This window comes from Shewanella sp. 8A (assembly GCF_023475945.1).
Taxonomy (GTDB): domain Bacteria; phylum Pseudomonadota; class Gammaproteobacteria; order Enterobacterales; family Shewanellaceae; genus Shewanella; species Shewanella xiamenensis.
This window is the reverse complement of sequence record NZ_JAMDJP010000002.1, coordinates 1-57671: the sequence shown is the minus strand read 5'-3', so window position 1 is coordinate 57671 and position 57671 is coordinate 1. Positions and strand designations below refer to the sequence as shown.

The window sequence follows — 57671 nt, the reverse complement described above, 5'->3', positions numbered from 1 at the left end:
TCCAAAAAGAACAACAATCGCCCCTCTCGAGGCAAATAAGATTGCAACGCTTTCAGTTCGCTACAATTGATTTGTGCGATAAATTGCATCGGCACACGGAAGGCCTGCGCCGCCTCGTCCCAGTCCCAATCTTGCGACCACCCATAATGCTCCTCGATATACTCGCGAGTATGGTCGAATTCCTCAGCGTAAGCATCCAGCATCTCCTCCCTTCCGACCAAAGTCACCGGATAATCCATGCCTACAGGTAAATCCGGCAATCCACCCAATCGGCTGTTACCCAACTGGTTATAGTCTTCGCTTGCACTGGGATAGAGATCGACACTACTGCGAATAAACGCCGAGAGCACGTTGGCAAGGTTGGGGTCTTTAAACTGTGCCAGCTTTTGCTTGAGCAACTGCCGACGAATGGGGGAATTTTCTGCTAATAACATATCCATATTGACCTCACGACTCCAATATTGGCTTTTTATCATTTCTATCAACTATTTGCTATCGTCCAATATGGCAAATTGCCAAAGCTATTACAGGAACCGCAAACTCAGAGCAAAGGACTTACTCATGAGACAAGCAACAACCTAGGCGATAGAAAACTCCTTGCGTTAATTACTGCTACACTCAAACTCTGCTCAAAAGATCAACAAAAGGATTTGTTTATGGCGATAGCCTGCGTACATACCCGAGCCAGTTGTGGGGTTGAAGCACCCGAAGTCACGGTTGAAGTGCATCTCAGTAATGGCCTACCGGCTTTTAATCTGGTGGGTTTGCCAGAAGCCTCTGTCAAAGAAGCCCGCGAGCGGGTACGCAGCGCCTTGATCAATGCGGGGTTCGAGTTTCCGATGCGGCGGATAACCGTCAACCTCGCCCCTGCAGATTTACCCAAGCAAGGTGGCCGTTACGATTTACCTATCGCCATCGGCATTCTAGCGGCTTCAGAGCAAATCCCCCACTCTAGCCTTAAGGATACCGAATTTGTTGGCGAACTTGCCCTCTCAGGGCAAATCCGCTACTGCCAAGGATTGCTACCAGCAATCATTGCGGCTAAACACCATAATAATCAGTTAATTCTGCCACTCGATAATCGCCACGATGCCGAATTAGTTGGCTATCCTAAGGTCTACTTTGGCTCCCATTTGCAAAGTTTAGCCGCGTTTCTCCATGGACAAGCGCCACTTCCCATGCTGGAGCAGCAGCTCGAATGGATCTCGGATGAGCCGGCGCAGTCCACGCCTTGCCTTAGCGAGGTGATAGGTCAATACCAAGCTAAACAAGCGCTTGAGATCGCCGCAGCAGGCAACCATAACCTATTAATGCTAGGCCCACCGGGTACTGGCAAAACCATGTTAGCCAGCCGCATGATGGCGCTATTACCTGCTCTCAATTATGAAGAAGCCTTAGAAGTGGCTGCAATTCATTCCGTCGCGGGCATCAATATCAAACCTGAGGACTTTCTTAAGCGACCATTTCGCGCGCCGCACCATACTTGCTCCTCAATTTCCTTAGTCGGTGGTGGCAGCATTCCTAAGCCTGGCGAAATTTCATTGGCCCATCGCGGAGTATTATTTCTGGATGAAGTCGCTGAATTTCCAAGAAAAGTGCTCGACTGTTTGCGTGAACCTATGGAAACAGGTGAAGTGGTGATCTCCCGCGCGGCGGCAAAACTGACCTTTTTAAGCCGCTTTCAATTGATCGCCGCCATGAACCCCAGCCCGAGCGGCGATATCGACGGCCCCAATCGAGCTACACCCGATCAAATCCAGCGCTATCTCGCCAGGCTCTCTGGCCCGTTTATAGATAGATTTGATCTCACCATCGAAGTCCCCAAACTCCCAGCAGGCACCCTAACGCAACAGTCGACGCAAGGCGAAACCAGCCATCAAATCGCCAAACGAGTAAAATGCGCCCGCGATATTCAACTCGCCAGAGCGGGCGTGCTTAACAGCGAACTATCAGGTAAACAACTTAAGCAATTTAGTGGTATCAATGAGGCTGACCTAGTTTTTTTAGAACAGAGTGTCGTCAAGTTAGGATTATCCGTGCGCAGCTTTCATCGCATTCAACGGGTTGCCCGCACCATTGCCGACCTTGAGCAGGCCCCCAATACCGAAAGGCGCCACCTCGCCCAAGCCTTAGGTTATCGGGCTATGGATAAATTATTGGCCCGTTTATCCCAACAGTATTGAGACTCGAAATGTTAACAAATGCCCCGACCAGCCGCCCTAAGATTGAGCCAAACGCCGACACCGAGTAACATAGGCCTCCAATTTTTATCAGGGGGCGCCAATGGGGACGTTGTTTTCACAATTAAAAGGCTGCATAGCTTTCTTAGGCTATGTCGTGAATACGCTGTTTTGGGTTGTACCCATTGTTCTGGGCAGCTTCATTAAACTTATTCCTTTGCCTGTGTTGAGAACGGCGACGAGCTATTTTCTCGACTTTTGCGCCAGCGCTTGGATAAGCGTCAATGGGGTGATTGAACGTGTGCTGCACCCAGTGCAAATTGAGCTCTCGGGCGATAGCCAATTTTCTACCAAAGAATGGTATATGGTGATCGCTAATCATCAGTCTTGGGTCGATATTTTGATCCTGCAGCGCGTATTTAATCGCCGAATCCCGTTTTTGAAATTCTTCCTGAAACAAGAACTGATTTATGTGCCCGTGTTAGGGCTAGCATGGTGGGCATTAGATTTTCCTTTTATGCGCCGCTATAGCACAGCACAACTTAAAAAGAACCCAAAACTCAAGGGCAAAGATATCGAGATCACCCGTAAAGCCTGCGCAAAGTTTAAGACTAAGCCTGTGAGTGTGATGAACTTTGTCGAAGGAACACGCTTTACCAAGGCCAAACATAAAAAACAAAACTCACCGTTCCAACATCTGTTAAAACCTAAAGCGGGCGGCATGGCCTTTGCGCTATCCGCCATGGGAGAACAGATCCACAAGCTAGTCGATGTCACGATTTACTATCCAGATAGCGTTCCAAGCTATTGGGACTACCTGACAGGCAAGCTGCCAAAGGTTAAAGTACACATAACAGTGAAGGATATTTCGCCGGATATGCGTGGCGATTATATGAATGATCGCGAGTTTAAAATTAGCTTCCAAGAACAATTGAATGAGCTTTGGCTCGCTAAAGATCAAGTGATCAGCCAATTGGCTGGGCAAGCGGACCAAGAAGTAAGGTAAAACCTCTATGTTGAATTTTCTCCCCGGCCCAGTGCTGTTTATTCTCAGTCTGAGCCTGCTGATCATTAACACCGCCCTTTGGGGAACCTTGGTTTGCCTTGGTGGTTTAGTGAAAATGTTGATGCCAGCTCAAGGCGCACGCAATGCAGTGACCGGACTGATGAATCGTTTTATGTGGGCATGGGCAACCTGCAATGGTGGCATTTTGTATTTGATTGCCAAAATCGAGTGGGATGTTGAAGGACTTGAAGGGCTCAATAAAAACAGCTGGTACTTGCTAATCAGTAACCACCTCAGTGGCTTTGATATTGCCGCGCAAACTTACCTGCTGCGTAACCATATCCCCATGTTGAAATTCTTCCTCAAAAAAGAGCTGATCTATGTCCCTATTATGGGCCTAGGTTGCTGGGCGCTCGATATGCCTTTTATGGACAGAACCAGCCCGGCAAAACTCAAAAAAAATCCGAAACTTAAAGGTAAAGATTTAGCCACCACTCGCCGAGCCTGTGAAAAGTTTAAAAATATGCCCACATCAATTATCAACTACGTTGAGGGCAGCCGCTTTACCGAAGATAAACGCCAGCGCCAAGATTCACCTTACCGTCATTTACTCCGGCCTAAAGCAGGTGGTATTGCCTTTACACTTTCCGCTATGGGTGAGCAATTTACTAACCTACTGGATGTGACGGTAGTGTATCCGGATGCGCCAGACGATGTGTTATTTGGCGTAATGAACGGCAAAGTACGCAAGATTATTGTACGGGTGCGAGCCTTGCCAGTACCGCAGGTCGACGCTACTCGCTACTTTTCAGAATCGGAATATCGGGTCGAGTTTCAGCGTTGGTTAAACCAAGTTTGGGCGGAAAAAGATGATCAAATTGCTGCACTCTTGCAGCAACATCAGCAGCTAACGGATAGTGCCACCAGCACCCACACACAGCTTCACTAATACAGATTAACGAATACAGATTCACTAACGTAAGTGAGTCGATAGCGGGTTAGGCTTACCTAGCCCACTTATTCGACCTCAAGTTGTGCCAGCCTCATTGCCGCTTCTGCTAATTCCGTTTCATTAAACACACTCATACCTGCCGCTAGCAGAAGTTCGGCCGTCATTCCCCGCCCTGCAATTAAATGCTTACTGAAACTGCCATCATAAATGTGCTGATTGCCACAGGAAGGACTACGCGCCTTTAAAATCGCTATCTTAATGCCTTGCTCCTGAGCCAAAGCAAGCGCTTTTTGTGCTCCCAACCTAAAAGCCGCTGTTACATCTTCACCCTGCGCTGTTAGCACTAGATCGCCAACACGCTCGGCCGCAGGCCTTGGTGTGGGTAATCCGCCCGCGCATTCAGGACAAAACGCCACTATCCGCCCTTCTCGTTGCCATCGCTGCATCCACTCGTCTTGCAGCAGATTATGACCGCCGTCATAACGTACCGCCTGCCCAAGCAAACAACTGCTAATGAGGATTTTCTCCATCTTGTCCCTCTATACCTTCACCCTGTAGGTGCCAACCAATACCTTCTCAGCATTGTACTCAATAAGTCGCAATGGGGTAAAAGCTGTGCTTGATCGCACCATCTGACATCACTCGATACCAAAATTGTCGACAATTACCAATTAAAAAATAGAGAAGATAAAATTATCAAAATCAAATTAAATACAAAATAACCAACAAATACAGTAGCTAAAAATCAAAACGACAGAAGTATAGACTTACGTCTAAGTAAACATATTGTTGACAATGGCATTTAACGGGACTATTTTTTACTCATTGTCGACAATCCAGCAATCAACGAGTGATGCGCAGTATGTTGAAGCAAGAGACCATATTCCCAACAGATGACACCCCAAGCTCAGTGGCTCATGCCGCAACCAGCTCAACAACGAAGGTGAAATCCCTAGCCAGCGAAAAATCGTCGACCACCTTAGCCGATCAAATTTTGGTGCAAATACAAACCAGCATCATCAAAGGCGAACTGCCTGCGGGCAGTAAGATCAACGAGCAAGCCCTCGCCGAAAAATACGGCATCAGCCGCGGCCCGACCCGTGAGGCGCTGCAAACCTTAGAAAGACAACGTCTCGTAGTCCGTGCGCCCCATGTGGGTGCCCGTGTTGCTCAACTCACAGTGAGCGAGTTAAACGATTTATATCAATTGCGTAGCGTGCTCGAAGGCATGGCCTGCGAACTTGCGGCCAGCCGTATTACCCCAGAACAATTAGCCAAGTTAGAAGACTTACTCGCGGTGCAAGAAACCGCGCTGGCCAATGGCGATACCTATTTCCAAGAGGAAGGTGATGTCGACTTCCATTATCAAATCATCCAAGCCAGCGGCAATAAACATCTGCAAGAAACCTTAATTGGCGGGCTTTATCATCTGCTGCGGATGTATCGCTATCAGTGCACCAATAAGAACCGCCCAGTAAAAGCCATTGCCGAACACAGACGCATAGTCGAAGCCATTGCCCAGCGTGATGGTGAACTCGCTAGCCTGTTGATGCGTCGCCATATTGAGCAAGGCCGTAAAAATACCGAATTACGCTTGATTGAATTACAAGCTAACGCCGCCGCGAAAGAAACTTTAGCCAATATCAGCTAAGTCGCAGCCCATAAGCATCGAATACTGATCATTCAGTACTTTTTAATTGGATAAGGACAAGACCATGACCCAAAGCGCAGGATTACGTTTTCGCCAAGCTCTTGCTAACTCAAAACCCTTACAAATCGTTGGCACCACCAATGCGTATTTCGCCTTGATGGCGGAGCAAACTGGTTTCCAAGCCCTGTATCTGTCGGGCGCAGGCGTCGCAAACGCCTCCTACGGTCTACCGGATTTAGGCATGACCTCGATGAATGATGTGCTAATCGATGCGGGTCGTATCACCTCGGCAACTCAACTGCCACTGCTGGTCGATATCGACACCGGTTGGGGCGGCGCCTTCAACATTGCCCGCACCATTAAAGAGTTTGAGAAAATCGGTGTAGCTGCCGTGCACATGGAAGACCAAGTGTCGCAAAAGCGTTGTGGCCACAGACCCAACAAAGCGGTCGTCAGTACCGAGGAAATGGTTGACCGTATCAAGGCCGCCGTCGATGCCCGCACCGATCCTAACTTTGTGATCATGGCGCGCACCGATGCGGTTGCCGTTGAAGGTTTAGAAGCGGGTATCGAACGTGCAAAAGCCTATATCGCCGCGGGTGCCGATATGATTTTCGCCGAAGCCTTAACTGAGCTGGACCAATACCGTCACTTCAAAGCCCAAGTTAACGCACCAATTCTGGCGAACATGACCGAATTTGGCCAAACCCAATTGTTCAACAAAGAAGAACTCGCCGAAGCGGGCGCCGACATGGTGCTTTACCCACTCGGCACTTTCCGCGCCGCTAACCAAGCCGCACTGAAAGTGATGCAAGCGCTGATGAATGATGGTCATCAACGCAATGTCTTAGACACTATGCAGACCCGTACGGATTTGTATAAGTACTTGGGCTACCACGCCTTTGAAGACAAGTTAGATCAATTATTTAGCCAAGATAAGTAAAAGATAAGTACAGACCATGGACGTCAGTAGAAGCTTAGGCTTCGCGTTGTTACTGATACCCAGATGCGAGAGCCGTGACCTCAAATAACGGCTCCTGCATCACCGATATGCTGCAACCCTACATAAGGCTAAAACTCTGTATTTAGTCAACATTTATGCAGCTTTAACCAAAAAGGTAGACGGCTAATATTGAGCCTGTCTGCAATAACCATAGCGTTAACGGAAGGGAAGAATTATGTCAGACGCAAAAAAATTAAGTGGTGCTGGATTACGTGGCCAGAGCGCGGGTGAGACTGCACTAAGTACTGTAGGTGTATCGGGTAGCGGCCTGACCTACCGCGGTTACGATGTAAAAGATCTGGCCGAAAACGCCACCTTCGAAGAAGTCGCCTACCTGATCCTTTACGGTGAGCTGCCCACCACAGCACAACTCGAGGCCTATAAGACCAAACTTAAGGGCATGCGCGGCCTGCCACAGGCATTAAAAGAAGTATTAGAGCGCATTCCTGCCGACGCTCATCCAATGGATGTCATGCGTACCGGTTGCTCTATGCTGGGTAACCTCGAAGCCGAGCACAACTTTAGCGAGCAAAGCCAAATTGCTGATCGTTTACTGGCGGCCTTCCCATCGATCATTTGCTACTGGTATCGCTTTAGCCACGATGGCGTACGCATCGACACCGAAACCACCGATGAGCAAATCGGTGCTCACTTCCTGCACCTGCTGCACGGCAAAGCTCCATCGGCGCTGCACGCTAAGGTAATGGACGTTTCGTTAATTCTGTATGCAGAGCATGAGTTTAACGCTTCAACCTTTACCGCCCGTGTGTGTGCATCGACCCTGTCTGACATGCATTCCTGCGTGACTGGCGCTATTGGTTCACTACGCGGCCCGCTGCATGGCGGCGCCAACGAAGCGGCGATGGAACTCATTCAAGACATGAAAGACGAAGCCGATGCCCGCGATGTGCTGATGGGTAAACTCGAGCGCAAAGAAAAGATTATGGGCTTTGGTCACGCCATCTACCGTGATTCAGATCCTCGTAACGCCATCATCAAAGAATGGTCTGAAAAACTGGCCGCAGATTATGGCGATGATCGCCTCTACCGCGTATCGGTCGCCTGTGAAGCCCTAATGTGGGAACAGAAAAAACTCTTCTGCAATGCCGACTTCTTCCACGCCAGTGCTTACCACTTCATGGGCATTCCAACCAAGTTGTTTACCCCAATCTTCGTTTGTTCACGGGTAACAGGTTGGACGGCGCACGTGATGGAGCAGCGTTCAAACAACCGCATCATTCGTCCAAGTGCCGATTATGTGGGTGTATCACCACGCAAAGTGGTACCCATTGCCAACCGTTAAGCAAAACTGACCACACTTAGCGCGAGACTTCACTCAATGCGGGTCTCGCGCCGACTTCATTTTCCGAAATGGATGATGTTATGAGCACTGTTATGAACACCCAATATCGCAAGCCTTTACCCGGCACAGCACTCGACTATTTCGATACCCGCGAAGCCATTGAAGCCATTGCCCCCGGCGCCTATGCGAAATTGCCTTACACCTCACGCGTGTTAGCGGAAAACTTAGTGCGTCGCTGCGAGCCAGAAGCACTCACAGACTCGCTAAAACAAATTATTGAATCAAAACAGGAACTGGATTTCCCATGGTTCCCGGCCCGCGTGGTGTGCCACGATATTTTAGGGCAAACCGCGCTGGTAGACTTAGCGGGTCTGCGTGATGCGATTGCTGCTAAGGGGGGCGATCCAGCGCAGGTTAACCCCGTTGTGCCGACTCAGCTGATTGTTGACCACTCACTGGCAGTGGAATTCGGAGGTTTTGATAAAGATGCCTTCGCCAAAAACCGCGCCATCGAAGACAGACGCAACGAAGACAGATTTCACTTTATCAACTGGACGCAAAAAGCCTTTAAAAACATCGATGTGATCCCGCAAGGTAACGGCATCATGCACCAGATAAATCTGGAGCGTATGTCACCCGTGGTCCATGCCCGCGATGGCGTGGCCTTCCCAGATACCTTAGTGGGCACCGACAGCCATACACCACACGTGGATGCACTGGGTGTTATCGCCATCGGCGTGGGCGGTCTTGAGGCCGAAAGCGTGATGTTAGGCCGCGCCTCTTATATGCGTCTGCCCGACATTATCGGCGTAGAGCTCACAGGCAAGCCTCAACCGGGCATTACCGCCACCGATATCGTATTAGCCTTGACCGAATTCCTGCGTAAGGAAAAAGTGGTTTCCTCTTACCTTGAGTTCTTCGGCGAAGGTGCAGAGGCTTTAACCCTTGGGGATCGCGCAACCATCTCGAACATGACGCCAGAATTTGGTGCCACGGCCGCCATGTTCTATATCGACCAACAAACGCTAGACTACCTAACCCTCACGGGTCGTAGCGATGAGCAAGTTAAGCTGGTTGAGACCTATGCCAAGACCGCAGGTTTATGGAGCGATGATCTCAAGCAGGCCGAGTACCCACGTACCCTGCATTTTGATCTATCATCGGTAGTGCGTACCATTGCTGGCCCATCGAATCCCCATGCTCGCGTTCCGACTTCAGAGTTGGCCGCGCGCGGCATCAGCGGCGTGGTTGAAAACGAGCCAGGCTTAATGCCAGATGGTGCCGTGATTATTGCGGCTATTACCAGTTGCACCAACACCAGTAACCCACGTAACGTAATTGCGGCGGGCCTGCTGGCACGTAACGCCAATGCCAAAGGCTTAAGTCGCAAACCTTGGGTGAAAACCTCACTCGCCCCTGGCTCTAAGGCGGTACAACTGTATTTAGAAGAAGCCAATTTACTGCCAGAGCTGGAGTCATTAGGCTTCGGTATTGTCGGTTTCGCCTGCACCACCTGTAACGGCATGAGCGGCGCCCTCGACCCGGTTATCCAGCAAGAAGTGATTGACCGCGATCTGTACGCCACCGCCGTATTATCCGGTAACCGTAACTTCGACGGCCGTATCCATCCTTACGCTAAGCAAGCCTTCCTCGCATCGCCACCGTTAGTGGTGGCGTATGCAATCGCAGGCACCATTCGTTTCGATATCGAGAAGGATGTGTTAGGCCTCGATAAAGACGGCAAGCCAGTGCGCTTAATCGATATTTGGCCGTCGGATGCTGAAATCGATGCTGTGATTGCGAAAAGCGTTAAGCCTCAGCAGTTCCGCAAGGTCTACGAGCCGATGTTCGACCTGAGCGTCGACTACGGCGATAAGGTCAGCCCACTGTACGACTGGCGTCCACAATCAACCTATATCCGCCGCCCACCTTATTGGGAAGGTGCATTAGCGGGCGAGCGCACCCTCAAGGGCATGCGTCCACTCGCGGTATTAGGCGACAACATCACCACTGACCATTTATCGCCATCAAACGCGATTATGATGGACAGCGCGGCGGGCGAATACCTGCACAAGATGGGCCTGCCAGAGGAAGACTTTAACTCCTACGCGACCCACAGGGGCGACCACTTAACCGCCCAGCGAGCGACCTTCGCCAACCCTAAACTCAAAAACGAGATGGCAATTGTCGATGGCAAGGTGAAGCAAGGCTCACTGGCGCGTATCGAGCCAGAAGGCCAAGTGACCCGCATGTGGGAAGCCATTGAAACCTATATGGATCGCAAACAACCGCTGATTATTATCGCTGGCGCTGACTATGGTCAGGGATCATCCCGTGACTGGGCGGCAAAAGGTGTGCGTTTAGCGGGTGTTGAGGCGATTGTCGCCGAAGGTTTCGAGCGTATTCACCGCACAAACTTAGTCGGTATGGGCGTGTTGCCGCTGGAGTTCAAAGCGGGCGAGAATCGCGCGACCTATGGCATCGATGGCACCGAGGTGTTTGATGTTGTTGGCAATATCGCGCCACGTGCAGACTTGACCGTTATCATCACCCGTAAAAACGGTGAGCGTGTCGAAGTGCCTGTGACCTGTCGTTTAGATACCGCTGAAGAAGTGTCTATCTACTCTGCTGGCGGCGTACTGCAACGGTTTGCGCAGGATTTTTTAGAGTCAAATCTGAAGTAAGATTCGCGCTAAAAGGCGGCAATGCCGACAAGCTTGCCGCCTATATCGACACGAACCTTTTCGCTATTCCCCTTGGAGTTAATAGCATGAGTAATAAACTTTTCCCACCCCAGATTAAAGTGGCTGCAACCTATATGCGCGGCGGCACTAGCAAAGGGGTATTTTTCCGTCTGCAAGATTTACCCGAAGCAGCCCAAGTGCCAGGCCCTGACCGTGATGCACTACTGCTGCGCGTCATTGGCAGTCCCGACCCCTATGGTAAACAGATTGATGGTATGGGCGGCGCAACTTCCAGCACCAGCAAGACGGTTATTCTGTCTAAAAGCAGCCAAGCCGACCACGATGTTGACTATTTGTTTGGCCAAGTGTCTATCGACAAACCCTTTGTGGATTGGAGCGGTAATTGCGGCAACTTGACCGCCGCCGTCGGCGCATTTGCTATTAGCAATGGGCTGATTGATGCTGATCGCATTCCACAAAACGGTGTCTGCACCGTGCGTATTTGGCAGGCCAATATTGCAAAAACCATTATTGCCCATGTGCCGATTACCGATGGCATGGTGCAAGAGACAGGCGATTTTGAGCTCGATGGCGTGACCTTCCCCGCCGCCGAAGTGCAGATCGAATTTATGAACCCCGCCGCTGACGAAGACGGCGATGGTGGCAGCATGTTCCCAACGGGTAATTTAGTGGATGTACTCGAAGTACCTGGCATTGGCAGCTTTAATGCCACCATGATTAACGCGGGTATTCCAACCATCTTTATCAATGCTGAGGATCTGGGTTACACGGGCACTGAACTGCAAGACGATATCAACAGCGATAATGCCGCTCTTGCCAAGTTTGAGACCATCCGTGCTTATGGCGCCGTACGTATGGGACTTATCACACATATTGATGAGGCCGCATCACGCCAACACACGCCAAAGGTAGCGTTTGTGGCTAAGCCCAAAAACTATGTGTCATCCAGCGGCAAAGCAGTTGCAGCGGAGGAGATCGATCTTCTGGTACGCGCCCTCTCCATGGGCAAACTACACCATGCCATGATGGGCACGGCCGCCGTAGCGATTGGTACCGCGGCGGCGATTCCCGGCACTTTAGTCAATCTCGCGGCAGGCGGTGGTGAGAAGGAAGCGGTACGTTTTGGCCATCCTTCTGGCACCCTTCGCGTCGGCGCACAGGCCATGCAACAAAACGGCGAATGGACAGTGACTAAAGCCATTATGAGCCGCAGCGCCCGAGTGCTGATGGAGGGTTTTGTACGCGTGCCCACCGTATAAAACCAGACAACTGATTCGCACCTTCAAGTTGATTGATATCACCCTATCAATAGAGTTCAACCAAAGGCCTTGCTTCTCCCCCTTCCGGCAAGGTCTTTTTTTATTTATCTTCCCTGCGAGCCGCAATATGTTGGCATTCGGTAAAAAATGCTAAACTTGCGTTGGTCACAGCAGATATTGATAAAAACACCTTACGCTATATAAATCTGTGAATAAATTAACCATTATTTTAATTTTAAAACTGAGATCGCGTCAGTCTCATTCTTAACGCGACATTCCTAAAGTAACGTGAATAATACCTCCCAAAATTGGGGAAAAAGTAGGGAATGATAGGGGTAGCTTTGAGTCAACCAATCCTTAGACTAATCGTTAGCGTGCTCTGCATTCTCAGTTTTGTTGCGGTGCTTCCCGCAGGCTTGGCATTACCGCTTAATGCGGCAAATACACTGCTTAAATTTGAGCATATCCGCAGCGAAGAAGGGTTAAACCAAAACACAATCACCAGCCTATTTATGGACAGTGCTGGCATGCTGTGGATTGGCACTCAAGATGGGCTCCATAGCTATAACGGTTACAACTTCAATCTTTTTATCCACTCCCCTAATGATCCTCAAAGTATTTCAGAAAGTTATATCTCGGATATTATCCAAGATGCCCAAGGTTATCTTTGGATAGGTACTTTTAGCCAAGGTATAAATCGGCTCAATTTAAAAACAGGCACCTTTGAACGCATTGGCATAGAACAGGGTCTCACCGATCCCAGGGTCACTAAACTCAATATTGTCGGCAATACGCTGTGGATTGGCACTCAAAGTGGCTTGTTTTCTTTTTCCACAAGAACAAAACGCTTAAGCCAAGTTTCACTAGGAACCAGCATTGAACCCTATATCACCAGTCTTGCCAATGTTGATAACACCTATTTACTCGCAGGAACCAGGGATAATGGTACCTTTGCAGTAAGTGCAAATACGATTACGCGGCTGAATGTGCCGCAGGACGTGATTGCTTATCAGATTAAAGCCAATTCAAGTCGAGCAATTAGCTTAGCGCTTGGTAATCAGCTCTGGCACTATGATCTGACCACTCAACAAGGGACTATCATCTGGCAAGCAGAACATAATGTTCCCTATATCAAAGATTTTGTTCAAACATCCCAAGGACAATTCTGGGTCGTCGGACCTGAAGCTGGTTTAATACAATTAGAAAGAGAGGCGGATCAATTCGTTGCCACTTATCATAAATTTGATCCCAAACGTACAAACAGTATCAGTGAAAACAATATCTTATCCCTGCTAGAAGATCCTTTTGGCAATCTATGGCTCGGCGCGAGTTATTCTGGATTGAATAAGATCAACACTCGCCGTCAATATTTTCAGCATCTGTTTGAATATACGACCGAATTACCTCAGCAGAGCAATAATGTCCGCAGCCTTTACCGCAGCCAAGATCAGGCACTGTGGATAGGAACAGAAGGCGCTGGCCTTAAGCGGTTAGCACGAAATAGTAAAACATATGAAAACTACAGCACTTTTTTTGCCAAGGCATTAGGGTTAGAGACTCAATACTTAAACCTCACTCTGCGCTCGATTATTCAAGATAAGCAAGGCGTCCTCTGGTTTGCCAGTAATTATGGACTAGGGCGTCTAGCTCCAAACGGTGAATTTAGCCTACTTAATGTTGCAGATAGCAAAGACACTTCAGCAGAAGCAAACTATGTCCGCAGTCTAGAGTTAGATGATCAAAATAGGCTCTGGGTAGCGACATCCCATGCGCTATATCGGAAATCCACTGTAAATGATGAATTTACGCCTGTTTCGCTAACAGGCATTGAAAATTTTCATCCTACACAAAACCTGTTACTCACCCTTAGGGCTAATAATAATATTCTGTGGATTGGTTCGCTCAATGGACTAGTAAAATTAGATATGCAAACAGGGCATGGCGACGTTTTTTACCATGACCCCCATGACAAAAACAGCATTATCAATAACCGCATTAGGGATATCTTAGTCGCAAGTAATGGTGATGTTTGGTTTGCGACCCACGGTGGCATTAGTCGGCTATCGTATCAAACCTTATTGCCCATTTTTAGTGATTATACCCGTGAACAAGGCCTACCCAGCGATACGATTTACGCTCTGCTGGAGGACGATGAGCATCATATTTGGTTCAGTAGCAATGCCGGCATTGGAAAATTAAACCCTACCAATAACAAAATTATCAATTTCAACGAACAGGAAGGCTTACAGGCACTGGAATTTAACGGTGGTGTAAAACTTAAAGACAGTGATGGCGATCTCTGGTTTGGCGGAATTAATGGCATCAATCGCTTTAACCCTAAAACCCTACCTGACAAAAGGGGTGAAGCGAAGGTAGCACTCACAGCATATAAAATTGCCGGCCAAAAACAGACGATTTTAGATCTGAGTCATCCGCCGAAAATCGTAATGAACTACGCCGATCAATTAGTGAGCTTTGAAATCACCTCACTGGATTTTAGCTATACAGGAAAAAATCGCTTTAGTTATTTCCTCGAAGGATTTGATAACCAATGGCACGATTTACCGACAGGCAATGAAATCACCTTCACTAATATCGATCCAGGCAACTACGTGCTCCATGTGCGTCACTCACTTGAATACAACCGTCAAGGTGACTATACGCTATTGGTCGATTTAACCGTCAATGCACCTTTTTATCGCACCGAATTGGCCTATGCGCTTTATATTCTACTGACACTGGCTCTACTGATATGGATAGTTAAATGGCGCAAACAAAAACGTCGCCAACAACAAGAGTTTGAAACTAGCATTCGTGCATCTGAAGAACGGCTTAAACTGGCGCTTTGGGCTTCGGGCGACGGGATGTGGGACTGGAATATCCAAGAACAACAGGTTTACCGGACGCATACAGATATACCTGTCCCTCAATGGAACCGCCACCATCTACTGCACGACCATGCTCATCCTGAAGATAGGGAAAGATTTAGGCACGAGTTAGCCGAACACCTACAAGGACGCACTCCCTTCTTTGAAGTGGAATACCGCATTGAGCATTCACCCAACAAATGGGTTTGGATCCTTGAGCGGGGTAAAGTTGTTGAAGCTAATGGGCAGGGCCATCCCATTCGTATGACGGGCACAACTCGGGATATTACCTCGCGCAAGCTGATCGAAAACGAACTGGTACTCTCCTCACAAGTGCTTAATAGTATGAATGAAGCCGTCGTGGTGGCAGGATTAGACTATCGAATCCGTTCGGTAAACCCCGCTTTTAGCAATATCACTGGTTATTCAGAGCGGCAGATTAGTGATAAATACTTAATTCACTTAGCCTACAGTAGAAAACAACGGGATCTGTTTAATAGCATTGAACAGCAACTACTACGCCATAAACATTGGGCGGGAGAAATTTGGATCCGCAATAAGGCCCGTAGAGCAATTTTGGTGTGGCTCGAGATAAATCAAGTAATTGACGTAAAAGGTGAAACTAGCCACTTTGTGGCGGTATTTACTGATATTACAGAGCGTAAAAAGGCCGAGGAGGATTTACGTTTCCTCGCTAGCTTTGACACGCTCACAGGGCTGCCTAATCGAACCTTATTCCAAGACCGGCTTAATCACGCGATATCTCAAGCACATAGATCGAATAATATTGTCGCCCTACTGTTTTTAGACCTCGATCGTTTTAAGCACATTAACGACTCTATGGGGCACCACATTGGCGATTTGCTGCTTAAAGCCGTAGCCCACCGACTACAAAACGCCGTCCGTGAAGGGGATACCGTAGCCCGCTTGGGTGGTGATGAATTTACTATTATTCTAGAAGGTGTGGCGAAAACTAAAGCGGCGACGTTAATTTCGGAAAAAGTGCTCAAAGCCTTTCAAGCGCCCTTCTTATTAGAGGACAAATCCCTCACTATCTCCACTTCGATAGGTATCAGTCTCTATCCTAATGATGCTGTAGATGTGGATTCGTTAATTAAATTTGCCGATACCGCCATGTACCATGCTAAGGCTCTCGGGCGAAATAACTTTCAGTTTTACACCAATAAACTCAATGAGATGGCGACTCGCCATATGCTGCTCGAAACGGGGTTAAAACAGGCCATCTCACGCAATGAGTTAAGCTTGGTGTATCAACCTAAGTTTTGCCTACGCAATGGATCTCTGACAGGGCTTGAAGCACTACTGCGCTGGCAGCATTCAGAATTAGGCCCCATTTCTCCCGCCGAGTTTATTCCCCTCGCGGAAGAAACAGGCATGATCAATCAAATAGGCCATTGGGTGATTAACCACGCTTGCCAACAACTGGCCGAATGGAATGAGTTAGGTTTTAGCGATATCACCATGGCCGTTAACTTGTCTGCTAGACAGTTAAAGGCCGATATTATCTCAACCATTGAAGTAGCCCTTGCGGTATCAGGACTTCCCGCCCAGGCTCTTGAGTTGGAGCTAACTGAATCGATGATCATGGGCAACCCACAGGAGTCAGTTAATATCCTCTCAAAACTCAAAGCATTAGGCTTAACCATTGCTGTAGACGATTTCGGTACTGGCTATTCAAGCTTGAGTTACCTCAAACGTTTCCCTATTGATACCTTAAAAATTGACCGCGAGTTTGTGCGCGACATAACCAACGACCCCGATGATGCGGCCATTACCAGCGCGATTATTGCTCTCGCCCACAGCCTAGAGTTGAATGTGGTGGCAGAAGGGGTTGAAACTCAAGAACAACTTAACTTCTTGGCGCTGCAAGGCTGTGATCAAGTCCAAGGCTTTCTGCTGAGTAAACCGCTGAGCGCCAAAGATTGCCAAACACTTTTAATACAACAGATACAAAAGCGGCAAGACGCAAAAGAATAAGGCTCCATAACGGAGCCTTATCGTATTGATTTAGAAACTATTAAGGTGCAATACGCTCAACGCGTTTCACCCAGCCATCAGGGCCTTGAATATGGCCTTTCTGGATATCGGTATACAGCTTGTAGATGCGTTGAATATGCTCACCTACTTCACCGTTGCCCACAGTCACCACTCGGCCATCTTCAAAAATATAGGAACCGACAGCAGACACTACGGCAGCCGTCCCAAAACCACCCGCTTCGATAATCTCACCGGATTCGATATCGGCGATAAACTTATCCAGCATGACCGTCTCTTGGCGCACTTCGCAGCCGAGCAATTCACCCAGCTCCATAATAGATTGCGAGGTAATCGATTTTAAAATGGTATCGGTGAAGGTTGGGATGATCACTGTGCCATCTTTCAGAATGTGGAAGTGGTTCATCGCGCCCGCTTCTTCAATCTGTTGGTTGTTCGCATCTAAATACAGTACCTGCGAAGCACCAAACTGTGCGGCTGCTTTACCCGCACGCAATGAGGCAGCATAGTTACCCGCTGCTTTAGAGGCGCCAGTACCACCCGATACGGCGCGATGGTAAGTCTTGCTGATCAGTAGACGAATGCCTTTATTCACACCCGCCGCGTAGTAAGCACCACTTGGGCTTAACACCACGCAGAATGTGTAGCGCGAACTTGGGCTTACAGACAGACGGTCTTCGGTCGCAAAAATAAAGGGGCGAATGTATAAACAGGCACCTTCTTGCATCGGGAACCAAAGACGGTCTACGTCGATCAAGGCGTTGATCGCATCGATTTGCATCTGCTCATCAATATTAGGAATACAGACAATATCCGCAGAGCGATTCATACGCTCGGCGTTTTTGTTGATGCGGAACGTGTAAATTTCGCCATCTTGATGCATAAAGGCCTTGGCGCCTTCGAAGATTGACTGACCATAATGCAGGGCCATCGCACCCGGCGCCATTTCAAACGGGCCATAGGGCACAATACGAGGATCGCGCCACTCACCATCGCGATAATCCATTAAAAACATATGATCGGTTCTGAGGCTACCGAAGCCCACATTTCCTTCGGGCTTGAATTGCTCAGTACGGCGTTCGGACGCAGGTTTTAAATCGTATTTTATTTCCATCGCATACCACCTTGATTACTGAACAAGCAGACTAGGTAGCGACAGGAATAAAGTCAATAGGTGAGATTCATCTAAAAGTCTTAGCCGATAAAATAACCCAGCAAAAATGTCTTATTAGCTTGCCGTAATCTTGAATAGGTTGATTCTACTTCCCTTATTGACTTTGGATTTCCCCCTGCTTCGCCTCAAGCCAACCACCGACGGCTTGTATGGGCTCTTCATTTAGCGTTAACCACACCACCCAAGCTAAATGAGGTGCCTTCTTCGCCGTAGCCGGAATGCTATTGAGATATTGCTCAAAATACAGTGCTGAATCTGATGCAACAAACTCCGTCGCACGGACACTCACAGGGATTGATTGCATGCTAAATACAACAAAGTCATGGGTTAACTGCTTATGGCGATTCTCACCGCGTTTAATTTCACTAGTTAACCCTGAGCCGACGAGTGCTAACTGTAAACGTGCTTGACTCAAATCTTTATGCTGCCCCCAAGGTTGCTGTGGCACAAAACTCGCCTCAAGCTGCTGGTTGGCGATACGCACTTTAAGCACACCCACCTCAGGTTGAGGCTCGGCAAAAATCTCGGTTAATTCACCCGAAAACCAGCCACGCCACTCCTTAGCATTAATCACAAACTGTGGCGTATACACTTGCCGTGTATGCTTTTGGTTTAAATGTTGATATTGGCGCTCACTAAATGCTTTTTGACCAAAAATATCCCGCCAACCAAGGTAATCCCAATAGGTCACATGAAAGGCTAGCGGAAAATATTTCTGCCATAAATCGGTCTGGTTAAACTGCTCAGATAACCAAGCTTCGGCGGGCGGACAACTACTGCATCCCTGTGAGGTGTAAAGTTCGATAATATAAGGACGGGTCACGGCACTCTGCGCTTGAAATGGGGCCAATGTCTGAGCAAATACAGGTTGCCACCACTGCAACCACAAAAGACCAACGAGTAAGATGCATTTCATATTCAATCCTCCTATCACTGAGTGATGAGACCTTGAATTGCACCTAAATCATTCAACTGAGAAGAAAGATGATGTCTGACTATAAAATGATCCCCTGTGCCCATTATGACTACCTTGAGCTGGCTTGCCTTCGGAGCTATTGGCTCAAGATTGAGTTACAGGACGGCAGCCAGTGCCAAGCACGGGCAATTACGACTCAGACCCATGCAGATAAGACTGAATGGCTGGTCGTTGAACATCAAGCGGGCCAGCAAACACTGCGGCTAGATAGCATTATCGCCATCACGCCGACGGATCCCGCTGCTAGTTTTGGCCGTGTTATGATTGCGAGCCAATAACAAAGGAGCAAAAATAAATGGCAAGGATGATTCTGCTGTTGGAATTAGGCGATTGGACTGGAGGTCACCACGGCCAATCTCCCTACTTGGTGGAGTTTGATAGCAAGCGACTCGATTCTCCCTTTAATGTTAGCGAAGGTTGGGGACATGGATTAGGCGGCAGCCGTTATTCGTTGGCACGGTTTGTTGAAACTGAACATTATACTCAACTCAAGCTCCACGCATCTTGGGCTGCGGCCATCATAGCGCAAGCTTTACCAACACTGGATATTGAAGCCATCTCCCAAGGCTTGCAGGCACATTATGCCTCGCACAGCCCCGCAATTCCGTCGAACTTAGCCCGCTATTTCTAACTGAAAATCTTGTTTTAGTTAATGATCGCGTTCTAATTGAAGATCGCGTGACGTAGCCTTGTCACGGTAGATGTGCCGCAGCATTTAAGGCAGCAATGGTTGAGGGCGGGTAAAGCCAAGTTCGACTTAGCTTTACTGCTTACTTAGATTAGAAGCGAGTTACGCCTTGGCTACAGCTGCAATCACAGAGACTTCAACCAAATATTCGGGCTCGGCAATCGCCGCCTGTACACAGGCACGGGCAGGCGCATGACCTTGTGGTACCCAAGCGTCCCAAACGGCATTCATGGCATCGTAGTCATTCATATCCTTTAGATAGATAGTGGCTGACAACAAGTGCTCACGGGAACTGCCCGCCTGCGCTAACAGGGTATCAACTTCCTCTAGCATAGTCGTCGTTTGTTCGGTGATGTTTTGATACTTATCCTTCGCCACTTGGCCACATAAGTACACTGTGCCTTGGTGGATCACTATGCTGCTCATACGTGTACCAACATCTAAACGGGTAATGCTCATAGGGATAATCTCTTAAATCAGATAGTTAATTCTGTGACCATTTTACCCCGAAAAGGCTCAGTTTGTCTGCGAACGAGCGCCCAGCCAGGGTGGATAAAAGCGCGTCATTAGCATGAGCAAACCTAGCGCCGTAAATATCACGCCACACCATACAAACACTGTTGCCACAGATAAATTGACTAACTGAAATCCCACTAATGCCGCAACAGCAGCAATTAATGCGAAGGGCAGTTGAGTCACCACATGGTCATGGGGTAAACAGCCTGAGCTCGTCGCGCTCAGCACGCTGGTATCGGAAATTGGCGAGCAGTGATCGCCAAACACCGAGCCTGCCATCACCGCACTTAATACAGGTAACAGCAAGCTGGCATCCATGTTATGGGCGATTTCTCCGCCGATGGGGATCATAATCGCAAAGGTTCCCCAGCTTGAGCCAGTGGCAAAGGCCATGATAGCGCAGAGTAGGAACATCCCCGCCACCAGCAAACTGGGGGATAAATACCATTTTGCCCAATCGGCCAATAAACTCGCCACGCCCAGATCTTGGATTACAGCACCTATCATCCAAGTGCAGAGTAAAATCGCGATAGCAAAGGCGATCATCCGCACCCCATGGGCTAAATCGCCCAGCAGTTTCCCAATGCTTCGGCCCGACAGCATCAACAATACTAGAGTCACTAACGTCGATAACAAACACGCATCGCGCATCGCAGCGCCAATATCAGCTTTGGCTAACCAAGCCGAAATATCCCATGACGGCACCTGCTGCGCGCCAGACCAGAAAGTTAAACCGACAGAGGCGCACAGTAAGGTCAGCATCGGAATGGACAACAGCCAAGGATTCCCTTGGGTGCTAGGCGATACAATTTCAACATGATCAGCATCCAACGGCTCAGCTCCCAACGCAGCCCTCTCCACAGGATGAAATCCGACCCCAAACCAGGCCACAATCAACGACAAACCTAAAGTTGTAATCGCATAAAAATTGGATAAGGCCACCTCGATAAAGGCTTCAAGGGCTGAAACGGGTAAAAAGCTGAGTCCCGCCAGTAGCGCCATCACATAGGGCCCCCAGCTAGAAAAAGGCAAGAGTGAACAAAGCGGCGACGCATTAGAGTCTACTAAATAAGCCAGTTGCGTCTGACGAATACCATAACGCTGGCTCAACGGTTGGCACACATGGCCCACGGCAAGGCAGCTAAAAATACCATCAATAAACACTAACCAACCCAGCAATACGACACCAATACGCGCTTGTCGGCCCGTACGAATACGCTGATATAACCAATCACCGAACTGCCCTACCGCACCACTTCGGGCAAGTAGCTGTGTCATGCTCCCCAGCAATAACATGGCCATTAGCACGTTTAAATGCCACCATTGCCATACATCTTGGCTATAAAACTGCTTAACGCCTATCTCCACAAGATAACTTAAGCTTTGCAGTATATTGAAGTGGGCAATAATCAAGGCGCCCGAGAGGATACCAACACCTAGGGCAACTAAGGTACGTCGCAACCATAGGGCTAACACTAAGGTTAATAACAGGGGAATTATGGCGAGCAGGCTTGATGTCATGGGCCATTCCGATAATAAATAAAACCAAGAATACTAACGAGTTAATAACAAATGCAAAAAAACTTAAATTAGCACTCCGTTATCGGGCATTTTTTAGCCAAACGGCAAAGACTGCTATTCCTTATGCTCTTGGCACTGCTAGAATCACAGTCCCATCCAGAAACTATAGGACTCTCCAGATGAGCCTTGAATTACTGTCCAAACTGGAAACCAAGATCCAGGCTACACTCGAAACTATCGAGCTTCTAAAAATGGAGCTAGAGGAAGAGAAGCAAAAGACGTCAACCTTGAGTGAGCAAAACCAACAATTAAGTGAGCAAAACCAACAATTGCAGCAAGAACTGAGTTCTTGGAACGAGAAAGTTACCGGACTTGTTGGCTTGCTCAATAGTGAAATCTAAGCTGTTTTAGTTTGATGATTCTGCGCTTCAATCAATTCGTTCAGCTCTAAGATAGCCTGCTTTACTTTTGGCAGGCTTTTTCTCGGTAATAAAAATCTTCCTTTTTCAAATTCCAATCGACCTAAGTCTTTTACCCATATCACACCAGTGAGAAAAATACGCGCATGCTTAACAATAAGCTTAGGTGCGTAGACAGGGAAAACTCTCATATAACCCCCTACAGGCATTTTTGTTGTTATTGACCACAGTCATTTGACAGAAAGATGTCCAATTGAGTTTCATCGATAAAGAATTATTTTCAAAACTTACAATAAATACAAAATAACAAATTGATTTAATTTATAAAAATAAAGCAATGATAAACACAAACCCAAGTGTCAACATTTTGACTATTGACATTATTTTGACGCTTATCTAAAATCATCCGTGTTACTCAGGGTAAAAATGAGCCATATGGCTCAAGTCCGTACTCTCCATTATCGGAAGTACGGTTTTTTTTGCCTAAATCCTAATACGCATTCTCCGCAAAACTGGTTCAACGTATTCTGGACAATTTGATGCGGCCAATAAAAAAGGAGCGCTCGGCTCCTTTTTTATTATTTTTTCATTATCAATGAGTTAGATTGCAATCAGATGACTAAATCACCGCAATCCTAAGATAATCACTTCCTCGCTAAGTAATAAGCAATGTCTAATAGCTCGTCATAGGACTTAATCGCACCCGTTTCAACACGGTATTTGCCATTGACCACTATCGCAGGCACGCCAGAAAGTTTCGCGTTTTCAGTATCGCGCTTCATTTTCGCCATTTGGGCTTTGACCATAAATGAATCTGCTGCGGCATCAAAAGCTTTACCATCAACGCCATTAGCCACAAATAAGGCACGCACATCGTCACGGCTAGTAAAGTGTTGTTTCTTGTCATGGATGGCAGCAAATAAAGCCGCATCGATTTTTTCATCGACATTGAGTTGATGAGCAACCGCAAAAGCGCGTGACATCTCTACGCCCATTTCTTTGCCGATAAAATCAACGTGGGCTTGGTTAAATTCAACACCTGCTGGCTTTTCAGCCAAAATTTTAGGCACAACCGTTTTCGAAAAGTTGTAGCAATGTGGGCAATAGAAAGAGAAAAACTCGGTGATTTCAGGTTTAGCTGTCGCGGGACCATCATTAATCACAGTGTAATGTACGCCTTCTTTGTATTCCGCTGCCGAAACCGCGAATGGAGCCAATAACAGCGCTGCCGCCATAAGTAATGCTTTTTTCATGAATTGTCCTTAAATCAATTATCTAAAATAGCTGGAGCCTAACATATTTCATTTTTTGAGTGTAACTCAAGCTGAGAGTTCAATCCGTTAGGCAAGAGAGCCACGTAAATCCCACCCTGTTCACACATTTAATAAGGGATCAAACTTAGCGGTGGTTCATTAAGTGCCGCGAGTTGCTCCTTAAATGCCAAAATCTGCTGCTCCCAATACTTTTCATCCCCAAACCATGGGAAATGCATAGGGAAAGCCGGATCTTGCCAACGCCTGCCAATCCAAGCGTTATAGTGCACCATCCGTAATGCGCGTAGGGGTTCAATCAACGCCAGTTGCCGCGTATCGAATTCACAAAATTCCTCATAGGCTTCGAGCAATACCTCGAGTTGCAGTTGCTGCTGCGCCCTATCCCCCGTTAGCATCATCCATAAATCTTGAATGGCAGGTCCCATGCGGGCATCGTCTAAATCCACAAAACCCGGCCCATCGGGTGTCCAAAGAATATTCCCTGGGTGTAGATCGCCATGCAAGCGAATCGGTTTGAAACATTGCTGCGACCAAACGGTGTTGACCTTCGCCAGCACTTGTTCGACCACAGTGAAAAAGGCGACCCGTAGAGAAGTCGGCACTAATTCTGATTGTTTCAACCACGCCAAAGGCTCATCGCCTAAGATTTGCGGATTGAGCGGTTCGCGGGCATGAAAAACTGACTGCGCGCCGTACTGATGTATACGACCGATAAAACGGCCAACAAATTCCAACTGTTCTAAATTATCGACCTCAAAGGCTCGACCACCGATGGAAGGAAACAGTGCAAACCGAAAACCTTGGAAATGGTGCAAGGTACGCCCTTGCACTAAGGCTGGCACCGCCATCGGGATTTCCTGCTCGGCAAGCGCGAGGGCAAAATCGTGCTCCTCCTGAATTTGCGCATCGGTCCAGCGATTTGGACGATAAAACTTCACTACATAGCGCCGCCCTTCATCACTGCGAAATTGATACACGCGGTTTTCGTAGCTATTGAGTGCAAGCAGACCCGTTTCAGGGTAAATGCCAAGACTTTCGATAGCATCTAAAATCAAATCCGGTGTTAGAGCTTGAAAAGCAAAAGCCGCTCCCGAATCAGCATTATCGATGGCACTTTGGTGTTGATTTAACGTATCTAGGCTCATTGGAACTCTCTCATTAAATGGTGGCGCGCTCATAAGTGGCGGCTTAACAGCGTGCCAAGGTATTCTAGCACCTCAACATCAGCCTCACGCTCCACACTCAGCCAACAGATATTGCCGTAAAACTCATAATTGAGCCAAAGTGGTGTACCTTCAAACTCCAATAACCATTGATGACGATCGGCTCCCCATTGACGCTCGCGCACGCGGCAATCTAAGGCCTGGGCTAATGGCTCGGCAAAGGTTTCGAAATGATCAAAATCGATATCACCGCTCACACTTAAGCTTAACGCGGCTCTATCTAACTGAATGGCGTTTAATTTCATCTTTACTTCCATCAACTACTGCACGACATAATCAGCCCTTGCCCCCAATCCGGAGGACGCTTGGCCAGATCGTCATGCTCAGCTTGCTCGCTAAACGGTTGACGCAACACTTGGTGCAAACGCTGTAGCGGCGCAAGATCCCCTTCTTCAACGGCGATAATCGCTTCTTGGGCCAAATAGTTGCGCAAAATATACTTGGGATTGATGTTATTCCGCGCCTGCTGCCACGCCTCAACATCAGTAACCTTACCGAGCCGCACCTGATAGGCCTGATACCAAGTATCGAACTCGTTGAGATCAATAAAATCATCCCGCAAAGGAGAGTGCACACAGCTAGGATCAAGCTGACCAAATCGACGCCAAGTGTTGCTGTAATCCAGCTGATTTTTCTCCATCAACACGGTAAAGCGGCCAATGAGTTCTAAGTCCTGTTGATCCTGCTCGGCTGTCGAATCCGCTCGCTCAGCGAGTCCTAACTTAGCGCGCATCAGCATCAAATAATGCTGCACTAGAGCATGTTGATATTGATTCAAAGCGGCAATTAAATCATCTGACGGGATAACAGGCGTCAACGCCTGCGCTAAACGTTGCAGGTTCCACAGCCCAATGCCGGGCTGCTGCCCAAAGGCATAACGCCCTTCAGGATCGGAATGATTACAAATAAAGTCTTCTTGGAAGGTATCGAGAAAGGCAAACGGGCCAAAATCGAAACTATCACCAAGAATCGACATATTATCGGTGTTCATCACCCCGTGGGCAAAACCGATAGCCTGCCAATGGGCGATCATCTTGGCGGTATCTTGCACCACCTGTAAAAACCAAGCTTTATAACCCGCCAGATCGCAGCTCAAATGCGGATAATGCTGCTTCAAGGTAAAGTTGAGCAATTGCGTCAGCTTATCGGCTTGACCACGCTCGCTATGGCAGAAAAATTCGAAATGACCGAAACGGATATGGCTGCGCGCCAAACGCACGGTAATGGCTGCGGTTTCTTGGCTCTCACGCCAGACGGGCATATCAGAGCCAATCACCGCCAATGCTCGGGTCGTCGGCACACCTAAATGATGTAGCGCTTCGGAGACAAGGAACTCCCGCACCGCTGAGCGCATCACGGCTCTGCCATCTCCATGGCGAGAATAGGGCGTCGGCCCGCCGCCTTTGAGTGCTACATCCCATGCGCCATTAGGGCCGATTGCTTCACCGAGGATAATCGAGCGCCCATCGCCTAATCTAGGGGTGTAGCCACCAAACTGGTGCCCGCTATAAACCTGCGCATAATAGCTTGCACCTTCAACAGCCGCGTTACCCGATAAGCCCTGTAATAACTCATCTGTTGGCTGACTTAAGCCAATTAATGACGCGGCATCGTCACTCCAAGCGAGCCAATGGGGGTTACTAATACCCTGCGGATAGACTTGGGAATAAAACTCAGGCAATTGGGTGAAAAAATCCTGTTTGAACTTCATCAATACATTCCCTATTGAGTGAGCAGCTTGCACACCAGCACGGACTTATCGTTCAACTCACACTGCTGGCCACATTGATATACACCGGCGCCACTAGCCTCGAAGCCACTCACACCTGACCCCGTTAAACGCTGTAATCCATGGGCTTTGCGCTGGCATTGTTCAAGAGAGTCGTAATAACCATTGATATCATCAGGTTGTAACGGCGTCGTGGGCAGCGAGAGCGACTTGGGATAATAAAATAGCGTCCATTCCGGGGTTTTAGTGCAACCTGTCAGCCCAAGAGCCAAGCTGGCAAATAAGACAACCAAGGGTAATTTCATTTTGACGATTTGATTCAAGAAACTCGCAACACACTTCATAAAAATAGCTCATAAAAAAAGCGAACCTTAGTTCGCCTTTTGCGCGGTAAGTCTCCGGATTCTACACGGCTTTTAGCCGTTAAATAACCGCTTTTAGGTTATGGGCATTTGAGGCGCTAGAATTAACTGGCTTATGCCAGAGTCTTTAACCTTACGCCATGACAACAGAGTCATTCTTACTATCACTTTTATGCAGTTGCAGCTTTTGCCTGCGCCTTCTCAATACGGCTGATCCGGCCTTCGAATCCAGTGACAGTACCGTCGGTTAAGCCAAGTGAGACAGCCTGCTGACATAGCGCGATAGCTTCGTTAAAGGCTTGAGTATCATTTAATAATGTTGCAAGTTGCATAAAGCCTGTGGTTTTAAGCTCAACCTGTTTGGGCTTGGTGGCATTCGCTCGATGGAATAATGCCGGATAAAGCTCACACAGTGCTGCACCATAGGCTAAATAGTCAGTCGATTTTCGCTGCTTATAACACTCTGCAATCACATCCTGTAACGCGTTATAGCGCGCAAGTTCGGTCTCTGCACTTTGATAACCTTCGAACGCACGCTGCAATGTCACATTCGCCCATGAGCCTGGTGATGCAAGGCCTTCGGCCTCGGAGGATACTGGTTTAATTTCAGCCTCTCTCTCAATTTTTTCAGAGGCGTCGGCCAAGATAATCACAGGGTCTTCATTGGGCACAGCGGGAATATCAACATCGATAATATCTTCACTTATTGCAACGATTTCGGCGCGGCTAGGCTGATGCTCCTCTTCCCTTGGCATTAATTCAATCTCAGGCGCTTTCACAGTAGCAGAAGCGTCTTCAGGCGTATTATTTACTGGAGGAGTAACTTCGGGCGTAGATTCAGCCACTTCTGGGAAAGAATTAGTATCCTTTGTCATTTCAGTTGTTTTTTTTGCCATCATTGCCTCTTGCTCTTCCTTCGCCAAGCGCTGGGCACGACGAAATAAAAACACTCCGATAGCGATCAATATTAAAACGACAATGACCTTCATTCTTCTTCACCTTTTATGGCTGCTTCCTGTTAGAAGCTATTGCAGTTGGCTTGCCAGAACGACTCAGTAGTCTGCGACTGACAAGGAGTTTTGTCCAAAAGTTGAGCAGTGATTAACCGCTATTAAAGTCCATAGTGTCTGGGTAAATCAAGTATTTATGCCGTTTTATCCGATCTTGCACGCAAATCGATATAAGCAATTCGGCTAGACTGCTAAGGTTTATGACCGTTTGCAAAAAATTAAGGAAAGCCTAATGCAAAAAATTCTTATTGTTGCCCACGCGAGCCCATACGGCACAGAAAAACTGTTTAACAGCCTGCGCATTGCTTTAGCCCTCAAGGATCAAACCGAGCAAGATGTTGATCTCAAAATCTTTTTAATGTCAGATGCGGTATTTGGGGCACTCAAACAGCAGACAACGCCTGATTTAAGCTATAACTTGCAGCAAATGTTTGAGATCCTTAGTGCTCAGCAAGTCCCGATTTTACTGTGTAAAACCTGCGCTCAAGCGCGAGGAGTGAATACGGATATGCTGCTCGAAGGCGCTGAAATTGGCACCTTACAGGATCTCACCCGCTGGACACTTGATGCCGATAAGGTAATGCACATTTAAAGTCTTATTTTGTGCGCATCTTCATAAATTGACACTTAGGTTTTGAACAAGCCCGCGCCGCTGCTTATGATGGGATTATCCGAGTAACAGACTAAGGTATTCCCATGGACTCAGCGGCCCTACTCACAGGCAAACTGCGCTACGAGCATCAAACCATTAGCGCGATGGCGAAGATCTATTGCAAAGCTAAGCACCAAGGCCAAACGGCATCCGGCCTGTGTGAAGAATGTTTAGCACTGCTAGAGTATGCAGCCGTTCGCCTCGACCGTTGTCCCTATGGGCAAGATAAGCCCACCTGCAATAAGTGCTCAGTGCATTGCTACAAGCCCGCCCAAAAGGCGCAGGTCAAAGAGATCATGATTTTCGCGGGGCCGAGAATGCTGTTACCGCATCCCATTCGTGCAATCAAACACTTACTGGCCGAGCGTCATCCCGTACCTGCGTCAGTCCCCGAAGCCGCATCTAATCGTCATCAACGCATCGCCATTTCACAGAAAAATACCTAGGAATGCTTTTTCGCCTCGAATTTCCCTGATATAACAGGTCGTCGAGGTGACAAAATGAACGAATTTAATACATTTTTTGCTCAAGCCTATTGGTGGTTATCCCTATTTGGTGGCTTACATTGCCTCGCGTTAACTATTTATATTCGTTACTTTTATCATTCGGACAATAATCAAAAGCTGTTGGCGGCTTTTCTAAGTCTCATCGCACTGTATTTTCTGACAGGAATGCTTAACCGTGATAACACGCCAATTCCTATCCACATATTATTTAATTTGCTTGCCCCGATTTATTTTTTACTCATGCCACTGCTTTACCTCTATTGCAAACGCAGTTTAGAGCAACATACTGAGCCTATTGGTTTTTCATGGCATTATTGGCCGGCGATTATCACACTACTGCTTGCAGTTATAGATATTACTTTGCGGCTCAACTTACATAAAAACGCCATTTGGTTTCAGGCTGAATTCTTTAATAATCCGCTGACGATCGATTTCAGCCACTGGAGTTTAGCAATGCCGTTGTTGCTGTTTACTCAAACAGCAGCCTATTTTGTCGCTCTGTGGCATCTACTTAAACAATATAAAGTCAGTCAACCGCCATTGAGCGATGCACCACAGGACACCTTGAAACTCATCCGTTTCCGCTGGTTATTTGGCCTAACCTTAGCGATGTTATTTAACTGGCTACTGCGTGTTTTTGTGGTTGTACTGCCTTTTTATCTAGGCGACTCGCTTTCAGCCTTATCCCACGCCTTGCCCCGATTAAGCTTACTATTAAGTTTCTACTTACTTGCCGCCTATGGTCTAAAGCAGATCACTCGCACAGCGTATTTGAAAGGCCATTTATCAGTGCCTAAGCCCAAAGTTGAATCTTCATCTTCAGGAGTACTCACCCCAGAGGAGTTTGAATTTATTCAACAACTGCAGCAAGAATCGAACGATAGCAAGGAAAAATCGACCACCACGCCCAATCCACCTCAGAACTAAACCATCGCTTAGCAATCAAAACTGGCAACATGTCTTATTGAAAAACTGAATCCGAGCTGACATTAACGCAGCTTTAGGCTGTCATTTGTGACAACAAAGGGTAGTCTGATGGAACCAAGACTTAAGGAGGAACGCCATGAAATCAATTTTATCTTTTGTTGTCGCATCGACCTGCTTGATTGCCAGCTTACTGACACCAGTTGCGCAAGCAGATGATAGTTACACTGAGGCTTTAAAAAATTTTCACCAAGCCAAGGAAACCCGCAAATTTTTTGATACCGCCTATGGCTACGCCCTCTTTCCAACAGTTGGCAAAGGTGGGATTGGTATTGGCGCCGCCTACGGCAAAGGTCGGGTTTTTCAAGCGGGGCAATATATGGGAGACTCCAGCCTAACCCAGCTATCTATTGGATTTCAATTAGGTGGACAAGCCTATAGTGAGATCATCTTCTTTAAAGATGCCAAATCCTACAATGAGTTCACCAGTGGCAGTTTTGAGTTTGATGCCCAAGCCTCCGCCGTTGCCATTAATATGGGTGCTAACGCCAAAGCGGGCACCACAGGCAACTCGGCAGGTGCTGGTCAAGCCGGTGGTAATCAATCGGCTACCGCAGCCTATATCAATGGCATGGCAGTCTTTACCGTTGCCAAGGGTGGATTAATGTTTGAAGCCGCACTGGCGGGACAATCTTTTACCTTCGAGCCTAGGGGTAACTAAGATTACAAGACCGCTTTAAGAAAACCTCTGAACTCGAAAAGCTCAGAGGTTTTGTTTTAATTACGCTTTAACCTACTCATGTCCCCAAGGAACTGGCGGTAAAGGCTGCGGTTGGGTTAGAGCAAAATCCACTTGAAAATGACGAGCTTCCCGAGTGAGTAAATAACTGAAGGTGTTTGGCGTAACTTCTATATGCCACACATTGGTGACAGACTGGGTTAGGCCATTTTGCATAAAGTTATCAATCGATGCCTGATCGATGGGAAATGATTGCTTTTGACTGGTTCCCATACTGGCGGTATCGCCACCATACATAGTGACTTTATCTTCAGTCCCATCTTGATGGCGGTGATCGTGCTTTAGCCTTAATCCCTGATCCGTTTTAGTGATCACCCAAGTACGGGAGTGGTCGTCTCCCACATGGAATGGGATTTTCAGCTCAGTATCGCTGCACTCTCGCACATGCATCACTAGTGACTTATCACGAAAAGCCGCATCGGCGCTGTCCTTTGAGACGACTTTACCCGCAAACGCTTTACCGCAATGGGCGGCTAATTGATTGAAGAAAGCCTCTTGTTCTACGGCAAGTACAGGTTTGGGAGTCGCATTGGCAAATACTGGCGTTGCCATCCATAGGCCGACAATTCCAAGACGTGCTAAGGTGATAGTTTGCATTATGTTTTCCATGGGAAATTCAATGCAAAACACGCTAACACAGGGGAATAAATTTAAACTTAATTCCCCTGTGCTTGTGAAGGATTACCAACCGATGTAAAGACGAGAACGGTTACCTAAACGTTTTTTGATAAAGCGCGCCGTGATAATACTGCCCACCATCAGGAAGAGAAAAATCGCGGCCGAGAACAGAATACTCGTGATAGCAGACCCTGGCGGAAAACGGAAACGGAATATCGTTGCAGTGGTATTAAACAACATATCGAACAGCGGATGGATAAAGAAAATCGCAAAACTCATTTCGGCGATTTCGATAAGCCAAGGTAAGCGACTACGTTTTGACAACCAATCACAGAAGTTAAGCACCAACACACACAGGCTCAGTTTTTGGATAAACTGCCAGTCGATGCCGTTATATTCAAACGGTGCTTTATGATAGTTACCAACATGCTGTACTATATAACTCTGTTCAACCAAGCTCACGACAAGGAAAATTCCTGCTAGCGCACTTAAAATGGAACCATAGCGCGACACAAGATGTTCATCTTGGGAATATAAAATACCAATCAAATAGAAAGGCATAAAATAAACGACTGAATGAATAAAGTTAACGTTGCCTATGGGTCTGTGGAGCAAAATGGCCGCCACACAACTCAGTACAAATAGCGTCCAACGCATTTGCTGTGAGCAGCGAATAAACCATAAAAATACTGGCGACAATAAAAACACTGCCATGATAAAAGGGATATACCAATGCGGGTACAAGATGTAACCATTTCGTACGGTATAAAAAATACTGAGCAACAACTGTTCAAGTGGCTGATGCTCCATAAAAATCCAGCGCAAACTCAAGCAGAATAAGCCAACAGCAGAAACCACTAAGAAGGGATAAAGCACATTTTGCACTTTATTCTTCATGAACTTACCGTAATCGAAGTCCTTATAAAAAATCCGATGGAAAAAATAGCCAGAGATAAACACGAACAGCGCCGTGCCACCTCTGAGTAAATTTTCCAGCAATAACGGAAACCCTTCCTCAGAGTTGTAAATACTATGCCCAAGCACGATAAAAATAATCGCAATGCCACGCATGTAGGTAAATTCGAGCTGATTTTTTCTCATATTAATTCATCGCACAGTAGAGGGTTCTTCCCTCAACAACACTTGCAGAAACCCTTATTGTTCCGTGGATTTCCGGCTCATTAAACACCAGATACTGACCTTCGCGTTGGAAGGTAAACCCCAAAGGTAACAGAGTTGCGGCTTCAATGCCCTCACAATAATTTTGCAAAGGCACATCCAACAAGGGGCTACCACTGACATTTAAGTTACTAAATTGCACACTCATCCCTAAATAAGCCTGAGTCATTTCCTCTTGATAAGGCACGACATAAAACCCGGAACGAACTTCCCCCACATCCATAAAACTGCTGCTATCGCTCACGCTCGGCATGACCAATAGTGGCACCTTGGGGTCCTGCACATCTCGCAATAGCTGAGCCAATTTTTGGTCAGTCGACGGATAGTAAGCCAGCATATCTTGCAGACGTTTCTTCTGCGCACTATTTTGCCCAACCGGTGGAGTAATCGGCTTAATGCGACCCAGCAGTAAATCCACAGGCAACATGCCCGACATGACGGACTCTTTCCACACATGGGCATCTTGAGTGCTGTCTAACAGTATTCCCGCAAGTGCGCCGATATTCTCAGCTTCGGCCGTCCAACCGCCAAGCATTTGCTGCTGTTGATAATAATCCTGCACATATTGCAGCAGTATCTGTTGATAACCGAGATAGGTTTGGTTTTGGCTCAGGAAGCGCGCGCCCGCAATCAACTCAACGTATTTTGCACTGCCTTCGACTAAATCACTCACATAACTGACTTTATCTTCGTTAGGCGCCGTTTGACGCCATGCCTGCAACCAGTAAGCAGCATGGCCTAAGTACAATGCTTGTTGCTCGGGCTGTTTTAAGGCTGACATGAGCGAGTTGAATAACTGAAGACGGTAATAGCGCGCATCAAAATTAAGCGGGTAGACCTCCCCTTCATAGCGGCGAGCATCCTCTAATACACGCCACTCGGATTGAGCGTAAAAATGAAACGCCTCATGCACACTATTGCCAGCCCAAATCACGAAAGGCAAATCGGCAGTTTTTGTCGTACTATCAAATTGAATCGTGGGAGACTCGAGCTGGATCAGCACACCAGCCAACCCTTGATACTGAGGAAAACCAAAATTAACTGATAGACCAGAGTGAAGGTTAACTGACTCTAACACACTATTGTCTTTAATAATCTCACCACCGGGCTGACGTAACCAAACACTGCCCGCATAGCTGAAGAGGTGGACTTTATCGTCGAGACGAAATCCCGGCCACAGAGTTTCACTCTGACGACTAGTTTGAGCCATAAAATCGAGGTACAGACGAGCGAGTTGTTCTGGCGAGGCCTTATCGGCGAACACGGGAGTGGCGGCAGAGACTCCTATCAACCACAGGATCACCACCATAATATTTTTCATTTATTTGCCTAAACACACACAATGGGTTCACAAAACAGCGCTAGCATATAGCGCAATTGCGTAATAGTGAAACGTTTAACAGAAAATTTTTTTACCCTCAAAAAACTAAGCCAACTCATCTTCATTAACCACTAATAAAATCATATTTTTAAGGTTTAATGCTCAGAGATATCAGGATTTAGGCGTTGTCGGCTCATCGCCAAACCACAACGCTAACTTAGCCGCAGCCAGTGATTTAACCTCATCATCAATATAAAGCGTTACCATAGTCAATGCCGCCGCTAACGCCCCTAAATCATCAGTAAAACCGACTAACGGCGTTAAATCGGGAATCGCATCTAAAGGCGAGATAAAATACGCCAAGGCCCCAAAAATTACCGACTTGGCCCACGTAGGTGTATTAGGCTTTTGCGCAGCATAGTAAAGCCACAAAGCACGCTCAACCACCTCACGCCCAGCCTGGCGGCCAAACATTTTGATTTTGTTCCAAAAACCAGTTTCAGTAAATTGCTCTTCTGCCATAAATACCTCCTGTTAAGTGAGCCCTAAATGCGATACGAATACTGCAACTCATAGCGACTTTTCTAAATTAGCAAACCTCTAGCATTAAGGATAAGTAACCACACTTTTGCTTAAGAATAAAGCAAGCATTCGTTCTGAAATCACGCTTTTATATCGATGGTTATTTAGCCTAACCCATCCTCCTACGACACACCAATAGACAACACAAGTACGAACGTCACAATTTTTTATCTCGACATATCTTTCAACTTTATTCCTGAACTCATTCACACATTCACTCATAAAACCCAGAAAAATTAAATTTCACCATCAGAAATAAGGTTATTTCAATCACTTAAAAACAGGATGAAACTCATAAATAACAGAATTAACCAGAACATAATGCCATATTAATCTTGGCAACAAGCCTACAAAGAGCTCATAGTGATATGAAAATAAAGCCAAGAACTTACCAAAATGAAAATAGATAATCTTAATTACCTTCAGCTTAGAGTATTACTTTCCGTTTATAAAAATGGTCAAGCCAATATAGCCGCCACAGAACTTGGTCTATCAAACTGTAACGTCACGCGTACATTAAATGCACTACGCGATATATTCATGGACTCACTATTCATTCGTAAATCACATGGATTAATTCCAACTAAAAAGTTAGAAGAGCTCATTCCGCACGCCAAGTATCTTGTTGAACAATATCAACTACTCGAACGTCAACATTCTGTTTTCACTCCAAGTGAATCTGGTGGCCATTTTGTAATACGCGCCTATGACGAGTTTGTTTATGCTGTTCATAAAGTGATCTCAAACTATATTCAACCTGAAGCACCCAATATTAGATTCGATGTCCGTAGCTTAAGTCACGATTGCAACAATGAGTTAATAACAGGTGATATTGATTTTGTTGTTGTGTACGAAGGCTTCGATGATAGTCGACTCAATAATGAAATCTTCTCCGAAACTGGAGATATCTACATCTTAGCCAATCATAATCACCCCATTCTTGAGGGTGAAATGTCATTGGAACAACTATCAAACTATCCACTGTTAGAGATTGATAACTATAACGATCTCAGTTGTCCGCTATTGGTTAATCTTTGTCGTGACAATGGATTACAAATGGATGTGGCGGGTTATACCGACAGTGTAGCAACCGCCATGCAACTGCTCGCTCAATCTAACAGCATCACGTTAAGTTGTAATCAATTTACTCGTCAATTTGTCGACATGATTCCCTCGGTTAATTATCGAAGATTAACAGATGAAATGATTAACGATATTAAAGAAATCCGGAGCGAACAAAGAGCAGTTGGAAATTACATTCTCTATGGAAATATAAATAACTCACCCGCATTCAACTGGGTTAAATCAAAACTCGTTTACGGATTAGAGAGAGAATGGCGATTAGCTTCAGCTAGTTAAGAGATAAGTCACACGTCAATAAAGAGGTAGTTAATGGAGTTCACACTTTTTTGCATCACGGCATTTGCCGCTTATCTGGTGTTAAAAAAACCAGAAAAAGAGTCGCTCGCAGACAAATTATTATTTGGTTGCATTGGTTTAAGTTTCTTCATTTGGATAATGATGTCTTGGGGCATTTTACTTCCTATCGGTAATTACTAAAGGGCTACCATGAAAGAGCATTTATTTAACAAGCTAGCTTCATTTGCTTCTATTATTATCATGGCATTACCCGTTGGTATTGCTTGTTTTATTTTCGGTTTTATTTATTTAGATAACCCTTGTGCTTTCTGTTGGCAAGAGCGCACCGCTATGATTCTAGTCGCACTCACTGCACTCTATATCGTTCGCTTTGGTCTAAAACCTAAATATATCGCTGCGCTAGTTTGGCTTGGAATATATGGCGCCTTTATGGCCTCAGTTCATACCTCTATCAATTTAGGCAGTGATATTGGCCAAGGTTTCTCACTAAAAATCATGGGCGCTCATACCTACACTTGGGCGCTATTGGTGTTTGTCGTTGTGCTTATTGTGGTGGCATTACTCATGCTCACACTTGGCAATAAGTTCCCGAATAACGGCTACGGCAAGCAACCACTCGATACGCTTCCTAAGGTTGCCTGTGGGATATTCCTAGTCGTGATCAGTGGCAATATTGTTCAAGCCTTTACGCAAACGGGCCCCCTTCCCTTCGTAGGTCAAGATAGCCCTGGCCGAGTCTCTTTTAATCCTCAATACATGAGTTGGGAACTCGACCACTGGCCAACTTATGCACCTAATGCTCGCGGTGCTTACGCCATTGATAATCCTGATATTGAGACTTGGCAACCAACAGAACCGCTATTTGCTAAGGCTCCTAGAGCGAAATTAGTCGCTGAACAAGTGCTGCCATCGGAGATAAGTGGACGTGTGACTGCCATTGACTATCAAGCTGACGCAGAGATTTATGCCCTAACGACAACAGATAATTGGGTCTATATCCTTGATAAGAAAATGCAAATTCTCAGTAAAGCGCAGATTGATGGCATGTATATGCTGCATATTGAAACGCTTCATGGGGTTGCCTTTACTTCCGCCAACAGCTTGCTGGTGATGGGCTTCAATAAAGCTTGGGCGGAATTAACTCTCGATCCAACACAAAACTGGGAAATGAACTATCGCCGCTTCAACCAAAGTAGCGATGGCATAGGTGAAACCGCTCGCGGCCAGTTCAGCACAGTACGCGCTAAAACCAGCTACAGCTTGGCATTGGGTTACAGCAGCACACTCGCACAATTTGTCACGGTTACGACCCGCGATGCACTCAACGAACACTTAGTGTTATCACGCTTTGACCGCACAGATATGACGCTCTCTGCCGAATCAAATTTGCAAGGACTCCCTGCACTACCTCAAGTAACAGGCATCAGCGTTCAAGGCGAGCAAGCTTGGGTCCTCAACAATGACGGCAGCGAGGTACTTAAGCTCAATCTGCTTACTGGCGAAGTAACACCTATGGCCAAACTGGCTGGCACGAACAATCCGCAAGGACTGTTAGTACAGGATGGCAAACTGTTGACCATCAGCCTGATCAATGGGCAAAACCAACTGCAAACCTATGTGATGTAAGTAATTTCGCCCTGGGATTCTCTCGGGGCATGCCGGTTCCCCGGCGATATAAAAGGCACAAAGCCAATAATCAAAACGAACCTAAGGTTCAAATCATGGTGGGTGATGACGATGAAAATCGATAGACGCACGTTTTTACAAGGAGCTGCAGCAAGCGCTGTGCTGTCCTCCCTGTCAGGCTTAACCCCCGGCATAGCACATGCCAAGCAACAAGGCGCCAATACAGGTCTATTGGCAAAACGAAATGGAGATGTTGTTTATCATAGTTGTTTACGCAACTGTGCAGCCCGATGTTTACTTAAGTTTAGAGTGCAAGATGGTCGCATGACCTATGTATCCGGGGCAGAAGAACAAGCTAAAACAGGTTTAGCTCCCTGCTTGAAAGGTCAAAGCTACGTTCAGTATACCTATGCCGCCGACCGGATCCTACATCCAATGGAGCGTGTTGGTAACAAAGGAGAAGGTAAATGGCGCCGTATTAGTTGGGATGAAGCCTACAGTAAAATATCTAGCCGTTTCAAACAGATCATTGCAGAGCACGGTTCAGAGGCCATTCTTCCCTATAGCTATTCTGGTAATTATGGCGCCATTGGTATGTCCGCTTCCGGTGAGCGTTTCTGGAACCGTATCGGCTCCTCTATTCTTGAACGTAAAGTCTGTACCTATGCCGCCTATGATGGGCTCGAATCCTTGTATGGCACCTTCCTCGGCCCAGATCCTGAGGATATCTTACTCAGCGATGTGTACCTCACCTGGGGACATGATGAAGTTGTTTCTAACACTATTGCTATCAAACTGATTAACCAAGCCCGTGACCGCGGCACCAAGCTGTTAGCCGTCAATCCACAGCGAACCCCTTTATGTTCACAGGCAGATATTTACCTACAACCTCGCCCCAGCACAGATGTGCAACTCTGCGCGGGCATAATGAAATATCTTGTAGAGACAGATCTTGTCGATCATAAGTTTATCGCAGAGCAAACCATTGGCTACGACGCCTTATTGCAACGCTTGAACGAGATCAGTTACGACGAAATAGAGAAGATCACAGGGGTTCCTCGGGCAAAAATGTTTGAATTTGCCAAGGTGCTAGGCGAAAACGAAAAAACCATGTTGCGTATGGGCTATGGTTTCCAACGTAACTTTAACGGTGCCCGCATGTCCCGCGCTGTGGCTATGTTGCTCGCCGTTACAGGGAACTTTGGTAAACGTGGTAACGGATTAATTTACGATAACGTTCATGCAGGTGGCGGACTCAATCAGTATCAAGCGAGCGGTAAATATATGCGCTCCAATCCTGATGCGCAGCGGATCAATATGACGGAGCTAGCCAAGGCGCTACATCCTACGCATCCCACCAGCCATGACAAACCGAGTAAACCCATCCACGGCATGATTATCTATAACGGTAACCCTGTCGTTGTGGCACCGGATACCAATGCCGTTATCGAAGGGATGAAACGGGAAGATCTGTTTGTGGTCGGCCATGATATGGTCATGACTGACTCATTGCAGTATTGCGATATTATCCTGCCTGCGGCCAGCCAATTTGAAACCGATGATATCGTCGGCGACTACCACGGCTACTATGTGCAAGTTTGTCAGAAAGTCATTGAACCTTTGGGAGAATCTAAGTGTAACTGGACCTTCTTCCGTGAATTAGGCCAAGCCATGGGATTTGAAGATCCCGCCTTCAAAGCCAGTAACGATGACATCATTCGCGAGTTGTTAACGACCGATTCGCCTTACTATAAAGGCGTCAGTTACGAGCGTTTGATGAAGGAAAAATACATTAAGTTAGACATTCCCCAGCCTGTACTCGCCGATGGTAAATACGATACGCCAAGTGGCAAGATTGAATTTAGTTCTCAGCTCATGGCCGATGCAGGTTTTCATCCTGTACTCGATTGGGGTTTGCCCGAAGATGAGATGGAAGCCAAAGAAAAAGCACTTCCCTTCCGCCTACTCTCATCAGGTGTTCCACAGCGGGTCAATAGCTCCTTCTACAATGTAAAATACATTCGTGCCATTCCCGCCTACTACGTAAAAATCAATCCTGAAGATGCAAAAACCTACGGCATCAAAAACAACGACAGAGTTCAACTCAGTAATCACCGCGGTGAGGCCAAGTTTGTAGCCATGATAACCAGTGGCGTACCTCAAGGGACCTTGATGAGCCCTAAATGTAATTGGCTCAGACTCAATCCTAACGGCACTGAGGGTTGCACTAACTCATTGACGACAGACAGATTGACCGACATGGGTGGTTGCTCTGCCTACCATTCAACCCGCGTGTCTTTGGCTAAAGCCTGATGGAGAACCCCATGGAAAATAAACATCAACTCGGATTCGTCTTCAGACAAGAAAACTGTGTTGGCTGCCAAGCCTGCACTATTGCCTGCCAAATCCACAATGAACTCCCAGAAGACGTACGCTTTCGTAAAGTCGACAGATACGAAGTGCCACGCGATGACGGTGCAATAGACGTATGGCTAAGCCACTCCTGTATGCACTGTGGTAATCCAGCCTGCTTAATTGCTTGCCCTGCCCAAGCATATACAGTACGCAGTGACGGGCTCGTCGTACTCAACCGCGACAAGTGCACAGGTTGTGGCCTGTGTGTCAGTGCCTGCCCTTACGATGCCGTCGTCATGCTTAAAACTGATGGTAAAGCCGCTAAATGCAATATGTGCATTGAACTGATCGACCAAGGTCTTAAGCCTGCGTGCGTCGATGGCTGCCCCGTAAAATGTCTCGATACCGACCGTATCAATCAGTTACTCGCTCAAAAACCTTCAGTCTCTAAGCAAGGGATTGGTTACGGTAACTGCGTCACCAAACCTAACATGGTCATTGTTAAGGAGCGGCTATGACATCAACGGATTTTGGTCCAGTAGCGGCAGGTTATCAGGCGTTCAAGGGAATGTTGTTTACTCCTTCCTCTCCCGAAACCCTGCAACTGCTGATCACTTGGTTAGAGCATAACCAGCAATATCCCATGCTGTTGCAGGAGGCTCGTAAATGGTTGACTGAGCCGATAGAGCTCGAATGTGACTATAACCGCATGTGTATCGGACCGACACGCTTGTTAGTTCCCCCCTATGAGTCTGTGTATCGCGATGGGGGAAGGCAACTCAACACCGACAACACCAGTACTGTGGCCAAGTTTTACCAAAAACTAGGCCTAGTAATAGATAACAAACTCAATGAACCTGCTGATTATATTGGCAATGAAATGGAGTTTCTCTTCTGTGCCGAAGCCCTACGCCATCACCATAGCAATACCAACCCCACAGTAGCCAATGAGTTGAACCAGATGGCACAGTGTTTTTTACAACAACATCTCGGTACTTGGTTTGAATATTTCACAGACGGAATGTCACGCCATGCTCAGCTCAAGTTTTGGGACTGCTATGCCAAGTCACTAGCCGACTTTTTGGCGAACAGATTAAATATTGCAGGGGCCCATGCCCCATCTGAAAAGCCTCGACTCGATGCTTAAGGATATAATATGAAAAGATTAATCACTGTTATCACTAGTCTTACTGCTGGCATTTACAGCTTACCGCTACTGGCGAGCGAAACGTTAATGCCCCAACCTCAACAATGGCAACCCATACAGGAAATCGCCGTTCAAGGGGATATTCCTGAACTTCGTGGAATGCCACTACAGCCTGAGTTTCCTGCGCCCTTGGCCCAAGTCAATCAAGGCTATCTCGAAACGCTCGCTCCTGCGACTTGGTGGGCCGATCTACTGACTTACAGTTTCTTTGGGATGTTTTTCGTCTTAGCCCTGTTTGTTTTAATCAATGGCAAGGCAAAACTGACTCAAGGTTTCTCTGGCCATAAAGTCAACCGTTGGAGTGGAATGGATATATTGTTCCACTGGATAGGCGCAATCGCTTGCCTACTGCTGATCGGCACCGGACTGGCGATGATCGCAGGCCGTTTTTGGTTAGAACCGAATATGGGAGCAGAACGTTGGATCGGTTTTATCGGTAGCTCTGTAGCCATTCATAACCTTATGGCCTTCCCCTTTATATTAGGTTGGTTAGTAATGGTGGTGAAATGGGCCAACAAACAACTCCCTGAAGCCTGCGACTTAGGTTGGTTTAAGACGCTCGGCGGCTACCTCAACTTCGGCTCGTTCAAAGGCAAGCACCCTGATGCGGGCTTTGCTAACGCAGGCGAAAAACTCTGGTTCTGGTGTTTTGCCCTGTTTGGCGCTCTGATGATTGGCTCCGGTGTGGTCTTGATGTTCCCAAGCTTGGTCGCAACCAAAGATGGCGCCAATCTCGCCTTAATCCTGCATCTCGTGAGCGCTTTCGTGCTCGGGGCATTTACCGTCGTACATATCTATATGGCAACAGTGATTTCTGAAGGCGGTATGGAATGCATGCTCACGGGACAATGCGATGAGAACTGGGCTAAGCAACACCACAATCTCTGGTTCCAGAAGTTACCTAAAAGCAAGTAAAAGCTGACGACTCGGGGTCACTGCAACTCCAAGTGAGTCAATAACGCCAGTATCCCCCCATTCGGGGGGAATCACCCACACCCATGTCCGCGATCTTTAAGGTCAGGGCTAGTTGCATCTTAAAAACCCGTTACACCCTAAAATAAGGGGAAAATTATGAATAAAACCTCACTACTGCTACTCGGTCTCACGCTGCCTTTTGCCACTATGGCCGCAGAAAATCGTGATTGGGAGCAACTCGATCGCCGCCTACAACACTTAGAACAGCAACAAACAACTCAACTGCAAAATACCGAACTTAGCCTCTACGGCTCACTGAGACCGACGCTAGTCTACAGCGATAGTCGTTTGAGCGACGATTGGGATGTTGGAGATGCGCTCTCACGTATAGGGATTAAAGGTAAAACTGAATTCGCTCCCGGCTGGGCATTGCTGGCACAGGGGGAATGGAAAATAAACCTGAACGGTGATGGTAGCTTTGGTGATGCACGCTTAGCTTTTGCGGGCGTAAGCTCTCCTTGGGGACAATTCACTCTCGGCCGTCAACGCCCCGTACAATATAGCCTAGTCGCCGAATATACTGACATCTTCAATAATGCCAACTCGCCTTTCGCCTACAATCAGGAGAGTCCTTTCTTTACGGATAATCTCGCGCTCTATCAAACAAAAATCGGCTATTTTACCCTTATGGGATCCGCTCAATTTAAGAGCGAAGAGGCCAACAGTGGCGCCGATATGCTGAACGCAGGGCTTGGCCTCGATTGGCAGCAGTTACACCTAGGCCTAAGTTACCTAGAACAGGATACTTTCGAGTCCAATCTTAATACTGGCAAAGAAAATACTACTGGCTTTGCAATGGCTTATAGCTTTACCAATGGTGTCTATCTTGCCGTTGCCTATCAATATAAGGACTACCAACTCAATCAAGGCGAAGACCGAGAGGGCTATAGCCTCGATAGTGCACTCGCCCTTCCACTCGGCCAGAACTATAAGCTTAAGCTGGGTTACTTCCGATTCGACGATGGGATAAACGACTCAAGCAGTCTTAACTATCAAGGCGTTAATACCACAATAGAGTGGAATCCCAGCGCCAATGTGCGCCTACATGCAGAATACTTATATCAAGACAATGACAACCGAGATACAGATAACAGTATCGCTATCGGGGTTCGCTACGACTTCGATTTAAACTGGAAAGGTTAACCAAAACCCAGCCAAGGATGGCACTCCACTCAACTGCGCAGATTGCTCATAAGGTACGGCGATATGCGGCGGGTGTCAGGCCGAAAGTTTGTTTGAAGCGTGCCGAAAATTTTTCTGCTGACAAGTACCCGCAAGACAATGCGACTTGTAAAACTGAATCGCTAGAGTTTTGCAATAGTGCTAAACCCTGGCACAAGCGCACTTCGGCAAGTAATTGCCTAAAGCTTGTGTCTTCCTGCGCCAGTTTACGTCTTAAACTGGCACTGCTCATATGCAACTTGTCGGCGATTTCCTCTTGCTGCCATGGGGCAGAAGGATGTTGACTCAGTATTGCCAATACGGCTTGAGTGACACTCGATTGCTTATGACCATAAAGCCAATTCACACTACTTTGCTGCGGCAAACTTAACAATAATGCGGCTAAATAATGCATCTGCACCGATGTGGGCAGCGCCAAGGTCAGGCTATGCAGTAACGCATTCCAGGCAAAATCGACCGAGCGTGAGATCGTTTGTGTAGGCTTTGGCATCATCCTATCGGTTGCCGCCAGCGTAACGCCTGAGGGCAACTCATAGGGCAAGACGAGTTGCACCGCTCGGTAACGTCCGCTCATCGGCCGATTGACGAAACTGATATGGCTTCCGGCGGGTAACAATAATAGCTGTTCCACATTCACGGCGAGGGTATCATCTTGCCAAAGCAACGACTTTTCCCCTTGGATCACTCTAATAATCGAGGGCTGATGCACAGGCACCCGTGAGAGTGATTGCGCCTGTTTCGAGTCGTATTCAAACATGCGGATCATACATCAGCCCTGTAATATCAGCGGTGATACACTGCGGTCAGCTTAGCGTGCCCTAAAGCTTGTGCATTGAGCATAAAGCCTAACAGCGCGGGTGAGGCATCCTTAGGTAACTCTAATGGCGACGGTAGCGCCCACACTGTAAATTCATATCGGTGCATGCCATGCCCCTGCGGTGGACAGGCGCCACCAAAGTCGGTGGTGCCAAAATCATTCTTTAGCGCAATCGCCCCTTTAGGTAATGCATTGGCTTTAGAACCCGCACCTTGCGCTAATTGCTGTTGATCGCCACCAATATTATAAACTGCCCAATGCCACCAGCCGCTGCCCGTGGGTGCATCGGGATCATACGCCGTCACCGCATAGGCTTTCGTGCCTTCAGGGGCATCGCGCCAAGCAAGTTGGGGCGAAATATTTGCGCCTGTACAGCCAAACCCATTAAAAACAAATTGATTCGATAATTGCTGACCTTCACTAATATCTTTGCTCGATAAGGTCATGGCCTGCACCGACCCTAATACTGCGGTAAATAATCCAATTCCGACTATCCACTTATGTAAATGCTTCATCACAATCTCCAATTGATACGTAACACCGCTAATTTACGTCAGTCTTAAGTGGCAAACCTGCCTCAAAACGCCAATTTTCTTCCCTAAATGCTCAAAATTGAGAAAAAGTGTCGACTTTTTGTCATATTTAAGCACTCAAGTGATTTTGTAAAGACTTCATCTGCATTTTTATGCAAGGATGGCGTACCCTATAAATCACCAAGCAAATTAATACTGTAGTTTGCGCGTAATTAGATATTTATTATTTATAAATTTATGCATTTTTAATTTTAAAAATAAACTGACAACATTTACTTTCGTTATTTAGATAATGATACTTAAGGATGATTGACTGTAATTACACAGATAAAACTTATTGCAATAAATAATTACAGTTAATTAAAAATAAGACACCGATCATATTTTTATTGGCAACACCTAGATAAACTCCATGCCGTAATAAAACGAATTAATAATTTTCTCGAATTTCATAATGGAGTTGTATATGAAGAGGAAATCTAAAATCATGGCACATATCCGACGTACTAGACATATCATGATGCCTAGCCAACGTGATTACTTCGACCATTCATTTATCTTCCTTCGCTAATCTTCGCGTAGGTAGTAGACCAATTAACAGGTCTAAAGTGGTATTGCCCTCGTAAGCGCATACACTTATCGTACTGTTTTTTTTCAGGTTTATTATCTCGCACCTAAATCAAAGCATTCTTTTGCTCGTGCAGTAACGCTGCGGCTAAGTCATTCATTTTGAATAAATCTATCTATTTATTCTTGGACGACTATAGCTTCATCATATCTGCACACGGAATAGCCATATCTAATTTAATACCATTAATATTTTTTAATTAGGTATAGGCCAAGTTGTATCCAAAACTTTTTAAAGTAAAAGGGAAATTAACGATGAAATCATTAAAAGTTGCCGCCAGCTTATCTGTTAGATCATGTTTTGAAATAGACAGAGAAGTAGTCAATGTATTAACCACTGATTTTTGCGATGTGGGCGCGGCTGTAGTTTCTGTTGATGATGTTAAAAATGGTATTGTTGAAAAAATTAAAAATACCGGATTAAAACTGCCTATTTTCGTATCCGTTTGCTGTGAAGAAACCTTCCCAGATGATATTTGCTCCTCGATTACCGGGGTATTTGAACTCTGCGGTAGCAATACCGATTTCTATGGAAAACAGGTCGAAACCGCCGTCCAAAAATATGAGCAAGCCCTACTACCACCTTTCTTTGGCACACTGAAAAAATACGTGGAAATGGGTAACTCTACCTTTGCTTGCCCAGGACATCAGGGTGGTCAATTTTTCCGTAAACATCCTGTGGGTCGTCAATTTTTCGATTTCTTTGGCGAAACCATTTTCCGCTCAGATATGTGTAATGCCGACGTTAAACTCGGCGATCTGTTAATCCACGAAGGTGCGCCGCTGGATGCACAAAAATACGCGGCGAAGGTATTTAACGCCGATAAAACCTACTTTGTGCTTAACGGCACTTCTTCTTCAAACAAAGTGGCGACCAACGCACTGCTGGCGAAGGGTGACTTGGTATTATTCGACCGTAACAACCATAAATCCAACCACCATGGCGCGTTAATTCAAGCCGGTGCGACACCGATTTATTTGGAAACTGCCCGTAACCCCTTCGGTTTTATTGGCGGTATCGACGCCCACTGCTTCAAAGAAGCTTATTTAAGGGAACAAATTCGCGAAGTAGCACCTGAACGAGCCGATGAACAACGTCCATTCCGTTTAGCGATTATCCAGCTCGGCACCTACGACGGCACCATCTACAATGCTCGCCAAGTGGTTGATCGTATTGGTCATCTATGTGATTACATCCTGTTTGACTCTGCTTGGGTTGGCTATGAACAGTTTATTCCTATGATGAACGACTGCTCGCCACTGCTGCTGGAACTGACACCTGAAGATCCCGGTATTATCGTGACTCAGTCAGTGCACAAACAGCAGGCTGGGTTCTCACAAACCTCGCAAATTCACAAAAAAGATAAACATATCAAAGGCCAAGCCAGATACTGCAACCATAAACGCTTCAACAACGCCTTTATGATGCATGCCTCTACCAGCCCCTTCTACCCTCTGTTTGCTGCATTGGATGTGAACGCTAAGATGCACGAAGGCGCCAGCGGCCGTTATCTGTGGCGTGAAGCGGTAAAAGCCGGTATCGAAGCGCGTAAGTTACTGCTTAAAAAATGTAAATATATCAAGCCATTTATCCCAAGTATGATCGAGGGGCGCCCATGGCAGGATTATCAAACTGAACAAATGGCCGATGATTTACGTTTCTTCGAGTTTGAACCCGGACAAAAATGGCACTCCTTCGAGGGCTATGAAAAAGGCCAATATTTCGTTGATCCTTGTAAGTTCCTATTAACTACGCCAGGTATTGATGCCGAAACCGGTAAATATACTGAGTTTGGTATTCCCGCAACTATTTTGGCTAACTTCTTACGTGAAAATAATATTATTCCCGAGAAGTGCGACTTAAATTCGATTTTATTCTTGATGACACCTGCGGAAGATATGGCAAAAATGCAGCACTTAGTGTCGCAAATATCTCGCTTCGAGAAATTAGTCGATGAAGATGCGCCATTATCAGAAGTATTGCCAAACGTCTATAACGCCAATAAAGCACGTTATAAAGACTATACTATTCGTCAACTCTGCCAAGAAATGCACAACCTTTATGTCAGCCATGACGTAAAACAATTGCAAAAAGAAATGTTCCGCCATGCTCACTTCCCAACAAAAGTAATGGACCCACAGGAAGCTAACCTCGAGTTTATTCGCGGCAATGTTGAATTAGTGCCACTGTCACAAATCGAAGGGCGAATTGCCGCAGAAGGCGCCCTGCCATATCCACCAGGGGTGTTATGTATGGTGCCAGGTGAAATATGGGGTGGCGCAGTACAACGTTATTTCCTAGCCCTTGAAGAAGGCATCAATTTATTACCCGGATTCTCTCCAGAATTACAAGGTGTTTACCTCGAAAGCACCCCAGACGGAAAAATCCAAGCCTTAGGTTATGTATTAAATAAATAATTGAATCTGACTGTAGAGTTAATTAACCCCGCTCTACAGTCAATTTCAACCTTCTATAATGAATTACATTATTAGGTCATTATTATGAGTAAATCAGAAAATAAAATTGGCGTTGTCCAATTAACGATTATCACCATAGTCAATATGATGGGCTCTGGGATTATCATGCTGCCCACCCAATTAGCCCAAGTCGGTACTATCTCTGTGCTTTCTTGGCTTGTGACCGCCGCAGGCTCAACCGCGCTGGCCTTTGCGTTTGCAAAATGCGGTATGTTCAGTAAAAAAACCGGTGGTATGGGCGGTTATGCCGAATATGCCTTTGGCCGCAGCGGTAACTTTATGGCGAACTACACCTATGCGGTTTCGCTACTTATCGCTAACGTCGCCATCGCTATCTCCGCCGTGGGTTATGCCGCGGTGCTACTCGAAGTGAACTTAAGCCCAATGGCTATCTGTCTTGCCACCATTGGCGTGCTTTGGTTAGCCACAGTCGCAAACTTTGGTGGTGCTCGCATTACGGGTCGCGTGAGCAGCGTGACCGTATGGGGGATTATTCTGCCAGTGATTGGCGTGTCGTTAGTCGGTTGGTTCTGGTTCGACATCGACCTCTATAAAGGCGCATGGAACCCACATGATATGCCGTTCTTCAAAGCCTTAGGCGGTTCTATCGCGATGACCTTATGGGCATTCCTTGGCTTAGAATCGGCTTGTGCTAACTCAGAGGCCGTTGATAACCCAGAGAAAAACGTTCCTATCGCCGTAATGGGCGGAACCTTAGGAGCGGCGCTTATCTATATCGTTTCCACCAACGTGATAGCTGGGATTGTGCCTAACGCCGAACTTGCTAATTCAAACGCACCTTTTGGTTTAGCCTTCGCGCAAATGTTTAACCCTGTTGTGGGTAAAATCGTAATGGCCTGCGCCATTATCTCCTGTACAGGTTCATTGCTCGGTTGGCAGTTCACTATCGCGCAAGTGTTTAAAGCCTCTGCCGATGAAGGTTTCTTCCCTAAAGTGTTCGCTAAAGTCAGCAAAGCAGATGCGCCAATTTGGGGGATGACCATCATCGTTTCGATTCAAACCCTGCTGTCTTTGATGACTATCAGCCCATCACTGAGCAAACAGTTTGAAGCGCTCGTTAACCTTGCGGTGGTAACTAACATTGTGCCTTATATCCTGTCGATGGCAGCGCTAGGTGTGATGCAAAAACAACTCAAGGTGCCAGCGAACAAAGCCCGTGTCGCCAACGTGATTGCGATTATCGGTGCTCTGTATAGCTTTTACGCCCTCTATAGTTCTGGTGAAACAGCTGTGATGTTAGGCGCTATCGCGACCTTCTTCGGCTGGACTATCTACGGGGTGATCTCCAACAAAACCCCAAGCGTTGGGATTAAAGCAGCGTGAGCACAATGCCCCTGCGAGTCTCATTTAATACATAAGAAACTTAACAGCAATACGTCATTAGGGACCTTAAGCCGCAGAGCCTAAGGTCCCCAGACAAAACTTGCCTAATTTAGGTGGAATGATGAAAAAAACCTGCATAGCGTTAATGCTACCTATGCTGTTGGTGGCCACCAGCAGCCAAGCGATTGAACTTTATAACGATCAAAAAAACTCATTAGATTTAAGCGGTTGGTTAGGATTCGCGGCACTCAACGACAGCCACGATACCTCAGTAATCGATGACTCCTCCCGAGTACGATTTAGCTTTGAACGCAGCGAGAGAAATGGCTGGACCGCCTTTGCCACCACGGAATGGGGCATCAACATGGTGTCTAGCGATGACAGTTTAGTGATGCAAGGTGGCAAATTGGCCGCCGAAAAAACCGAAGACTTCCTCTACAACCGCTTAGGTTACGTCGGTATGTCGCACGATGAATGGGGTAGCCTCAGCTTTGGTAAGCAATGGGGCGCTTACTATGATGTTGCAGGCACTACGGATTTACCGAACGTCTTCGCCGGATATAGTGTCGGTGCCTATGCCTTTAGCGATGGCGGGTTAACCGGAACAGGCCGTGCCGACTCCGCGTTTATCTACCGCAATAGCTTTGGCCCAGTGCAAATCGCCCTACAATACGCCGCCAAAACCAATGGTGATGTCACCTTAAAAAACGACGACGGCAGCGAAATGACTAACTCTGAGCTCAATTTCGACAGCAGTTACGGTGCCAGCCTGACCTACTCACTCACCGATAAATTTAAACTGCTAGCCGGCTTTAACCGTGGCGACTTTGAAGGCCACCTAGGTAACACTCAAGTCGATGAAACCAACGAAATCGTCGGTATCGGTGCCATGTATGGTGATTACTATCACTACGCCGATAACCGCGAAGCCAGCGGTCTCTACGTCGGCTTTAACGCTCATCAGAGTAAGAACAATGAGCTGGTCGGCGGCGAACTCTACGACGCTACTGGCGCTGAGCTGATGACGGCCTATCAATTCGATAATGGCTTTGTGCCTATGATTGTCCTCAGCTATTTGGACTTAGACACAGATGCAAGTACGCCCATCCAAGGCAAATGGACCCGCCAATTCGCCATGCTTGGCCTGCACTACCGTTACAGTAACGACACTGTGATGTTTGCCGAAATGAAGTTAGATTTCAGCAATATGGATGATCCAGCACTCGAAGCGCAGGAAGATAATGGCTTTGCGGTAGGGATTAACTACTTCTTTTAGGGATGGAAAATCTTCATCAGGCTCTCCCGTACATTGAGGGATAGCGGCTCACGTTCCTCATATCCGTGAGCCCATTTGAGACCGGAGTGCGGCGCACGTTCTGTCTACAAACGCTCGCCATACACTCATTGGATGGTACCGCTGGTTTGCCATCACCTCTGCGCCACTCCAAATCGGTTTACTGGAGTGGCTTTTTTTTCACCGTTACTTGGCGTGCTGACGGCCTGAAGAGGCTTTGTTTCCGCGACCTTGGTGGCCAGCCTTACCCTGCTCTGATTTTCCCTTAAAGCCCGACTGACCAAAAGGTGCCTTAGCTCCCGGACGGCTGCTCTTAGGCTGCTGACCTTGCGTTGCATTCGCCCCAGACTTGGGTCCCTTAGGCTTGCTTGCGCTCGGTTTTCCCTTGGCATCACCCTTACCTTTACGCTCATCGAACTGATTGCCCGAGAAGCGCGTCAGAGCTTTTTGCCCTTGGTTAGCATCCTTCATCCATTTCGGGCCACGTTCGTTGCGCCCTTCTGGTGGAACAAGGTGATTCGGACTATTACCAATCAAATCTTCACGTCCCATGGCAATCAAGCCTTCACGGATAATCGGCCAACCTGCAGGGTCATGGTAACGCAGCAGCGCCTTATGCAGGCGGCGTTGGCGGCCCTTCTTCGGCACAGGCACCACTTCACTGGTGTGCTTGACGTTTTTCAGCGAGTTCAACTCAGTGTGATAAATGGTCGTCGCGTTTGCCATTGGCGATGGATAGAAGTTTTGCACTTGGTCGAGCTTAAACTTACGCTCCTTCAACCAGAGCGCGAGGTTAAGCATATCCTCGTCGGTCGTGCCCGGATGCGCCGAAATAAAATAGGGGATCAGGAACTGCTCTTTACCCGCTTCCTTAGAAAACTTATCGAACAGCTCTTTAAACTTATCGTAGGCGCCCATGCCGGGTTTCATCATCTTGCTGAGCGGCCCTTCTTCGGTATGCTCAGGGGCGATTTTCAAATAGCCGCCCACATGGTGCTGGACTAACTCTTTGACATAGGCCGGATCTTCAATCGCTAAGTCGTAACGCACGCCCGAAGCAATCAAGATTTTCTTGATGCCGGGCACAGCGCGAGCGGCGCGGTACAAGTCGATAGTGTGTTTATGATCTGTGCCTAAATGGCCGCAAATCGATGGATACACACAGGATAAGCGGCGACAGGTTTTCTCCGCTTTTTCACTGGTACAACCGAGGCGATACATGTTGGCGGTGGGGCCGCCTAAGTCGGAAATCACCCCAGTAAAGCCGGGAACCTTATCCTGAATATCTTTGATTTCTTTGATAATCGATTCTTGCGAACGGCTCTGGATAATTCGGCCTTCGTGCTCGGTAATCGAGCAGAATGAACAGCCACCAAAGCAGCCGCGCATAATGTTGATCGAGGTTTTGATCATGTCATAGGCAGGGATTTTCTCCTTGCCGTAGGCAGGATGCGGCACCCGTTTATAGGGTAAATCGAACACGGCATCCATTTCGTCGGTATTGAGTGGCCAAGCTGGTGGGTTCACCCACACGCCACGGTCACCGTGGGGCTGGAACAGCGCTCGCGCACAACCAGGGTTTTGCTCTTGGTGCAAAATCCGCGAAGCATGGGCGTATAAGTATTTGTCTTCAGACACCTTTTCAAAGGCAGGCAGCAGCACATAGGTTTTATCCCATGGCTTAGGGCGTGGCGGCTGCACACTGATAGGCTTTGGCGCATCGTTATCGAAAATTTTAACATCCGATGGGCCTGATAAATTGGCGCAGCCCACATCGTCGGCGCCATAGGGGTTCGGAATAGGATCAATCTTATGCAATTGATCGATTTTGCGAGAATCCATCCCACGCCACTCGGGCATAGGTTCTTTACGGATCACCGCTGTACCGCGCACATCTTGGATATCCGCAATGGCTTCACCCGCCGCTAAACGACGCGCCACTTCGGCCAGCGGACGCTCGGCGTTGCCGTACATTAAAATATCGGCCTTGGCATCAAAAATCACGCTGCGGCGGACTTTATCCGACCAATAATCGTAGTGCGCAATACGGCGCAGACTCGCTTCGATGCCGCCGATAATGACAGGCACATCTTTAAAGGCTTCTTTACAACGTTGGGTATAAACCGTCACAGCGCGGTCGGGGCGCTTACCGCCGACATCGCCCGGAGTATAGGCATCATCGCTGCGAATACGGCGATCGGCGGTATAACGGTTGATCATTGAATCCATATTGCCGGCGGTAACGCCAAAAAACAGATTCGGGCGCCCTAGCTGCATAAAGGCATCTTTGCTCGACCAATCGGGCTGAGAAATAATCCCGACGCGGTAGCCTTGGGCTTCTAACATCCGGCCAATGACCGCCATACCAAAGCTTGGATGGTCCACATAGGCGTCACCAGTGACAATAATAATGTCACAGCTGTCCCAGCCTAATTTCTCCATCTCCTTGCGAGACATAGGTAAGAAAGGCGCGGTGCCGAAGGACTCGGCCCAATACTTGGGATGGCTAAACAGTGTGGATTCAACTTGCATCGATTTTGACCCAAAAACGTAATGTCAAACAAAGGTGCAGACAAAAGCAAGCCGCACCGATTTAGGGACGCGGAGTATAGCAGGCAAACAGGGATAAGTGCGATTAAAAAAACAGCAGCCGAGGTGTTTTTAGGGGTATTTACGCCAATGCGCTTAATACCCCTAAAGTGGCTAAGGATATGGCTTAGACGGCCATTACCCAATCTCAGCAGTTACAGACTTTGGGCAAAATGCACTAAGTTGACTAGGGCTAGGCTGATAGTCACCAACCAAGTGAGCAACACCCCCCAAAAACGCCCAAGATGATAACCGCCTTTGCCTTGAGTTAAGCCAATAGCATGGAGTAAACGCGCCACAATCCATACAGTACCAAAACAATGCAAATAGAAATGCGCCAAACCACCCGCCTCGGCCACCAGCATTAAAATCAATACGATGGGCGCATTCTCAATTAGATTTGCGTGCACCCTGTTCGCCAGTGCTAAAGCATCGTTACCGCCGTCACCGAGACCGATTTTTTGGCTTCGTCTTAATTTCACCACTCGATACGCTAAAGCAATGATTAACAACCCAGTCAGGCTCGCGTAAAACCCTGTTACGATTAATGGCATAGCAACTCCCTTTTAATTAACATAAGCACGGTACATACCGCAAAAATTCAGCAATTTATTTGTATTCAGGTTAAAAGCCATTAACCTTTTAGTGACGAGATAGGTTAATATGCGCGCGCAATCTCTTACAACTTTTTATACAGCGAATAGCCCGATTGGATAACGAACAGTTTCTCGAAAAGCGTAAATTTATCATTAAGCTAGGTAAGGCTTTGCATAAGTTTGGCACACCCGCTTACCGTCTTGAAACCCATTTACAAACCGTTTCTCGGACGCTCGGAATCGAAGGTTATTTTTTAATCTCGCCGACCTCCATGACCTTCGTATTACAACACGATACCGATCAAGAATATAACCATGTTGCGCGGGTAAAACCCGGCGAGTTGGATTTAGGCTCTCTCGCCCGCACCGATGAACTGGTGGATGAACTCACCTCGGGCAAACGCACACTCACCGAAGCCTTAGACAGGCTAGAGGAAATCGCTAACAAACCCAACCCCTATGGCCCAGCACTAACTTGTTTTTCCTTCGGCACCTCAGCAGCGGCATTTGCCATGTTGATGGGCACAGGGTGGAACGATGTTTTTTGGTCTGGTTTGTTAGGCTTGCTAGTCTATGGCTTTGTATACCGCGCCGAGCGCTCGACACGCATGGCAGAAGTGTTAGAGCCATTCGCGACGATTGTTTGCGCCATTGCCGCCTGCGCCATTGCCCGCATCGACCCTAATATTAATATTCCGGTGGTGATCCTCTCCTCCATCATCATCTTTATTCCCGGTTTAGCCTTAACCTTGGGGCTTGCTGAGCTGGCGGCACGCGATTTGATTTCGGGCACGGCGCGGATTATGGACGCCAGTATGCTGTTGTTTAAGCTATATTTTGGTGCAGTGTTGGGGATGGCAATTGGTAAAGCCTTCTTCGGTGAGGCCATTTATATCGAACCGGAAGGATTGCCTCGCTGGGCGATTTGGTCGGCGGTGCCCATCCTTTCTATGGCGCTGGTGTTCATCTTTAAAGCACGGATGCAAGATTCGCCTTGGGGCGTTCTAGCGGGAATTGTCGCATTTTTCTCCGCCATGTTAGGTGGGCACTTTTTTGGGGATTCGGTGGGGATCTTTTTTGGTGCCCTAGCCGTAGGAGTTTACTCCAATCTTTATGCCCGTTGGATGAAGGCTCCCGCCTCAATTGCATTGCTGCAAGGCATTGTGATCTTAGTACCCGGCAGTAAAACCTACATAGGGCTGAACGCGCTGATCTCCGGCGAAACTATGCTTAACCAATCCCATATTGGCTCACAGATCTTTTTGATCTTTATGTCGCTTATCGCCGGACTGATTTTTGCCAACGTCGTAGTACCACCAAGGCGTACGCTATAACATTCATCCTCAGGGCTGGCGCCAATTCCAGCCCTATTCTTAAAATAACCTTATGAAAAATCATAATCTTATTAAAATGTTTACTTGACTAATCGTCATATCCCGTGTGTTATTAAATTGTGAAGCACAGCAGAACCTTAAGCTGTCGCCATCCAGTTTACGGGAGTGGTTTTATGCAGAAGTTTACCCTGTATGCATCGATTCTACCTTGTTGCCTCTGTGGTCTAGTCAACCTAGCCAGAGCGGATGAGGTTTTGCCTAAAACGCCCCCCGAGGAAGCCCCAAAAAAGGTCAGCAAAATTGTCGTGGTGAGCAACCCGATCTTCGACGAGTCAGATCCCGATGCATTTTTTATCCACCGTTGGGCGAACTATCTGCATATAAATACCAAGGAATATGTTGTTCGCGATAAGCTTACCTTTAGCGAAAACGATACGGTCACCCAAAAAGATCTCGATGAGTCTCAACGTTTACTACGCGCCGAACCCTATATTCGTGATGCCAAAGTTTATACAAGTGAGAAAGATCCCCAAACGGATTCTCCCCTCGAAGATGAATCCATTATTATTGAAACTTGGGACAACTGGTCGCTACTGCCAACGGCCAGCTTTAGCAGCTCAGGAGGAGACACTCGTTATTCCTTTGGCGTAAAAGAAGATAACCTTCTAGGTACTGGCATTCGCACCCGCTTAAAGTATCAATCTAACGAATCCCGCACTGGCTATAAGTTTGCCTTTGAGGCTCCCGTGAGTTTTATCGATCACGGCATTGTCGCCGCTGAATTTTATGATAATAGTGACGGCCAAGCTAAACATGTGTACGTGAGCAAGCCTTTCTATTCATTGAATACTGAGACCATGTACTCGGCCGAGTTTTTAGATGATAGCCGCACCGATATTTTGAGACAAAATGGGCAAGAGGTGAACGAGTTTGCCCACACTGTCGATTACCTTAATTTGCAATATGGTTGGTTACTCAATAGAAGCAACGACAATCTGTCTCGCTTTATTGCTGGCTTTACCCAAGACAAACACGAGTTTGCCAATTCAGAGGTGTATCCCAACTCAGAGTTACCACAAGATAGGGACTTTATGTATCCCTGGGTTGCCTATGAATATGTTCAAGATGATTTTCAGATACTCAACAACGTGCACCTGATCCGTAATAATGAAGACTTTAACTTAGGATGGCATCACTATATCCAACTCGGTATTGAAACCAATGATATCGGCGACAATAACCCAGTGGGTTACCACTTTAAATGGCAAACCAGTAGGGGTTATAAATTTGATGAACATCTTTGGTTACTGGAAATGGGCGCGACCAGCACTCTAGGCACCACGCAAAAAGACACTTTTCAGGCTAATGTACAAGCGGAATACTTCTATCAAATCAATCCAAAATGGATTGCCTATGGCAAAGCTTGGGCAAGCCTGTCCAATAATACCTATCTCGATCTAACTCAAGGACTTGGGGATGAAACTGGAGTACGAGGTTATCCCAACGAATATCAACAAGGGGATAACCAATGGTTATTTACCGCTGAAATCCGCAATTATCCGAATATCAACTTATACCAATTAGCCGAACTCGGCTGGGCAGTCTTTGCGGATGTAGGCCAAGCCTCTGGTGGCCCCTTAGCCGACAATAACGAAGTCAACGGCCCGCTCGGTAGCATAGGTATTGGCGCGCGGATTTATTCATCTAGATCCAGCTACGGCAACGTCGCCCATATCGATTTTTCGGTACCTTACACGGGGGGCGATTCAGTAAACAGTTGGGAATGGCGATTCTTAGTCAAACAAAGCTTTTAAGCTATTTAGTTGACAGAATATTAGCCTTAGAGACGCTATAAGCCATTTTAAATCAGGCCGATAAGAGCGATCCCTATGGCTCACTTTTAGTGATTTTTAAGTAGGCTATATTCTTCTAATCACTAAAGGGGGATTTATAGTGGTCAACAAAATTGGATTATCATCTCTGCTATTACTTCAGCCTTTAACCGCTTTTTAGTCGAGTATTTTCATTCTCAAGTTCATTTAAGCAAACCACTGACACTGTCCCGATACCACTAAATTTAGCTCGCCATTGAAACCAGCCACATCAAATATCTCATCAGTTCATAGCCTTACAGGTATTTCAATCCGAGGCGCATAACGCAGAAAGAGTTATTCCATTTTAAGTCAATCCCACAGGAAGCAGGATGCCTTTGAGGCTGTCAGTCACTGCATGGTAAGGCGCTTATACTGCGATCGAGGCTTTTGGCAGAGCCCATTATGCCTTCAAGCCTTCACCTTGCCTAAAGTGCTTTGCACTCCGCTAAATGAACAGATATTGAATACGATTGGTATGGTACATCACACAGTGATGCGCTCATAAATGAGAGGGATAAATGCTGCAGAACAGGATTCCGCGACAATTTAAATAGATAAATTCCAAAGACGAAAAAGCCCTAACATTGCTGTTAGGGCTTATCGAAATGTTGGCGGAGCGGACGGGACTCGAACCCGCGACCCCCGGCGTGACAGGCCGGTATTCTAACCAACTGAACTACCGCTCCTTTAACTTAACGTTTGCACATTAAGCTAAATTAGGCGCTTGGCGATGACCTACTCTCACATGGGGAGACCCCACACTACCATCGGCGCGATTGCGTTTCACTTCTGAGTTCGGGATGGGATCAGGTGGTTCCACAAGGCTATTGTCACCAAGCAAATTTGGTATTTACTTACCCGTCTTATCTCACGCAGGCAGTAAATTAATTCGGAAAGCTGTATTGAGTACCACTTCTTAAGTGTTCATATTCGTCTAAGTGCTACTTAGCAAAACCCATCTGGGTTGTATGGTTAAGCCTCTCGAGTCATTAGTATCAGTTAGCTCAACGCCTCACAACGCTTACACACCTGACCTATCAACGTC

The 57671-nt window shown here is 47.1% G+C and carries 50 protein-coding genes, 1 tRNA gene and 1 rRNA gene (1 of these 52 running past the window's edge); 29 read left to right on the top strand and 23 right to left on the bottom strand.

The features are described from left to right. Nucleotides 1-440, bottom strand: partial view of a DUF1963 domain-containing protein gene (locus M0413_RS01825; RefSeq protein ID WP_249553126.1) — the beginning only. Its footprint begins 676 nt before the window's first position; only the first 440 of its 1116 coding nucleotides appear in the window; the start codon lies at nucleotides 438-440; the stop codon falls past the left edge of the window. Nucleotides 441-656: 216 nt separating this feature from the next. Here M0413_RS01825 and M0413_RS01820 point away from each other — a divergent pair, with 216 nt between their 5' ends. The 3 genes from M0413_RS01820 (at nucleotide 657) to yihG (M0413_RS01810) (ending at nucleotide 4135) form a co-directional block, all read left to right on the top strand. Continuing rightward, on the top strand, nucleotides 657-2183 hold the full coding sequence (locus M0413_RS01820; RefSeq protein WP_240292623.1) for a YifB family Mg chelatase-like AAA ATPase: 1527 nt from the start codon (nucleotides 657-659) through the stop codon (nucleotides 2181-2183). 100 nt (nucleotides 2184-2283) lie between these two features. After that, the gene (gene yihG / locus M0413_RS01815; RefSeq protein ID WP_037413712.1) at nucleotides 2284-3186 is read left to right on the top strand and encodes a 1-acylglycerol-3-phosphate O-acyltransferase, YihG family; all 903 of its coding nucleotides are present in this window, start codon (nucleotides 2284-2286) and stop codon (nucleotides 3184-3186) included. Nucleotides 3187-3193: 7 nt separating this feature from the next. Then, complete coding sequence (gene yihG, locus M0413_RS01810) at nucleotides 3194-4135, top strand: 1-acylglycerol-3-phosphate O-acyltransferase, YihG family (RefSeq protein WP_037431237.1); 942 nt, start codon at nucleotides 3194-3196, stop codon at nucleotides 4133-4135. A 68-nt stretch (nucleotides 4136-4203) separates the two neighbouring features. Here yihG (M0413_RS01810) and M0413_RS01805 read toward each other — a convergent pair whose 3' ends face one another. Beyond that, nucleotides 4204-4668: a 2-thiouracil desulfurase family protein gene (locus tag M0413_RS01805; protein ID WP_099457107.1), complete on the bottom strand. Its 465-nt coding sequence runs from the start codon at nucleotides 4666-4668 to the stop codon at nucleotides 4204-4206. A 332-nt stretch (nucleotides 4669-5000) separates the two neighbouring features. Here M0413_RS01805 and M0413_RS01800 point away from each other — a divergent pair, with 332 nt between their 5' ends. The 6 genes from M0413_RS01800 (at nucleotide 5001) to M0413_RS01775 (ending at nucleotide 16924) form a co-directional block, all read left to right on the top strand. Continuing rightward, a complete protein-coding gene (locus M0413_RS01800) occupies nucleotides 5001-5789 on the top strand; it encodes a GntR family transcriptional regulator (RefSeq protein WP_047540108.1) in 789 nt (262 codons plus the stop codon). A gap of 64 nt (nucleotides 5790-5853) precedes the next feature. Then, nucleotides 5854-6732 (top strand): methylisocitrate lyase, encoded by an 879-nt coding sequence (gene prpB, locus M0413_RS01795; RefSeq protein ID WP_037431229.1) that lies wholly within the window; start codon nucleotides 5854-5856, stop codon nucleotides 6730-6732. 235 nt (nucleotides 6733-6967) lie between these two features. Next, nucleotides 6968-8095 carry a bifunctional 2-methylcitrate synthase/citrate synthase gene (prpC, locus tag M0413_RS01790; protein WP_240292626.1) on the top strand — a complete coding sequence of 376 codons (1128 nt, stop codon included), beginning with the start codon at nucleotides 6968-6970 and terminating at the stop codon, nucleotides 8093-8095. An 80-nt stretch (nucleotides 8096-8175) separates the two neighbouring features. Continuing rightward, nucleotides 8176-10779, top strand: a complete 2604-nt coding sequence (gene acnD, locus M0413_RS01785) for a Fe/S-dependent 2-methylisocitrate dehydratase AcnD (RefSeq protein ID WP_249552984.1) — start codon at nucleotides 8176-8178, stop codon at nucleotides 10777-10779. Between the two features lie 86 nt (nucleotides 10780-10865). Further along, the gene (prpF, locus tag M0413_RS01780; protein WP_249552982.1) at nucleotides 10866-12059 is read left to right on the top strand and encodes a 2-methylaconitate cis-trans isomerase PrpF; all 1194 of its coding nucleotides are present in this window, start codon (nucleotides 10866-10868) and stop codon (nucleotides 12057-12059) included. A gap of 326 nt (nucleotides 12060-12385) precedes the next feature. Continuing rightward, nucleotides 12386-16924: an EAL domain-containing protein gene (locus M0413_RS01775; RefSeq protein ID WP_249552980.1), complete on the top strand. Its 4539-nt coding sequence runs from the start codon at nucleotides 12386-12388 to the stop codon at nucleotides 16922-16924. Between the two features lie 40 nt (nucleotides 16925-16964). On the opposite strand, the gene M0413_RS01770 is transcribed toward M0413_RS01775, so the two are convergent. Next, nucleotides 16965-18056 (bottom strand): branched-chain amino acid aminotransferase, encoded by a 1092-nt coding sequence (locus M0413_RS01770; RefSeq protein WP_249552978.1) that lies wholly within the window; start codon nucleotides 18054-18056, stop codon nucleotides 16965-16967. Nucleotides 18057-18210: 154 nt separating this feature from the next. Further along, nucleotides 18211-19032, bottom strand: a complete 822-nt coding sequence (locus tag M0413_RS01765; protein WP_088586254.1) for a DUF1223 domain-containing protein — start codon at nucleotides 19030-19032, stop codon at nucleotides 18211-18213. Nucleotides 19033-19103: 71 nt separating this feature from the next. On the opposite strand from M0413_RS01765, the gene M0413_RS01760 reads away from it, so the two are divergent. Together M0413_RS01760 and M0413_RS01755 are read left to right on the top strand one after the other, a co-directional pair. Continuing rightward, nucleotides 19104-19370 carry a Rho-binding antiterminator gene (locus tag M0413_RS01760; RefSeq protein ID WP_037413736.1) on the top strand — a complete coding sequence of 89 codons (267 nt, stop codon included), beginning with the start codon at nucleotides 19104-19106 and terminating at the stop codon, nucleotides 19368-19370. Nucleotides 19371-19387: 17 nt separating this feature from the next. After that, nucleotides 19388-19723, top strand: coding sequence for a hypothetical protein (locus tag M0413_RS01755; protein WP_249552976.1), 336 nt, complete (start codon nucleotides 19388-19390; stop codon nucleotides 19721-19723). Between the two features lie 159 nt (nucleotides 19724-19882). On the opposite strand, the gene M0413_RS01750 is transcribed toward M0413_RS01755, so the two are convergent. Then, nucleotides 19883-20239: a RidA family protein gene (locus M0413_RS01750; RefSeq protein ID WP_037413739.1), complete on the bottom strand. Its 357-nt coding sequence runs from the start codon at nucleotides 20237-20239 to the stop codon at nucleotides 19883-19885. 57 nt (nucleotides 20240-20296) lie between these two features. Continuing rightward, nucleotides 20297-21817 carry a Na+/H+ antiporter NhaC family protein gene (locus tag M0413_RS01745; RefSeq protein WP_249552974.1) on the bottom strand — a complete coding sequence of 507 codons (1521 nt, stop codon included), beginning with the start codon at nucleotides 21815-21817 and terminating at the stop codon, nucleotides 20297-20299. Between the two features lie 179 nt (nucleotides 21818-21996). Between M0413_RS01745 and M0413_RS01740 the strand changes: the two genes are divergently transcribed. Continuing rightward, on the top strand, nucleotides 21997-22218 hold the full coding sequence (locus M0413_RS01740) for a cell division protein ZapB (RefSeq protein WP_037413745.1): 222 nt from the start codon (nucleotides 21997-21999) through the stop codon (nucleotides 22216-22218). Here the strand turns inward: M0413_RS01740 and M0413_RS01735 are convergent. From M0413_RS01735 to M0413_RS01705, 7 genes are all read right to left on the bottom strand, one after another. Then, nucleotides 22215-22427 (bottom strand): DUF1107 domain-containing protein, encoded by a 213-nt coding sequence (locus M0413_RS01735; protein WP_011070699.1) that lies wholly within the window; start codon nucleotides 22425-22427, stop codon nucleotides 22215-22217. The genes M0413_RS01740 and M0413_RS01735 overlap by 4 nt on opposite strands. A 453-nt stretch (nucleotides 22428-22880) precedes the next feature. Beyond that, nucleotides 22881-23489 (bottom strand): thiol:disulfide interchange protein DsbA/DsbL, encoded by a 609-nt coding sequence (locus tag M0413_RS01730; protein WP_088586256.1) that lies wholly within the window; start codon nucleotides 23487-23489, stop codon nucleotides 22881-22883. Between the two features lie 128 nt (nucleotides 23490-23617). Then, on the bottom strand, nucleotides 23618-24655 hold the full coding sequence (locus M0413_RS01725) for a serine/threonine protein kinase (protein ID WP_069453788.1): 1038 nt from the start codon (nucleotides 24653-24655) through the stop codon (nucleotides 23618-23620). Between the two features lie 29 nt (nucleotides 24656-24684). Then, nucleotides 24685-24978 carry a DUF3630 family protein gene (locus tag M0413_RS01720; RefSeq protein ID WP_249552972.1) on the bottom strand — a complete coding sequence of 98 codons (294 nt, stop codon included), beginning with the start codon at nucleotides 24976-24978 and terminating at the stop codon, nucleotides 24685-24687. An 11-nt stretch (nucleotides 24979-24989) separates the two neighbouring features. Beyond that, the gene (locus M0413_RS01715; RefSeq protein WP_249552970.1) at nucleotides 24990-26444 is read right to left on the bottom strand and encodes a protein adenylyltransferase SelO; all 1455 of its coding nucleotides are present in this window, start codon (nucleotides 26442-26444) and stop codon (nucleotides 24990-24992) included. An 11-nt stretch (nucleotides 26445-26455) separates the two neighbouring features. Next, nucleotides 26456-26806 carry a hypothetical protein gene (locus tag M0413_RS01710; RefSeq protein WP_249558799.1) on the bottom strand — a complete coding sequence of 117 codons (351 nt, stop codon included), beginning with the start codon at nucleotides 26804-26806 and terminating at the stop codon, nucleotides 26456-26458. Nucleotides 26807-26994: 188 nt separating this feature from the next. Further along, nucleotides 26995-27813: a hypothetical protein gene (locus tag M0413_RS01705; protein ID WP_249552966.1), complete on the bottom strand. Its 819-nt coding sequence runs from the start codon at nucleotides 27811-27813 to the stop codon at nucleotides 26995-26997. A 253-nt stretch (nucleotides 27814-28066) separates the two neighbouring features. Between M0413_RS01705 and M0413_RS01700 the strand changes: the two genes are divergently transcribed. From M0413_RS01700 to M0413_RS01685, 4 genes are all read left to right on the top strand, one after another. Next, a complete protein-coding gene (locus M0413_RS01700) occupies nucleotides 28067-28426 on the top strand; it encodes a DsrE/DsrF/TusD sulfur relay family protein (protein WP_047534199.1) in 360 nt (119 codons plus the stop codon). Nucleotides 28427-28530: 104 nt separating this feature from the next. Beyond that, on the top strand, nucleotides 28531-28932 hold the full coding sequence (locus M0413_RS01695; RefSeq protein WP_047534194.1) for a nitrous oxide-stimulated promoter family protein: 402 nt from the start codon (nucleotides 28531-28533) through the stop codon (nucleotides 28930-28932). A gap of 54 nt (nucleotides 28933-28986) precedes the next feature. After that, nucleotides 28987-29919, top strand: coding sequence for a hypothetical protein (locus M0413_RS01690; protein WP_249552964.1), 933 nt, complete (start codon nucleotides 28987-28989; stop codon nucleotides 29917-29919). 136 nt (nucleotides 29920-30055) lie between these two features. After that, nucleotides 30056-30637 (top strand): YSC84-related protein, encoded by a 582-nt coding sequence (locus tag M0413_RS01685; protein ID WP_047534188.1) that lies wholly within the window; start codon nucleotides 30056-30058, stop codon nucleotides 30635-30637. A 72-nt stretch (nucleotides 30638-30709) separates the two neighbouring features. Here the strand turns inward: M0413_RS01685 and M0413_RS01680 are convergent, their stop codons facing one another. The 4 genes from M0413_RS01680 to M0413_RS01665 form a co-directional block, all read right to left on the bottom strand. Beyond that, complete coding sequence (locus M0413_RS01680; protein WP_249553124.1) at nucleotides 30710-31267, bottom strand: hypothetical protein; 558 nt, start codon at nucleotides 31265-31267, stop codon at nucleotides 30710-30712. Nucleotides 31268-31396: 129 nt separating this feature from the next. Further along, on the bottom strand, nucleotides 31397-32434 hold the full coding sequence (locus tag M0413_RS01675) for an acyltransferase family protein (protein WP_249552961.1): 1038 nt from the start codon (nucleotides 32432-32434) through the stop codon (nucleotides 31397-31399). 1 nt (nucleotide 32435) lies between these two features. Next, nucleotides 32436-33833, bottom strand: a complete 1398-nt coding sequence (locus tag M0413_RS01670) for a hypothetical protein (protein ID WP_249552959.1) — start codon at nucleotides 33831-33833, stop codon at nucleotides 32436-32438. 171 nt (nucleotides 33834-34004) lie between these two features. Continuing rightward, nucleotides 34005-34355 carry a YkvA family protein gene (locus M0413_RS01665; protein ID WP_037413772.1) on the bottom strand — a complete coding sequence of 117 codons (351 nt, stop codon included), beginning with the start codon at nucleotides 34353-34355 and terminating at the stop codon, nucleotides 34005-34007. Nucleotides 34356-34811: 456 nt separating this feature from the next. Here M0413_RS01665 and M0413_RS01660 point away from each other — a divergent pair, with 456 nt between their 5' ends. The 7 genes from M0413_RS01660 to M0413_RS01630 all read left to right on the top strand — a co-directional run bounded on the left by M0413_RS01660 (nucleotide 34812) and on the right by M0413_RS01630 (nucleotide 43101). Beyond that, nucleotides 34812-35774, top strand: a complete 963-nt coding sequence (locus M0413_RS01660) for a LysR substrate-binding domain-containing protein (RefSeq protein ID WP_249552957.1) — start codon at nucleotides 34812-34814, stop codon at nucleotides 35772-35774. A gap of 210 nt (nucleotides 35775-35984) precedes the next feature. After that, nucleotides 35985-37421 carry a disulfide bond formation protein B gene (locus M0413_RS01655; RefSeq protein ID WP_249552955.1) on the top strand — a complete coding sequence of 479 codons (1437 nt, stop codon included), beginning with the start codon at nucleotides 35985-35987 and terminating at the stop codon, nucleotides 37419-37421. A gap of 111 nt (nucleotides 37422-37532) precedes the next feature. Next, the gene (locus M0413_RS01650; RefSeq protein ID WP_249552953.1) at nucleotides 37533-39734 is read left to right on the top strand and encodes a molybdopterin-dependent oxidoreductase; all 2202 of its coding nucleotides are present in this window, start codon (nucleotides 37533-37535) and stop codon (nucleotides 39732-39734) included. 11 nt (nucleotides 39735-39745) lie between these two features. Further along, entirely contained in the window at nucleotides 39746-40294 is a 549-nt protein-coding gene (locus M0413_RS01645; protein ID WP_037413781.1) for a 4Fe-4S dicluster domain-containing protein, read from the top strand. Further along, nucleotides 40291-40923 (top strand): TorD/DmsD family molecular chaperone, encoded by a 633-nt coding sequence (locus tag M0413_RS01640; protein WP_249552952.1) that lies wholly within the window; start codon nucleotides 40291-40293, stop codon nucleotides 40921-40923. Before M0413_RS01645 ends, M0413_RS01640 begins: the two co-directional genes overlap by 4 nt. A 9-nt stretch (nucleotides 40924-40932) precedes the next feature. Further along, complete coding sequence (locus M0413_RS01635) at nucleotides 40933-41898, top strand: formate dehydrogenase subunit gamma (RefSeq protein ID WP_172590234.1); 966 nt, start codon at nucleotides 40933-40935, stop codon at nucleotides 41896-41898. Between the two features lie 156 nt (nucleotides 41899-42054). Further along, nucleotides 42055-43101: a porin gene (locus tag M0413_RS01630; protein WP_249552950.1), complete on the top strand. Its 1047-nt coding sequence runs from the start codon at nucleotides 42055-42057 to the stop codon at nucleotides 43099-43101. Between the two features lie 46 nt (nucleotides 43102-43147). On the opposite strand, the gene M0413_RS01625 is transcribed toward M0413_RS01630, so the two are convergent. Then, on the bottom strand, nucleotides 43148-43906 hold the full coding sequence (locus M0413_RS01625) for a helix-turn-helix transcriptional regulator (RefSeq protein ID WP_249552948.1): 759 nt from the start codon (nucleotides 43904-43906) through the stop codon (nucleotides 43148-43150). A gap of 17 nt (nucleotides 43907-43923) precedes the next feature. After that, complete coding sequence (locus tag M0413_RS01620) at nucleotides 43924-44472, bottom strand: YbhB/YbcL family Raf kinase inhibitor-like protein (RefSeq protein WP_047534161.1); 549 nt, start codon at nucleotides 44470-44472, stop codon at nucleotides 43924-43926. Between the two features lie 472 nt (nucleotides 44473-44944). Between M0413_RS01620 and speFL the strand changes: the two genes are divergently transcribed. From speFL to M0413_RS01605, 4 genes are all read left to right on the top strand, one after another. Further along, the gene (speFL, locus tag M0413_RS23100; RefSeq protein ID WP_367303096.1) at nucleotides 44945-45061 is read left to right on the top strand and encodes a leader peptide SpeFL; all 117 of its coding nucleotides are present in this window, start codon (nucleotides 44945-44947) and stop codon (nucleotides 45059-45061) included. Nucleotides 45062-45372: 311 nt separating this feature from the next. Further along, a complete protein-coding gene (gene speF / locus M0413_RS01615; RefSeq protein ID WP_249552946.1) occupies nucleotides 45373-47535 on the top strand; it encodes an ornithine decarboxylase SpeF in 2163 nt (720 codons plus the stop codon). Nucleotides 47536-47619: 84 nt separating this feature from the next. Continuing rightward, nucleotides 47620-48939, top strand: coding sequence for a putrescine-ornithine antiporter (potE, locus tag M0413_RS01610; RefSeq protein ID WP_037413789.1), 1320 nt, complete (start codon nucleotides 47620-47622; stop codon nucleotides 48937-48939). 121 nt (nucleotides 48940-49060) lie between these two features. Beyond that, a complete protein-coding gene (locus M0413_RS01605) occupies nucleotides 49061-50215 on the top strand; it encodes a porin (protein ID WP_047534155.1) in 1155 nt (384 codons plus the stop codon). Between the two features lie 204 nt (nucleotides 50216-50419). Here M0413_RS01605 and M0413_RS01600 read toward each other — a convergent pair whose 3' ends face one another. Both M0413_RS01600 and M0413_RS01595 read right to left on the bottom strand, forming a co-directional pair. Beyond that, entirely contained in the window at nucleotides 50420-52765 is a 2346-nt protein-coding gene (locus M0413_RS01600; RefSeq protein WP_249552944.1) for a YgiQ family radical SAM protein, read from the bottom strand. Nucleotides 52766-52977: 212 nt separating this feature from the next. Further along, nucleotides 52978-53376: an MAPEG family protein gene (locus tag M0413_RS01595; protein ID WP_109277580.1), complete on the bottom strand. Its 399-nt coding sequence runs from the start codon at nucleotides 53374-53376 to the stop codon at nucleotides 52978-52980. Between the two features lie 155 nt (nucleotides 53377-53531). Between M0413_RS01595 and M0413_RS01590 the strand changes: the two genes are divergently transcribed. Beyond that, a complete protein-coding gene (locus M0413_RS01590) occupies nucleotides 53532-54752 on the top strand; it encodes a threonine/serine exporter family protein (protein ID WP_037413798.1) in 1221 nt (406 codons plus the stop codon). Between the two features lie 173 nt (nucleotides 54753-54925). Then, entirely contained in the window at nucleotides 54926-56566 is a 1641-nt protein-coding gene (locus tag M0413_RS01585; protein ID WP_249552943.1) for a BamA/TamA family outer membrane protein, read from the top strand. A gap of 669 nt (nucleotides 56567-57235) precedes the next feature. On the opposite strand, the gene M0413_RS01580 is transcribed toward M0413_RS01585, so the two are convergent. Together M0413_RS01580 and rrf are read right to left on the bottom strand one after the other, a co-directional pair. Further along, nucleotides 57236-57312, bottom strand: a tRNA-Asp gene (locus M0413_RS01580). Between the two features lie 36 nt (nucleotides 57313-57348). Then, nucleotides 57349-57464, bottom strand: a 5S ribosomal RNA gene (gene rrf / locus M0413_RS01575). Between the last annotated feature and the right edge of the window lie 207 nt (nucleotides 57465-57671).

What these genes read in the sequence shown, in the direction of transcription:
- M0413_RS01735 (WP_011070699.1), bottom strand. Translation starts at nt 22,427, where the DNA reads ATGAGAGTTTTCCCTGTCTACGCACCTAAGCTTATTGTTAAGCATGCG.
- M0413_RS01730 (WP_088586256.1), bottom strand. Translation starts at nt 23,489, where the DNA reads ATGAAAAAAGCATTACTTATGGCGGCAGCGCTGTTATTGGCTCCATTC.
- M0413_RS01800 (WP_047540108.1), top strand. Translation starts at nt 5,001, where the DNA reads ATGTTGAAGCAAGAGACCATATTCCCAACAGATGACACCCCAAGCTCA.
- M0413_RS01725 (WP_069453788.1), bottom strand. Translation starts at nt 24,655, where the DNA reads ATGAGCCTAGATACGTTAAATCAACACCAAAGTGCCATCGATAATGCT.
- M0413_RS01745 (WP_249552974.1), bottom strand. Translation starts at nt 21,817, where the DNA reads ATGACATCAAGCCTGCTCGCCATAATTCCCCTGTTATTAACCTTAGTG.
- M0413_RS01740 (WP_037413745.1), top strand. Translation starts at nt 21,997, where the DNA reads ATGAGCCTTGAATTACTGTCCAAACTGGAAACCAAGATCCAGGCTACA.
- M0413_RS01645 (WP_037413781.1), top strand. Translation starts at nt 39,746, where the DNA reads ATGGAAAATAAACATCAACTCGGATTCGTCTTCAGACAAGAAAACTGT.
- M0413_RS01625 (WP_249552948.1), bottom strand. Translation starts at nt 43,906, where the DNA reads ATGATCCGCATGTTTGAATACGACTCGAAACAGGCGCAATCACTCTCA.
- M0413_RS01750 (WP_037413739.1), bottom strand. Translation starts at nt 20,239, where the DNA reads ATGAGCATTACCCGTTTAGATGTTGGTACACGTATGAGCAGCATAGTG.
- M0413_RS01770 (WP_249552978.1), bottom strand. Translation starts at nt 18,056, where the DNA reads ATGGAAATAAAATACGATTTAAAACCTGCGTCCGAACGCCGTACTGAG.
- M0413_RS01595 (WP_109277580.1), bottom strand. Translation starts at nt 53,376, where the DNA reads ATGCCATTAATCGTAACAGGGTTTTACGCGAGCCTGACTGGGTTGTTA.
- M0413_RS01775 (WP_249552980.1), top strand. Translation starts at nt 12,386, where the DNA reads ATGATAGGGGTAGCTTTGAGTCAACCAATCCTTAGACTAATCGTTAGC.
- M0413_RS01620 (WP_047534161.1), bottom strand. Translation starts at nt 44,472, where the DNA reads ATGAAGCATTTACATAAGTGGATAGTCGGAATTGGATTATTTACCGCA.
- prpF (WP_249552982.1), top strand. Translation starts at nt 10,866, where the DNA reads ATGAGTAATAAACTTTTCCCACCCCAGATTAAAGTGGCTGCAACCTAT.
- M0413_RS01765 (WP_088586254.1), bottom strand. Translation starts at nt 19,032, where the DNA reads ATGAAATGCATCTTACTCGTTGGTCTTTTGTGGTTGCAGTGGTGGCAA.
- M0413_RS01660 (WP_249552957.1), top strand. Translation starts at nt 34,812, where the DNA reads ATGAAAATAGATAATCTTAATTACCTTCAGCTTAGAGTATTACTTTCC.
- M0413_RS01675 (WP_249552961.1), bottom strand. Translation starts at nt 32,434, where the DNA reads ATGAGAAAAAATCAGCTCGAATTTACCTACATGCGTGGCATTGCGATT.
- prpC (WP_240292626.1), top strand. Translation starts at nt 6,968, where the DNA reads ATGTCAGACGCAAAAAAATTAAGTGGTGCTGGATTACGTGGCCAGAGC.
- M0413_RS01695 (WP_047534194.1), top strand. Translation starts at nt 28,531, where the DNA reads ATGGACTCAGCGGCCCTACTCACAGGCAAACTGCGCTACGAGCATCAA.
- M0413_RS01585 (WP_249552943.1), top strand. Translation starts at nt 54,926, where the DNA reads ATGCAGAAGTTTACCCTGTATGCATCGATTCTACCTTGTTGCCTCTGT.
- M0413_RS01715 (WP_249552970.1), bottom strand. Translation starts at nt 26,444, where the DNA reads ATGAAGTTCAAACAGGATTTTTTCACCCAATTGCCTGAGTTTTATTCC.
- M0413_RS01635 (WP_172590234.1), top strand. Translation starts at nt 40,933, where the DNA reads ATGAAAAGATTAATCACTGTTATCACTAGTCTTACTGCTGGCATTTAC.
- M0413_RS01690 (WP_249552964.1), top strand. Translation starts at nt 28,987, where the DNA reads ATGAACGAATTTAATACATTTTTTGCTCAAGCCTATTGGTGGTTATCC.
- M0413_RS01820 (WP_240292623.1), top strand. Translation starts at nt 657, where the DNA reads ATGGCGATAGCCTGCGTACATACCCGAGCCAGTTGTGGGGTTGAAGCA.
- M0413_RS01630 (WP_249552950.1), top strand. Translation starts at nt 42,055, where the DNA reads ATGAATAAAACCTCACTACTGCTACTCGGTCTCACGCTGCCTTTTGCC.
- M0413_RS01720 (WP_249552972.1), bottom strand. Translation starts at nt 24,978, where the DNA reads ATGAAATTAAACGCCATTCAGTTAGATAGAGCCGCGTTAAGCTTAAGT.
- potE (WP_037413789.1), top strand. Translation starts at nt 47,620, where the DNA reads ATGAGTAAATCAGAAAATAAAATTGGCGTTGTCCAATTAACGATTATC.
- M0413_RS01705 (WP_249552966.1), bottom strand. Translation starts at nt 27,813, where the DNA reads ATGAAGGTCATTGTCGTTTTAATATTGATCGCTATCGGAGTGTTTTTA.
- M0413_RS01655 (WP_249552955.1), top strand. Translation starts at nt 35,985, where the DNA reads ATGAAAGAGCATTTATTTAACAAGCTAGCTTCATTTGCTTCTATTATT.
- prpB (WP_037431229.1), top strand. Translation starts at nt 5,854, where the DNA reads ATGACCCAAAGCGCAGGATTACGTTTTCGCCAAGCTCTTGCTAACTCA.
- M0413_RS01760 (WP_037413736.1), top strand. Translation starts at nt 19,104, where the DNA reads ATGTCTGACTATAAAATGATCCCCTGTGCCCATTATGACTACCTTGAG.
- M0413_RS01665 (WP_037413772.1), bottom strand. Translation starts at nt 34,355, where the DNA reads ATGGCAGAAGAGCAATTTACTGAAACTGGTTTTTGGAACAAAATCAAA.
- speFL (WP_367303096.1), top strand. Translation starts at nt 44,945, where the DNA reads ATGGAGTTGTATATGAAGAGGAAATCTAAAATCATGGCACATATCCGA.
- speF (WP_249552946.1), top strand. Translation starts at nt 45,373, where the DNA reads ATGAAATCATTAAAAGTTGCCGCCAGCTTATCTGTTAGATCATGTTTT.
- M0413_RS01650 (WP_249552953.1), top strand. Translation starts at nt 37,533, where the DNA reads ATGAAAATCGATAGACGCACGTTTTTACAAGGAGCTGCAGCAAGCGCT.
- M0413_RS01685 (WP_047534188.1), top strand. Translation starts at nt 30,056, where the DNA reads ATGAAATCAATTTTATCTTTTGTTGTCGCATCGACCTGCTTGATTGCC.
- acnD (WP_249552984.1), top strand. Translation starts at nt 8,176, where the DNA reads ATGAGCACTGTTATGAACACCCAATATCGCAAGCCTTTACCCGGCACA.
- yihG (WP_037431237.1), top strand. Translation starts at nt 3,194, where the DNA reads ATGTTGAATTTTCTCCCCGGCCCAGTGCTGTTTATTCTCAGTCTGAGC.
- M0413_RS01640 (WP_249552952.1), top strand. Translation starts at nt 40,291, where the DNA reads ATGACATCAACGGATTTTGGTCCAGTAGCGGCAGGTTATCAGGCGTTC.
- M0413_RS01805 (WP_099457107.1), bottom strand. Translation starts at nt 4,668, where the DNA reads ATGGAGAAAATCCTCATTAGCAGTTGTTTGCTTGGGCAGGCGGTACGT.
- yihG (WP_037413712.1), top strand. Translation starts at nt 2,284, where the DNA reads ATGGGGACGTTGTTTTCACAATTAAAAGGCTGCATAGCTTTCTTAGGC.
- M0413_RS01670 (WP_249552959.1), bottom strand. Translation starts at nt 33,833, where the DNA reads ATGAAAAATATTATGGTGGTGATCCTGTGGTTGATAGGAGTCTCTGCC.
- M0413_RS01600 (WP_249552944.1), bottom strand. Translation starts at nt 52,765, where the DNA reads ATGCAAGTTGAATCCACACTGTTTAGCCATCCCAAGTATTGGGCCGAG.
- M0413_RS01680 (WP_249553124.1), bottom strand. Translation starts at nt 31,267, where the DNA reads ATGGCAACGCCAGTATTTGCCAATGCGACTCCCAAACCTGTACTTGCC.
- M0413_RS01605 (WP_047534155.1), top strand. Translation starts at nt 49,061, where the DNA reads ATGAAAAAAACCTGCATAGCGTTAATGCTACCTATGCTGTTGGTGGCC.
- M0413_RS01755 (WP_249552976.1), top strand. Translation starts at nt 19,388, where the DNA reads ATGGCAAGGATGATTCTGCTGTTGGAATTAGGCGATTGGACTGGAGGT.
- M0413_RS01700 (WP_047534199.1), top strand. Translation starts at nt 28,067, where the DNA reads ATGCAAAAAATTCTTATTGTTGCCCACGCGAGCCCATACGGCACAGAA.
- M0413_RS01710 (WP_249558799.1), bottom strand. Translation starts at nt 26,806, where the DNA reads ATGAAGTGTGTTGCGAGTTTCTTGAATCAAATCGTCAAAATGAAATTA.